This window comes from Streptomyces sp. NPDC055140 (assembly GCF_053607285.1).
The window spans coordinates 56,672-112,377 of sequence record NZ_JBSGTG010000003.1; the positions used below are offsets into that span (position 1 = coordinate 56,672).

The following is a 55,706-nucleotide window of genomic DNA, read 5'->3' on the forward strand; positions in this document are numbered from 1 at the left end:
GCGTCGCCGCCGCCCTGGTCCGCCTCGTCCGCGCCGATGCCGCCGCCGTCCTCGCCCTGCGAGGCCGACGGGTTCACGTTGACGCTGTCGGACGGGGTGTCCTTGTTCGACGTGGCGCCGAGCGTCACGACGGTGCCGAGGACCGCCGCGAGGAGCGCTCCGGCGCCCGCGGCCACGAGGTTGCGCCGCGTACCGGTGAGGACGGCACGACGGGCCCCGACGGGCTTGGCGCCGGGTCCGGGCCCGGCCTGCCGGGAAACCAGCGTGTCGGGCTCCGGGAGCGGCGGCGCGGGCGGCGCGAACGCGGCCGGCACCCCGCCGGGGGGCGACGCCGATTCCTCGTAGCGCGCGGCGGTGACCTCTTCGCCCGCCGCCGTACGCCCGCCGGGGAGCGCGCCGCCGGAGCGGTCCGCGACCAGGGCGAGGGCGCGGCGGCCCGCGATGGTGCCCCTCTTGTCGGCCAGCGCGCCGCGCAGGGCGATGGAGGCCTCCAGCTCGACGCGGGCCCGGTCGAGCTGCCCGCCGAGCAGAGCGAGGATGCCCAACTCGTGGTGGAAATACGCTTCTTCGGCCACTTCGCCGGAGAGCCGCGCGGCCTCCTGGCCGGCCCGCAGGCACCGCTCCCACACGGTCCAGCTGAGCCCGGCGGCGAACGCGGGCGCGGCGGTACGGGCGAGCAGCACCGCGACGCCGCCCTCCTCGTCCGGACCGGCCGGCGTCGTGACGGGGACGAGTACGGTCAGCGCGGCGAGCAGCGCGTCGGCCTCGGCCGCGACCCGCTCGGGCCCGACCGAGGGATGTCCTGCCCACCACGCGTAGTGCTGGGCGGCGGTGTGCGCCTGGCCGCCGGCGTCGTCGGCGTATCCCGCGGCCGTCAGCTGCTCCTGCACGCCGGAGGCCAGGCGGTAGCGGCCGCCGACCGGGGTGACGAGGGCGCAGCCGGCGAGTTCGGCGAGGGCCGCGTCGGCGTGGGTGTCGCCCACGAGGGCGGGCAGGTGGGCCTGGTGCGGTACCTCGCCGCCGAGCGCGACGGCGAACCGCAGGGTGGCGCGGGCCGACTCGCTGAGCCGCGACGCGAGCAGGGCCGCGGGCGCGGCGCCGTCGGCGAGCGAGGGCAGCGGCACGTCGTGGCCGTCCTCGGCGTCGAAGGGCGCGTCGACGGGCGGGGCGCCGGGGCCTCCGAAGTAGCCGAACTCGTCGAAGGCGTTCGGGTCGGCGCGCAGCTGGTCGCGCTGGCGCAGGAGCGCGCCGGCCTGCACGAAGCGCAGCGGGAGCCCCTCCGACTCGAACCAGAGGTCGCCGGCCCAGTTCGCCTCCTCGTCCGTGAGGACGCGGCCGACGGACCGCTCCAGGAGTTCGAGGCCGCCGCCGCGGCCGAGGCCGCCGAGGAAGACCTCTTCGAGGTGCGAGTCGGCGGACGGCGCGGCGACATCGGGTGTGGCCGCGACCAGGAAGGCGCACTCGGGCGTCGCTTCGAGGAGCTCGTCGAGCGCTGCGCCGCCGAACTCGAGGTCGTCGAGGACGACGACGGCACCGATGTCGTGGACCAGTTCGAGGAGCAGGGCGCGGTCGGGGCGGTGCAGCGGCGCGTTGTAGACGGCCGCGAAGAGGTCGTACAGCAGGTCGTTCGACGAGCGGCGGTGTCCGGAGATCCGGACGACGCCGTCGGGCGCGATGTCCGCGCAGTCCTCGGCGACGGTGTCGAGCAGCGCGGTGCGCCCGGAGCCCGAGGGTCCGGTGAGCCGCACGGAGCGCCCGCGCGCGAGGAGCCGGACGAGCCGATCGCGCTCCTCCTGGCGCTCCAGGAGCGGCAGTCGGGGCAGCGGGGGTCCGGCCGGCAGCGGCGGACGGGCGGCGCGGGCCATCTCGGCGCGTTCCGGCGGTGCGTACTTGACGGGCCGTCCCGGCCGCTCCCCCGGCGGGCAGGGCTCGATCTCGCTGCCGTCGACGGGGTTGACGGTGAGCAGGAAGTCGCCGGACACGAGCTGCACGGTGCGGGCGAGCCCTTGTGAGGGCTGGCCGAAGTCAGGAGTGAGGGGATCCCTGGGCGGGCGCGGGCGGCTCGCCTGGGTGTCGCTCTCGTCGTCGTGGTGGCCACGGTCCGCGCGGTCGTAGGGAACCCCGCCGTACGGATCGTGCCCGAAGTCTTCCGGTCCCCGGTTCATCGGGTCCATGGTCAAAGCCCCCCAAAAGCGTGGTGTGCCGATGCCCCTCCCGGCCTGTGCACACTGCGCTGTCGCTTCTGGTCCGGTGCCCGCGAGTGGGTCCGTCAATCCGCGGGCGACCGAACCCTAGACCTGGCTCAGTATCTCCGAACAGCCGGGGTACCGTGCCGTCCGAGACGTCACAGTCTCGTGAGGATTGCGGGCGCTGCATACCGGAACGCCCGATTCACACCCTGGGCAGTGATTCGACCCCGATGCCGCCCTCGATGGCGAGGATCCGGTGCAGCCGTGTCGCCACCAGGAGGCGCTGCATCTGGGGCGGCACACCCCGCAGCACGAGCCTGCGGCCGCAGCGTCCGGCCCGCCGGTGGGCGCCCATGATGACGCCGAGACCCGTCGCGTCCCACGAGTCCAGCTCTGACAGATCGAGCACCAGGTCGCCGACGCCGTCGTCGAGGGCCGTGTGCAGGACCGTACGGGCGTCCGCCGCGCTGCGGACGTCGAGGCGGCCCCCGACGACCAGCCCGGCGTGGTCGCCCCTGATGTACATATGCGCTCCCCGAGAGTGCTTGTGTGCCGTGATTCCAGTGGTCTCTGTGTCGTACGGCGATCTGGGTATGTCACTGCAACTGACTGGCGCGGGGGCGCAGAAGTTGCCGTCTGTAAGCGAACCGATACCGAATTCACCCCGTGGGGTTACCCACGGGGGTGACGAGATCAGTGCTTGTAGAACCCCTGCCCGCTCTTGCGCCCGATGTCACCGGCGTCAACCATCCGGCGCATCAGCTCGGGCGGGGCGAACTTCTCGTCCTGGGACTCGGTGTAGATGTTGCCGGTGGCGTGCAGCAGGATGTCGACGCCCGTGAGGTCGGCGGTGGCGAGCGGCCCCATGGCGTGGCCGAAGCCCAGTTTGCAGGCGATGTCGATGTCCTCGGCGGTGGCGACGCCCGACTCGTACAGCTTGGCGGCCTCGACGACGAGGGCCGAGATCAGCCGCGTGGTCACGAAGCCGGCGACGTCGCGGTTGACGACGATGCACGTCTTGCCGACCGACTCGGCGAACTCCCGCGTGGTGGCGAGCGTTTCGTCGCTCGTCTTGTAGCCGCGGACCAGCTCGCACAGCTGCATCATCGGGACCGGCGAGAAGAAGTGGGCGCCGACGACGCGCTCCGGGTGATCCGTGACCGCCGCGATCTTGGTGATCGGGATGGCGGAGGTGTTCGAGGCGAGTACGGCGTCCTCGCGGACGATCTTGTCGAGCGCCCGGAAGATCTCGTGCTTGACCTCGAGCTTCTCGAAGACGGCCTCGACGACGATGTCGGCGTCGGCGACCGCGTCCAGGTCGGTGGTCGTGGTGATGCGCCCGAGCGCGGCCTCCGCGTCCTGCGCGGCCAGCTTGCCCTTGCTCACGAACTTGTCGTACGAGGCCTTGATGCCGTCGGTGCCACGGGCCAGGGCGGCGTCGGTGACGTCGCGCAGGACGACGTCCCAGCCCGCCTGCGCCGAGACCTGGGCGATTCCGGACCCCATGAGTCCGGCTCCGATGACGGCGAGCTTCCCTGCCACTGTGCGACTCCCCTTACCCGCTGACCGCGTACCACTTGCGACTGACCGCTAACGGCTGTTCACGTATCTCTCCGGCGGACATTAGCGTCCGTGAGGGGTCGTCGGGCCGCGAAGTAATGCGCGTCACGTCTCGAATGACGGACATCACACCGGACGGGCCATCAGGCCTCGCGTACGGCGTAGTTGAGCACCGGCTCGCCCAGGAGACCCTCCATCTCGTCGAGCAGGCCCAGTGCCTCGCGGGACACCTCCCCGGCCGGCCTGGCCTTGATCATCCCGGCGGCGATACGGGAAAGCAGCGTCGTGTGGATCCAGTTGATCTGCCCGGCCATCAGGGCGGGCAGCGGGTCGTCGCCGCCCGCTCCGGTCTCCTCGCGCAGCGTCGCCTCGAGCAGCGTGAGCGACTCCTGCTGCATGTACCAGAGCCGGGCGCGCAGTCCGGGCGCGCCCTCGATGACCTTCATGAAGCGGTCGTAGCCCTCGATCAGGCCGACCTCGGGCGACACGGCGACGACCTCGCGGCGCAGTTCGCGCAGGACGGCTTCGGCCGCGGACTCGCCCCGGTCACGGGCGCGCACGAAGCGGGAGAGGCGGGCCACACTGCCCTTGGCGCGGTCGAGGAACAGGTCTTCCTTGGCCTGGAAGTAGTTGTAGACGGTGTTGACGGAGACGTCGGCCGCCTCGGCGACCTCGGCGATCGTCACCTCGTCGAAGCCGCGCTCCAGGAACAGGCCCGTGGCCACATCGGAGATGTGCTGCCTGGCCAGCCGTTTCTTGCGCTCACGCAGTCCCTCTGCCATGCGGCCAGTCTAGCTTTCGTTGCGCTCACTTGAATTTTGGGGACATTGCAAAATTTCAGTCACTCTGTTTTTCTGGACGCATGGCAGTCATCAGCGCGTCCGGCCTGGCCCGGACCTTCAGCACCCCACGCGGACCCGTCGAGGCGGTGCGCGGCATCGACCTGACCGTGCGACCGGGCGAGATCCTCGGCCTCCTCGGCCCGAACGGCGCGGGCAAGACGACGACCCTGCGCATGCTCACGACGCTCCTGCCGCCGACCGGGGGCGCCGCCACCGTCGCGGGCTGCGACCTGGCGACCGATCCGGCGGGCGTGCGCCGCGCGATCGGTTACGTCGCCCAGTCCGGCGGCGTCGACCCGAACATCTCCGTACGGGAGGAGCTGGTCACCCAGGGGCGGCTGTACCGGCTGCCCAAGGCGCGGGCGGTGGCGCGCGCCGAGGAGCTGGCCGGGGACCTCGGCCTCACGGAGCTCATGGACCGCAGGACCGCCGCGCTCTCCGGCGGGCAGCGGCGGCGGCTCGACATCGCGATGGGACTCGTGCACCGCCCGCAGGTGCTCTTCCTCGACGAGCCGACGACCGGGCTCGACCCGGCCGGCCGCGCCGACCTGTGGGACGTCGTACGACGACTGCGCGACGAGCACGGCACGACGGTCTTCCTCACCACGCACTACCTCGACGAGGCCGACGCGCTCGCCGACCGGATCGCCGTCGTGGACAAGGGAGTTGTGGCAGCGGAGGGCACTCCGGGGGCACTCAGGCTGGCGTACGGCGGATCGCTCGACGCCACGCTCCAGGACGCCTTCCTCGCGATCACCGGGCGCGGCCCGGCGACCGCACCGACGACCCCCGTGGCGGTGTGACGCATGAGGACCCTGCTCTCCGACACCGCGCTGATCTTCGGGCGCTATGCCCGCCAGACCCTCAACTCCAGGTTCCAGATGCTCTTCGGCGTCCTGATGCCGCTGCTGTACCTGCTGTTCTTCGGGCCGCTGCTCACCGATGTGCCGCTGGGCTCGGCCGGCAGCTCCTGGCAGGTGCTCGTCCCCGGGCTCCTGCTCCAACTCGCCCTGTTCGGCGGCCTGTTCTCTGGTTTCGCGGTCATCATCGAGAAGAACCACGGCGTGGTGGAGCGCATGCGCGTCACCCCGGTCAGCCGTCTCGCGCTGCTGCTCGGGCGGGTGCTGCGCGACGCCGCGCTCTTCGTCCTCCAGTCGGTACTCCTCGTCCTCGCCGCGCTGGTGATGGGACTGCGGGCGCCGCCGGCCGGGGTACTCATCGGGTTCGCGTTCGTCGCGCTCCTGACCGTCGCCCTCGGCTCGATGTCGTACACGGTGGCCATGAAGGTCGACAGGCCTCAGGAGTTCGGCCCGATCGTCAACGCCGTGTCGATGCCGTCGATGCTCCTGTCCGGGCTGATGCTGCCGATGGCGCTCGCGCCCGGCTGGCTCGACGTCCTGTCGCACTTCATGCCGATCCGCTATGCGGTCGACGCGATGCGCGACGCGTATGTCGGCCACTACGCGACGGCGCACATGCTGTACGGGGTCCTGGTCGCCCTCGCCCTGGCGGCGCTCGCCGTGACGGTCGGCACACGTGGCTTCCGCAGGGCGGCCGCGTAACTACGCTGACCCCATGGTCAATCTGACGCGTATCTACACCAGGACCGGCGACCAGGGCACGACCGCCCTCGGCGACATGAGCCGGACCGCCAAGACCGATCTGCGGATCTCCGCCTACGCAGACGCCAACGAGGCCAATGCCGTCATCGGCACGGCGGTCGCGCTCGGCGGGCTGGACGAGGAGGTCGTGCAGGTCCTCGTACGGGTCCAGAACGACCTGTTCGACGTGGGCGCCGACCTGTCGACGCCCGTGGTCGAGGAACCGAAGTACCCGCCACTGCGCGTCGAGCAGTTCTACGTCGACAAGCTGGAGGCGGACTGCGACCGCTTCAACGAGGACCTGGAGAAGCTCCGGTCCTTCATCCTGCCCGGGGGCACGCCGGGTGCGGCGCTGCTGCACCAGGCGTGCACCGTGGTCCGCAGGGCCGAGCGCTCCACCTGGGCGGCGCTCGAGGTGCACGGCGAGTCGATGAACCCGCTGACCGCTACGTATCTGAACCGCCTCTCCGACCTCCTGTTCATCCTGGCGCGCACGGCTAACAAGGAGGTCGGGGACGTGCTCTGGGTCCCGGGCGGCGAGCGCTAGCCGTCGAGGGGCTGCGAGCCCTAGCGGTCGAGGGCGGGCGCCTTCTTCGGGAACAGCGTGTAGCTCAGCGCGATCACGAGGTTGAGACCGATCACGAAGAGCATCTTCTGCTGCCACATCCGCAGCGAGCCGGTGTTCCCGTCGGCGCCCACGTACCAGACGGCGCCCTGGAGCAGGGCGAGCGCGACGGCGCAGGCGAGGATCCAGCGCGCGGCCGTCCGCCACTCGTGGGCGGCGCGCGCGGCCCCGTACCTCGGCGGCTTCACCGGGGGCGGTCCCCCGGCGAACCGGTGGGCGACGCGGGCGTCCACCCACTTGACGGTGGAGTGGCCAAGCCCCACGGAGAAGCCGATGTAGACGGCGGCGAGGCCGTGTTTCCAGTCCGGTTCGGCCCCGTTCTCGAGGTCCATCGCGGTGACGACGAACAGGACGACCTCCAGGAGCGGCTCGCACAGCAGGACGCCGACGCTCGTGCGCGGCATCTTCGCCACGTAGCGCAGGGCGAGTCCCGCGGCGAGCAGCACCCAGAAGCCGATCTCGCAGGCGACGATCAGCGTGACGATCACGGCGGCTCCTCGGGACGGGCTTGTGGTCTCCTCCCAGCGTCCCGTCGGTACGGCCGCCGATCGTCGTCGTCGGTGACGAATCGGGACTGCATCCTTCGATGTACGTCGGCCGCGCGGGCCCGCCCGCCAGGTGCAGGCGCCGCCCTGTCCGGCCGTATTCAATGGGGACATGCCCCTGCCCCTGTCCCGCCCGCACCGCGACGACGTCCGTATCGCGGCGGTCGGCCTGCTCGGCGGTCTCCTGCTGTGGGCGCTCGGCCTGACCAACAGCCAGGGCTGGCGGGTCCTCGGCGACGGCTGGCTCCTTGTACCGCTCTGCGCGATGGCGGGCCTGGAACTGCTGCGCAGGACGGCGCCCCAGACCGCCCTGGTCCTCGGCACCCTCGTCCTGATCGCGGACCAGTTCACGCTGGGCAGCCTCGCGACGACGCTGATGTTCACGGACCTCGTCTACGCGGCCGTCCTGTACGGCACCCCGGCCGCCGCACGCCGGATCCCGGTGACGACGGCGCTGATCACCATCGCGGTGACCCTGGGGTTCCTGGCCTGGTTCCGCAAGCCGGAGGCGCTCCTGATCGGGGTCGTCAGCGGCCTCGTGTCGTTCGCGCCCGCGGCCACCGGTGTCCTCGTACGCAACCACCGGGAGGCCGCCGAGTCCGCGCGGCTGCGCGCCGAACAGACCGCGCTGCTCGCCGAGATGGACCGCACGCAGGCGGTCGTCGCCGAGCGGGCGCGGATGGCCCGCGAGCTGCACGACATGGTCGCCAACCATTTGTCCGCGATCGCCATCCACTCCACGGCCGCGATCTCGCTCGACGATCCGCGGACCACGCAGCAGGCGCTGACCGTCATCCGCGAGAACAGCGTGGAAGGCCTCGCCGAGATGCGGCGCCTCATCGGCATCCTGCGGGACGACAGCGGCGACTCCCAGGGCGAGCCCGTCGCCGCGCCCACACTGGACGGCCTCGGAGCCCTCGTCGAGCAGTCCCGCGCCAACGGACTCGACGTCGCCCTCACCGTCGGCGAAAGCGTCGGCGGCCTGCCCGCGCCGATCGAGCTGGCCGCCTACCGCATCGTGCAGGAATCCCTCACGAACGCCCTCAAGCACGCGGCCCACGGCACCGTCTCCGTGGCCGTCCACCGCGTCGCGCGGGCCCTGACGGTGCGGGTGACCAGCCCGTACGGGGATCTGGACGGCCCGCGCGCACCCGGCTCGGGCGCCGGGCTCATCGGGATGCGCGAGCGCACCGCTCTGCTGCACGGCACGTTCGAGACGGGTCCCGAGAGCGGGCCCGACGGCAAGATCTGGCAGGTCAGGGCCGAGCTGCCCGTCGACCCGGCTGACGAAGGAGTGTCCGAGTGATCCGCGTGCTCGTCGCCGAGGACCAGTCCGCCGTGCGGGCGGGGCTGGTCCTGATCCTGGGCAGCGCCCCCGACATCGAGGTCGTCGGGGAGGCGGCGGACGGCGAGCGGGCGGTGGCGATGGCGCGCGCACTTCGACCGGATCTCGTCCTCATGGACATCCAGATGCCGCGCCTCGACGGCGTCTCGGCGACCCGTCAGGTGGTCTCCGAGGGGCTCGCGGACGTGCTCGTCCTGACGACGTTCGACCTCGACGAGTACGTCTTCGGGGCGCTGCGCGCCGGCGCCGGCGGGTTCCTGCTGAAGAACACCGAGGCGAAGGACCTGATCGAGGGGGTCCGCACGGTCGCGCGCGGCGAGGGGCTGATCGCTCCGGCGGTGACCCGCAAGCTCATCGCCGAGTTCGCGGCGAAGCCCGTACGCCCGGAGCCGGGGCCCGCGCCCGCGGGGCTCGACACCCTCACGCGCCGGGAGCGGGAGGTGCTTTCCTGCCTCGGTGACGGGTTGTCGAACGCGGAGATCGCGATGCGTCTGGGGATGGCGGAGGCGACGGTGAAGACGCACGTCAGCAGGTTGCTCGGGAAGCTGGAGCTGCGCAGCAGGGTGCAAGCGGCCGTGCTGGCACAGGAGTTGGGGCTGTGAGGGGCCGATTTCTGTAATTGGTTTAGACCTTGACCGCTGGTCCAGACCTTTCTATTCTCACGGCACTGCGGTGAGCGCAGCCATGCACATGACCAGCAGGGCGACGCTCACGGGCGGCGCAGGGTTTTACCCCCGTCATGTCCCCCGGATACCACCCGAGGAGCACCCCTTGCGCTTGAGACTCAGACAGAGAGCCGTGGCAGGCCTCACCACCCTGCTGCTCCCGGCCGCCGCCCTCGTCGGCCTCGCCACCCCCTCCCACGCGGCCGCCGCCGCGAGCACCGCCACCGCGACCTACGCCAAGACCCAGGACTGGGGCACCGGCTTCGAAGGCAAGTGGACCGTCAAGAACACCGGCACCACGGCCCTCAGTTCATGGACCGTCGAGTGGGACTTCCCCGCCGGCACCAAGGTGACCTCCGCCTGGGACGCCACCGTCACCAACTCCGCCGACCACTGGACCGCCAAGAACGTCTCCTGGAACGGGTCGCTCGCCCCCGGCGCCTCGGTCTCCTTCGGGTTCAACGGCTCGGGCCCCGGCGCCCCCTCCGGCTGCAAGCTCAACGGCGCCTCCTGTGACGGCGGTGACGTCCCCGGCGACGCGGCCCCCTCCGCGCCCGGCACCCCCACCGCCTCCTCCGTCACGGACACCTCGGTCAAGCTCGACTGGACCGCGGCCACCGACGACAAGGGCATCAAGAACTACGACGTCCTGCGCGACGGCGCCAAGGTCGCGACGGTGACCGGGACTTCGTACTCCGACACCGGACTCACCGCGGGCACCGACTACTCGTACACCGTGCAGGCCCGCGACACCGCCGACCAGAGCGGACCGGCCTCCGGCTCCGTCAGGGTGCACACGACCGGCGGCGGCACCGACCCGGGCCCCGGCGGCAAGGTCAAGCTGGGGTACTTCACCGACTGGGGCGTCTACGGCCGCCAGTACTTCCCGAAGAACCTGGAGACCTCCGGCTCCGCCGCGAAGGTCACGCACATCAACTACGCCTTCGGCAACGTGCAGAACGGCCAGTGCACGATGGGCGACTCCTACGCCGACACGGACATGGCGTACACCGCGGCCAACTCCGTCTCCGGCGTCGCCGACACCTGGGACCAGCCACTGCGCGGCGCGTTCAACCAGCTGCGCCAGCTCAAGGCCAAGCACCCGAACCTGAAGATCCTCTGGTCGTTCGGCGGCTGGACCTGGTCCGGCGGCTTCGGCCAGGCCGCGCAGAACCCGGCCGCGTTCGCCGACTCCTGCTACAAGCTGGTCGAGGACCCGCGCTGGGCCGACGTCTTCGACGGCATCGACATCGACTGGGAGTACCCCAACGCCTGCGGCCTGTCCTGCGACACCTCGGGCCAGGACGCCCTGAAGAAGCTGGCGTCCGCGCTGCGCACCAAGTTCGGCGCCAACAACCTGGTGACGGCGGCGATCACGGCCGACGCGTCCACCGGCGGCAAGATCGAGAAGAACGACTACGCGGGCGCGTCCCAGTCCTTCGACTGGTACAACGTCATGACCTACGACTTCTTCGGCGCGTTCAACGCCCAGGGCCCGACAGCCCCGCACTCCCCGCTCACCTCGTACCCCGGCATCCCGCAGCAGGGCTTCGACTCCGCTGACGCCATCGCCAAGTTGAAGGCCCAAGGCGTGCCGTCCAGCAAGCTCCTGCTCGGCATCGGCTTCTACGGCCGCGGCTGGACCGGCGTCACACAGAAAGAGCCGGGCGGCACCGCGACCGGCCCCGCCGCCGGCACCTACGAGCAGGGCATCGAGGACTACAAGGTCCTCAAGACCAAGTGCCCCGCCAACGGCACCGTCGCCGGCACGGCCTACGCGTACTGCGGCAGCGACTGGTGGTCCTACGACACCCCCGCGACCATCAACTCCAAGATGGCCTGGGCCAAGAGCCAGAACCTCGGCGGCGCATTCTTCTGGGAGTTCAGCGGTGACACCGCCAACGGCGAGCTGGTGACCGCCATCGACGGCGGCCTGAGGTAACAGCGCCGGGCCGCACATGACGGAAGCCGGGTGAACGGGGCCGCCCCCTGTTCACCCGGCTTCTCCATGCGAAACCTCAGGCCACGAGCTCCACTGCGCTCCACGCCAGTGGGAACCCCCACCCAGCGGGGCCCTGAACGCCGCTACGCGACGTTCACCCGCTGTCCCGGAGGTGCCGCCTCCAGCCAAGCCAGGAAGCCGGTCAGCGCGTCCTCGCTCATCGCCAGCTCGAGACGCGAGCCGCGGTGCGAGCACGCGAGGACGATCGCGTCCGAGAGCAGGGCCAGCTCCTCCTCGCCCTCAGGTGCGCGCCGCCCCGTCACCTCGATCGCAGAGCGCTCCAGGGTGCGACGGGGCCTGATCGCGTAGGAGAAGACCCGGAACCACTCGATCCGGTCACCGTTGTAGCGGGCCACGCCGTAGCCCCAGCCCTTGCCGGAGGCGTCGCCCCCCTCGGGCACGTCCCACCGCAGGGAGCAGTCGAAGGTGCCCCCGGAGCGCTGGATCAGCCGGCGCCTCAGGCCGAAGACGAACAACCCCAGCAATACGAGTACGACGACCGCGACCACGCACAGCACGAGAACGAGGACCATTCGTACCGACCTCCTCGCCTCATCTGATAACGGGCCCGACAGCGGATCCGATAACGGAACTGCAAAATTGACCATGGATCGCCTCAGCCGCGACCTGGTCCGGAGAGGTTCTCCGGTCCTGGCCGCGGCTGAGTCATGTCACTCCGCGCGCTGGGCTCAGCGCGTCGCCACCGCACGCAGTCGGACGTCCGCGCGACGCTCGGCGGATGCGTCGGCATCCGACTTCGCGCGCTCGAGCGCCCGCTCCGCACGCTGGACATCGATCTCGTCCGACAGCTCGGCGATCTCGGCGAGCAGGGACAGCTTGTTGTCGGCGAACGAGACGAAACCGCCGTGCACAGCGGCGACAACCGTCCCGCCGTCGCTCGTGCGGATCATCACCGGGCCCGACTCCAGCACACCGAGAAGCGGCTGGTGACCGGGCATGACGCCGATGTCGCCGGACGCGGTGCGCGCGACGACCAGGGTGGCCTCGCCGGACCAGACACTGCGGTCCGCGGCGACGAGCTCGACATGCAGCTCAGCAGCCAAGGTGGGCTCCTCGGGTCACCACCCGGCGGTTGCTGCCGGGTGTTGGGTCAAAGTCTAGTCGGCGTACGGAGAGGGGCGGGACACACCCTGCGGGTATCCCCCGCCCCTCTCCCACGAGTCTGTGCTTCCGGAGAAGCCAGAATCAGGAGACGCCGAGCTCCTTGGCGTTGGCCTTGAGGTCCTCGATGCCACCGCACATGAAGAACGCCTGCTCGGGGAAGTGGTCGTACTCACCGTCGCAGATCGCGTTGAACGCGGTGATCGACTCCTCGAGCGACACGTCCGAACCGTCCACGCCGGTGAACTGCTTGGCGGCGTGGGTGTTCTGCGACAGGAAGCGCTCGACGCGACGGGCACGGTGGACAACGAGCTTGTCCTCCTCGCCCAGCTCGTCGATACCGAGGATCGCGATGATGTCCTGGAGATCCTTGTACTTCTGCAGGATCGTCTTGACGCGCATCGCGGCGTCGTAGTGGTCCTGCGCGATGTAGCGCGGGTCCAGGATGCGGGACGTGGAGTCCAGCGGGTCCACGGCCGGGTAGATGCCCTTCTCGGAGATCGGACGGGAGAGAACCGTCGTCGCGTCGAGGTGGGCGAACGTGGTGGCCGGGGCCGGGTCGGTCAGGTCGTCCGCGGGGACGTAGATCGCCTGCATCGAGGTGATCGAGTGACCACGGGTCGACGTGATGCGCTCCTGGAGGAGACCCATCTCGTCGGCGAGGGTCGGCTGGTAACCCACCGCGGAGGGCATGCGGCCGAGCAGGGTCGAGACCTCGGAACCGGCCTGCGTGAAGCGGAAGATGTTGTCGATGAAGAACAGCACGTCCTGCTTCTGCACATCGCGGAAGTACTCCGCCATGGTCAGACCGGCCAGGGCGACGCGAAGACGCGTGCCCGGCGGCTCGTCCATCTGGCCGAAGACCAGCGCGGTCTTGTCCAGAACGCCGGCTTCCTCCATCTCGACCATGAGGTCGTTGCCCTCACGGGTGCGCTCGCCGACACCGGCGAAGACGGAGACACCGTCGTGCAGCTTGGCCACACGGACGATCATTTCCTGGATCAGAACGGTCTTGCCGACACCGGCACCACCGAACAGACCGATCTTTCCACCCTTGACGTACGGGGTGAGAAGGTCGACGACCTTCAGGCCGGTCTCGAACATCTCGGTCTTGGACTCGAGCTGGTCGAAGGCCGGAGCCTTGCGGTGGATCGTCCAGCGCGGGGCGTCGGCGACCGAGGACGGGTCGTCGTTCAGCACGTCACCGAGGGTGTTGAACACCCGGCCCTTGGTCAGGTCACCGACGGGCACCGAGATGCCGGCGCCGGTGTTCGTCACAGCGGCCTGGCGGACCAGGCCGTCGGTGGGCTGCATCGAGACCGTACGGACCACGCCGTCACCCAGGTGCTGGGCGACCTCGAGGGTCAGCGTCTTCTTCGCGCCCGCGGTGGCCGGGTCGTCGACCTCGACGTGCAGGGCGTTGTAGATCTCCGGCATCGCGTCGACGGGGAACTCCACGTCGACGACCGGGCCGATGACCCGGGCGACGCGGCCCGTGGCAACGGCCGTCTCAACAGTGGTCGTCATTACTTGTCACTCCCCGCGGTCGCGTCGGCCAGGGCTGCAGTGCCGCCGACGATCTCGCTGATTTCCTGGGTGATTTCGGCCTGGCGGGCCGCGTTGGCAAGTCGGGAGAGCGAGTTGATCAAGTCTCCCGCGTTGTCGGTCGCCGACTTCATCGCGCGGCGCGTGGCGGCGTGCTTGGAAGCAGCCGACTGGAGCAGCGCGTTGTAGATACGGCTCTCGACGTAGCGCGGCAGCAGGGCGTCGAGGACGTCCTCCGCCGACGGTTCGAAGTCGTACAGCGGAAGGATCTCGCCGCTCTTGGACTTCGACTCCTCCGCCACCTCTTCGAGGCTGAGCGGAAGCAGACGGCCGTCAACGGCCGACTGCGTCATCATCGAGATGAACTCCGTGTAGACGATGTGGAGTTCATCCACGCCGCCCTCCGCCGAGTCCTTCTCGATCGCCTCGATCAGCGGACCCGCGACCTTCTTGGCGTCCGAGTACGTGGGCTCGTCGGTGAAGCCCGTCCACTGCTCCGCGATCTTGCGCTCACGGAAGTTGTAGTGGGCGACACCACGGCGGCCGACGATGTAGATCTCGACCTCCTTGCCCTCGGCCTCGAGACGCGCGGTCAGCTTCTCCGCGGCCTTGATGGCGTTCGAGTTGAAGGCGCCGGCGAGACCACGGTCGCTCGTGAGGAGCAGCACCGCGGTGCGCGTCGCCGTCTCCGGCTCCGTCGTCAGCGGGTGGTTCGTGTTCGAACCGGTGCCGACAGCCGTGACCGCGCGGGTGAGCTCGGTCGCGTACGGCGTGGAGGCTGTCACCTTGCGCTGCGCCTTGACGACGCGCGAGGCAGCGATCATCTCCATCGCCTTGGTGATCTTCTTGGTCGCGGTGACGGATTTGATGCGACGCTTGTAGACCCGGAGCTGGGCTCCCATGAGTCAGGTCCCTTCCGTCGTCACTTACCGGCGGCGGCCGGAGCGTCCTCGCCGAGAAGCTTCCCGTCCGAGGTCTCGAACTGCTTCTTGAAGTCCGCGATGGCGTCGGCGGTGGCGGTCAGGGTGTCGTCAGACATCTTGCCGCCCTCCTTGATGGAGGTCATCAGGCCCTGCTCCTTGCGGTGCAGGTAGTCGAGCAGCTCGCGCTCGAAGCGCCGGATGTCCACGACCGGGACGTCGTCCATCTTGCCGGTGGTGCCGGCCCAGACGGAGACAACCTGGTCCTCGGTCGCCATCGGCTGGTACTGGGGCTGCTTGAGCAGCTCCACCATGCGCTGACCGCGCTCCAGCTGGGCCTTCGACGCGGCGTCCAGGTCGGAACCGAAGGCGGCGAACGCCTCGAGCTCACGGAACTGGGCGAGGTCCACGCGGAGGCGGCCGGAGACCTGCTTCATCGCCTTGTGCTGCGCGGAACCACCGACTCGGGAGACGGAGATACCGACGTTCAGCGCGGGGCGCTGACCGGCGTTGAACAGGTCCGACTCCAGGAAGCACTGGCCGTCGGTGATGGAGATGACGTTGGTCGGGATGAACGCCGACACGTCGTTCGCCTTGGTCTCGACGATCGGCAGACCGGTCATCGAGCCGGCACCCATCTCGTCCGAGAGCTTCGCGCAGCGCTCGAGGAGGCGGGAGTGCAGGTAGAAGACGTCACCCGGGTAGGCCTCGCGCCCCGGCGGGCGGCGGAGCAGCAGGGACACGGCGCGGTAGGCGTCGGCCTGCTTCGAGAGGTCGTCGAAGATGATGAGGACGTGCTTGCCCTCGTACATCCACTGCTGGCCGATGGCCGAACCGGTGTACGGCGCCAGGTACTTGAAGCCGGCCGGGTCGGACGCCGGGGCGGCGACGATGGTCGTGTACTCCAGCGCGCCGGCCTCTTCGAGGGCGCCACGCACGGAGGCGATGGTCGAGCCCTTCTGGCCGATGGCGACGTAGATGCAGCGGACCTGCTTCTTCGGGTCGCCCGTGCGCCAGTTGTCGCGCTGGTTGATGATCGTGTCGACAGCCAGGGCGGTCTTGCCCGTCTGACGGTCGCCGATGATCAGCTGACGCTGACCGCGGCCGATCGGGGTCATCGCGTCGACGGCCTTGTAGCCGGTCTCCATCGGCTCGTGCACCGACTTGCGCTGCATGACCGTGGGGGCCTGCAGCTCAAGGGCACGACGCGCGCTGGTCTCGATCTCGCCGAGGCCGTCGATCGGGGTGCCGAGCGGGTCGACGACGCGACCCAGGTAGCCCTCGCCGACGGCGACGGAGAGCACCTCGCCGGTGCGCTGCACCGGCTGGCCCTCCTCGATACCGGTGAACTCACCGAGCACGATGGCACCGATCTCGCGCTCCTCGAGGTTGAGGGCGAGGCCGAGGGTGCCGTCCTCGAACTTCAGCAGTTCGTTGGCCATGGCCGAGGGCAGGCCCTCGACCTTCGCGATGCCGTCGCCGGCAAGGGTGACCGTACCGACCTCCTCGCGCGAGGCCGCGTCCGGCTTGTACGCCTGGACAAAGTTCTCCAGCGCGTCCCGGATCTCCTCCGGCCGGATCGTGAGCTCCGCCATCTGGGTTCCCTGCTCTCCTTGTTGGGCCCGAAGTTTTCTTGGGGGGTCTGGGGTCAGCCCCCAGGAATCCTCTGCACGGCCCAACTAGGGCCGTAGGTACTACTACGTTGTGCGAGTCGGCTAGCCGGCCATACGGCGGCTGGCGTCCTCAATGCGGTCCGCGATGCTTCCGTTGATGAGCTCGTCGCCCACCTGCACGGTGATCCCGCCGAGGACCTCGGGGTCCACGTCGAGGTTCAGGTGCATCTGACGCCCGTAGAGCTTTGCCAGGGCGGCGCCCAGGCGCTGCTTGTGCGCGTCACTCAGCGGCACCGCCGTGGTGACGACGGCAACCATGCGGTCCCGGCGCTCCGCGGCGAGCTTGGACAGGGACTCGAGTCCCGTCTCCAGGCTACGTCCACGCGGCTGGGTCACAAGGCGCTCGACGAGACGCTCGGTGGAGGCCTTGGCGCGACCGCCGAGCAGGCTGCGCAGCAGCTCGCTCTTGGCCGTGCCCGTGGCGTTACGGTCGGTGAGCGCGGCGCGCAGCTCGGTGTTCGAGGCGACGATCCGGCCGAACCGGAACAGCTCGTCCTCCACGTCGTCCAGCTCGCCGGCCTGCTGCGCCGCGGTCAGCTCGGCGATGTTGGACAGCTCCTCGACGGAGTCGACCAGGTCGCGCGACGCGGACCAGCGGGAGCGGACCAGACCGGCCACCAGATCGGCGGTCGTGCCGCTGACCTGGCCGCTGAGCAGACGCTCCGCGAGCTCGGCCTTGGCCTCGCCGGACTGCGCCGGGTCGGTCAGGACCCGACGCAGCGACACCTCGCGGTCGAGCAGCGCGGTGACCGCGGCAAGCTCTCCGGCAAGCTGTCGGGCGTCGACCGAGGTGCTGTCGGTCAGCGCGTCGAGACGCTCACGTGCGGAGGCGAGTGCCTCGCGGCTCGCTCCGTGGGCAGTCATCGAACGGCCTCGGCCTTCTCCTCGAGGTCGTCGAGGAAGCGGTCGATCGTGCGCGACTGCCGGGCGTGGTCCTCGAGGGACTCACCGACCAGCTTGCCGGCCAGGGTGGTGGCCAGCTGGCCCACGTCCTGGCGCAGCGCCTGAGCGGCGGCCTTGCGGTCGGCCTCGATCTGCGAGTGGCCGGCGGCGATGATTTCCTCACGCTGCCGCTGGCCTTCCGCGCGCATCTCGGCGATGAGCGTGGCGCCCTGCTCCTGCGCCTCCTGGCGCAGACGCGCGGCCTCGTGACGAGCCTCGGCCAGCTGAGCCTTGTACTGCTCAAGAACGCTCTGGGCCTCGGTCTGTGCGGCTTCGGCCTTCTCGATACCGCCTTCGATCAGCTCGCGACGCTCTTCCAGCACCTTGTTGATGCGCGGGAGGAGCTTCGTGGCGAAGAAGAAGAAAACGATGGCGAAGGCGATGGTGCCGACGAGCAGCTCGGGACCGGCCGGGACAAGCGGGTTCTGCTTCTCCTCGGCCGCCAGCTGCACCAGGTTGGCGATCACATCAGTGCCTTTCGTCGAAATATGGTCAGTGAGGAGTTAGATCACTGGCCGTAAACGAACGGCATAACGATGCCGATGAGGGCGAGCGCCTCACAGAAGGCGAAGCCGAGAATCTGGTTGGCACGGATCAGACCGGCGGCCTCAGGCTGACGGGCCAGGGCCTGGGTGCCGTTACCGAAGACGATGCCGACGCCGATGCCGGGGCCGATGGCGGCGAGACCATAGCCGATGGAACCGAGGGAGCCGGAGACGCCAGCGGCGAGTTCGATGGTCGCGGACATGCCGTTACTTCCTTCTCTTCAACGAACCGGTGGGGGTTGGCCACCGGACGACAGGGGGTATGACGGGACGGGTACTCAGTGGTGCTCTGCGAGAGCGCCCTGAATGTAGGTGCTGGCGAGGAGCACGAAGACGTACGCCTGGACCGCCTGCACGAAGAGCTCGAAGAGGATCATGGCCATGGTCATCACGAAGGAGACGCCCGCGGCCGGGATCATCCAGCTGTTCAGCAGGTACCAGGAGGCGACGGTGAACATCACCAGCATCAGGTGACCGGCGAACATGTTGGCGAACAGTCGCACCGCGTGCGTGAACGGCCGGACGAGCAGGTTCGAGAAGAACTCGATGAACGAGACGAGCCACTTGATCGGGCCGAGCGAGCTGTCGTAGCCCGTGATGTTCTTCCAACCGCCCACGAAACCATGGCGCTTGAAGGTCAGCGGCACCCAGATCAGGTAGACGAGGACCGCGAGCACGACCGGGTACGCGAACACCGACGCGACCGGGAACTGAGTCAGCGGGATCACGGACCAGATGTTCATGATCCAGATGAAGAAGAACAGCGACACCATGAAGGGGACGTACTTCTCGCCCTCCTTCTTGCCCATCGTCTCGTAGACGATTCCGCGGCGTACGAAGTCGTACCCCGCCTCCACGGCCATCTGGAGCTTGCCCGGGACGACCTTGGCCTTGCCGAACGCCGCGTAGAAAACACTGACGACGACGAGGGTCGTCAGGAGGGCGAGCAGCATCACCTTGTTGAACTCGAACCCGCCGACGGTGAAGATCGGCTTGAAGAGGAACGAGTGCAGACCGGGAGCCGGAAAGCCGCAGCCGTTGTCGGACATGATCCGACAGCTCCAGTCAAAGGCGAGCTCAGTCTGGTCAGCACTCACCACGGGCTCCTTCGGCGTGACGCATAGGTACGGCAACCTCGTTGTGTCGTTGCGGCGCGCAGCCGCGGATCGGCACTGGTCTGGTGTTTCGGATGTGGGGGCGGCAGGCAGGCAGTGAGCCTCGCAGTCGAGCAGGCGTCAGCTCAGATGCCCGCGCCCGCAGTGCCGCAGTTGGCACCGGACGATAGCAGTTACACGAACCGCCGCTTATCCCGCCCCTACCCCTCACGATGACGACCCCGATTTATTGGGCTTGTCGCTCTTCTCGGAGTCGTTCGCCGAGTCGGGATCGATATAGAAAATCTTGGCCTTCATGTGCGCACGCGCCTGCGCGGCCATCCATACGACAGTGGCGGCGACGAGTGAAGCGGCGAAGGCCTTGGGGTTGAACAGTGTCGTGTCCTTGAAGACGGCGACGAAGATCAGAAGCAGCAGCAACTGGGCGACGTAGAGCATCAGCCCCATCGCCTGGAAGAGCTGCGGAAGCGATTTTGCCGTCCGCTGGAGGACGATCTGCCCGAGGCCCATGAAAGCGATGACGACCACCGTGCCGATGACTGCACCGAGGGCCCCCTTGCCGCCGGCGACCACACCACTGATCACGGCGGCAAGCGCGCCGGCAATGGCTGTGGGCACAACGGCCTGAAGGAGGATCCGTGCGTCGTTGGAGGGCATGGCGGCAGCTCCCTTTACATGGGTGGGGGCAGGGTGTCGTCATGGACGAGCGTAGACCGGGGCCGAGAGGGAACTTCGGGCCAACGGGCCGTCGCACTACGGTCCTTCGGCTCTATCCCCGGGTCTCGTGAACGGTATCACAAACTATTTGATGAGGTCTTTACCTCTGTAGTGTGCTTACTGTCACACGTGAGAGGTACTCCGCGCGTCTGTGCAAAAAAGCGGCCAACTTGTCTGGTAATGAGGCGTTTTCGTCTCTCGCGTCAGCGCGACGAGGGCGCCTTGCGCCGATCCAGGAAGCGCGAACGGGGGCCAATGGCCGTCGCCCCGTTGACTCCTGCGGGCATCGGCGTGCGAGCACCCTCGTCCTCGGGCGCCTCCGCGGCCACACCTGACCCGGCCGCCTCCTCGGCCGGCCCGGCCGCTGTCCGAGCCGCGTACGACGGCGACGTCTCTGGCACCAGGGCAGCCGCCCGCGCGGCCCGCCTGCGCCGGTAGCGCGGCGGCAGGAAGGTCTCCGCCCAGCGCGGGGCGCGCGGCGTGAAGCGCGGCAGCAGAAGCAGTACGAGACCGACGAAGCTCAGCGCGACGATCGCCAGGACGATCCACATGGACGTCGAGTGGACGGAGTAGGCGACCGCGCCGAAGGACAGCAGCGCCGCCCAGAAGTACATGATCAGGACCGCGCGGCTGTGGGAGTGCCCGATCTCCAGGAGCCGGTGGTGCAGGTGTCCGCGGTCGGCCGCGAACGGCGACTGGCCCTTCCAGGTACGGCGCACGATCGCGAGCACCAGGTCCGCGAACGGCACCGCGATGATCGTCAGCGGCATCAGCAGCGGGATGAAGACCGGGACCATCGCGTGGGTGGCGTCACGGGTGCCGCCGAAGTTCAGCTTCATCAGGCTCGGGTCGACCTGGCCGGTGATGGAGATGGCACCGGCGGACAGGACGAGGCCGATGAGCATCGATCCGGAGTCGCCCATGAAGATCCGGGCGGGGTGCATGTTGTGCGGCAGGAAGCCCAGACACATACCGATCAGGATCGCCGCGAACAGCGTCGCGGGGGCGGCCGCCTCGATGCCGTAGCCGTACCAGAGGCGGTACGAGTACAGGAAGAACGCCGAAGCGGCGATGCACACCATGCCGGACGCGAGGCCGTCCAGGCCGTCCACGAAGTTGACCGCGTTGATGCTGATCACGACCAGGGCGACGGTCAGGAGCGTGCCCTGCCACTGCGTGAGCGAGACCGTGCCCACACCCGGGATCGGCAGCCACAGGATCGTAAGACCCTGCATGACCATGACGCCGGCGGCGATCATCTGGCCGCCCAGCTTGATCAGGGCGTCGATCTCGAACTTGTCGTCCAGGACACCGATCAGCCAGATCAGGGCGGCTCCGGAGAGCAACGCCCGCGGCTCGTTCGACATCTTGAAGACGGGGCTGAGGTTCGTCAGGTGGTCCGCGACGAGGAGACCCGCGCACAGGCCGAAGAACATGGCGATCCCGCCGAGCCGGGGCGTGGGCTCCCGGTGCACGTCGCGGGCGCGGATCTCCGGCATGGCGCCGGCCACGATCGCGAACTTCCGCACCGGGCCGGTCAGCAGGTATGTCACCGCGGCCGTGATGCAGAGCGTCAGCAGGTATTCACGCACGGGCTTCCCCACAGATATCGCTGGCCATCTCAGCCCCACACCCTAGCTTCGCGCGCATGTGGTGAAGGACTGCCGGGTAGCGATGATGGTTGCACGAGTGACGGACCACCCCTGCCCGCCTACCCCTGTCTAGGCCGGATACGGCGGAAATCTTCCGGTGAGATCGCGCACTTCCGCACGTGCCTTACGCGGATCGACCTCGTCCCGCAGCACCCCCGAGAAGAGCACCGCGATGCGCGCCATCTCCGGCTCGCCCATGCCCTGGGTGGTGACGGCGGCGGTGCCGAGGCGCAGGCCACGCCCGTCCCCGAAGGGCAGCGCGCACGTGTCGAGGACCATGCCGGCCGAGGCGAGCCGCCCCCGGGCGGTCGGGCCGTCGACGCCCAGCGACGTGGGGTCGGCGGTCAGCAGATGGGTGTCCGTGCCGCCGGTGGTGATCGCGAGGCCCTCGGCGTCGAGCGCGGCGGCCAGAACCCTCGCGTTGGCGACCACCTGATGGGTGTACGCGGCGAAGGCCGGGGTCGCCGCCTCGCCGAACGCGACGGCCTTGGCGGCGATCGTGTGCATCTGGGCGCCGCCCTGCGTGAAGGGGAAGACGGCCCGGTCGATGCGTCCGGCGAGCTCGGCCCCGCACAGGACCATGCCGCCGCGGGGGCCGCGCAGCACCTTGTGCGTGGTGGCGCAGACGACATCGGCGTACGGCACCGGGTTCGGCGCCGCTCCCCCGGCGACCAGGCCGATGGGGTGCGCGGCGTCGGCGATGAGGTAGGCGCCCACGTCGTCGGCGATGTCGCGGAAGGCCGCGTAGTCGATGTGCCGGGGATAGGCGATCGAGCCGCAGACGATCGCCTTGGGGCGGTGGGCGCGGGCCAGCGCGCGGACCTGGTCATGGTCGATGAGGCCGGTCTCCGGGTCGACGCCGTAGGGCACGAAGTCGAACCAGCGGCCCGAGAAGTTCGCGGGCGAGCCATGGGTGAGGTGGCCGCCGTACGGGAGCCCCATCGCGAGGACGGTGTCGCCGGGGCGCAGCAGGGCTGCGTACGCGGCGAGGACCGCGGAGGAGCCGGAGTGGGGCTGCACATTGGCGTGCTCGGCGCCGAAGAGCGCCCTGGCCCGGTCGACGGCGATCCGCTCCGCCATGTCGACGAGCTCGCAGCCGCCGTGGTGACGGGCGCCGGGGTAGCCCTCGGCGTACTTGTTGGCGAGCGGGGAGCCGAGGGCCGCGAGGACGGCCGGCGACGTGAAGTTCTCGGCGGCGATCAGTTGCAGCGACGTGGCCTGCCGGGCCGCCTCGCCGAGCATGATCTCGGCGATCTCGGGGTCCTGCCGGCGCAGCATGTCGAAGCCGGCGTGCGCGTACGTCGCACCGGCGGGGGCTTGTTCAGTGGTGACCGGCATCTTGGGCTCCGGGCCTCGCGGGGGTGACCTCAAAACCAATGTAGGCCCGCACCGCCCGCGGCGCCCGAAACTCAGGTACGAGCGTGTAATCCGGCAGACGCTGTCACTACGTTCGGCGGCAGGCCGGAGCAGCCGTCAATGCCGTCACCACGGGAACCAGCGCCTCGCTGAGCCCCATCCCCAACGCGCCACTCGGCCCCAAAGGGCCTCCCCGGCTTCGCAGCGCTGCGCCGGACTCCGCCCGCCGGTTCAACGGCAGGCCGGAACACCCGTCAATGCCGTCACCACGGGCTCCAGCGCCTCGCTGATCTCCTCGCCGACCGAGCGGAAGAACGGCAGAGGTGCGCCGTACGGGTCGTAGACCTCGTCGGCCTCGACGGTCGGGGCGAGAAGCCACCCGCGTAGAGCCGCCGCGGCGCGCACCAGCGCGCGTGCGCGCTCCACCACGCCGCCGTCCAGCGGGTCGGGCAGCGTGGCCGGATCGATGGCCTGGACGAGGCGCGTGAACTCCTTCAGCGTGAAGGTGCGCAGGCCCGCGCTGTGGCCCATGGAGATGACCTGGGCGCGGTGGTCGCGGGTGGCCGTGAGGACCAGGTCCGCGCGGATCACGTGGTCGTCGAGGAGCTCGCGCCCCACGAAGCCGGAGGCGTCCGCACCGAAGTCCGCGAGGACGGTCTCGGCGTTGGCCTCCATGGGCGCGCCTTCGTGGCCCCAGGTGCCCGCGCTCTCGACGATCAGACCGCGTACGAGGGGGTCTCCGAGCCTGTCCACCAGGGCATGCCGGGTCAGCCGCTCGGTGATCGGCGAGCGGCACACGTTGCCGGTGCTGACATGGAGGATGCGGAAGGAGTCCCCGGTGCCTATGCCACGCCCCGTCTCAGGGGCTGTCAATTCGCCACCTCGAGGTCGGGTACGACCTTGCGCAGCTCGTCCGCGGTCAGGGCACCCGCGCGCAGGAGCACCGGAACCTTCCCGGTCACGTCGACGATCGAGGACGGGACGATGCCGGGCGTGGGGCCGCCGTCGAGGTAGACGGAGACGGAGTCGCCGAGCATGTCCTGCGCGGCGTCGCAGTCCTCGGGGGCGGGGTGCCCCGTGAGGTTCGCGGAGGACACGGCCATGGGGCCGACCTCGGTGAGCAGCTCGATCGCGACCGGGTGCAGGGGCATGCGGACGGCGACGGTGCCACGGGTGTCGCCGAGGTCCCACGCCAGGGACGGCTGGTGCTTGGCGACGAGCGTGAGGGCGCCCGGCCAGAACGCGTCGACGAGTTCCCAGGCCATCTCGGAGAAGTCCGTGACGAGGCCGTGCAGCGTGTTCGGGGAGCCGATGAGGACAGGGGTCGGCATGTTGCGGCCGCGCCCCTTGGCGTCCAGCAGGTCGGCGACGGCCTCGGAGGTGAAGGCGTCGGCGCCGATGCCGTACACGGTGTCGGTGGGCAGCACGACCAGCTCACCGCGGCGGACGGCGGACGCGGCTTCACGCAGACCGGTCGTACGGTCCGACGCGTCGTTGGTGTCGTATCGCCGAGCCATTTAGCGGGCCTCCTCGTACACGAAGTACACGTAGTCCATGCGAGAGATGCGGGAACTGCCGGTGCTGCTGCTGTTGCTGCTGTTGCTGCTGTTGCTGTTGCTGTTGCTGCACTGATTCTGTCGCGTCACGGCATCGCCTTGCGGGCGGTCGCGAAGCGCGGGCGGTTGTTCAGGTCGGGGTGGTCGGCGGCGTCGGCCCAGCCCCGTTCCTCGGTGAAGATCCACGGGACCTGGCCGCCCTGGGTGTCGGCGTGCTCCACGACGACGACGCCACCGGGGCGCAGCAGGCGGTGCGCGGTCCGCTCGATGCCGCGGATCAGGTGGAGCCCGTCCTCGCCGGAGAACAGCGCGAGTTCGGGGTCGTGGTCGCGGGCCTCGGGGGCGACGTACTCCCACTCGGTGAGCGGGATGTACGGCGGGTTGGAGACCACCAGGTCGACCTGGCCGTCGAGCTCGGGGAAGGCCTCCAGGGCGTCTCCCTGGCGCAGGTCGACCCTGGACCCCTCGACGTTCTTGCGCGTCCACCTCAGGGCGTCCTCGGACAGCTCCACGGCGTGCACACGGGAGCGCGGGACCTCCTGCGCGAGGGCGAGCGCGATGGCGCCCGAGCCCGTGCACAGGTCGACGATGAGCGGCTCGACGACGTCCATGGCCCGTACCGCGTCTATGGCCCAGCCGACCACGGACTCCGTCTCGGGCCGCGGCACGAACACGCCCGGCCCCACCTGGAGTTCGAGGTAGCGGAAGTAGGCGCGCCCGGTGATGTGCTGGAGCGGCTCACGGGCCTCGCGACGCGCGGTGACCTCCCAGTAACGGGCGTCGAAGTCCGCGTCCTTGACCAGATGCAGCTCGCCCCGCTTCACGCCGTGCACGAAGGCGGCGAGCTCCTCCGCGTCGTTGCGGGGCGAGGGCACGCCCGCGTCGGCGAGGCGCTGGGTGGCCTGGGCGACTTCCGCGAGCAGCACGCTGCGGGGGTTTGGGGGTCGCCCCCCAAGATGTTGCTGCACGCTGGTCCTCCGGGGCTGAGCTGGTCTTTTTTTGGTGTGGCTTAGGCGGCGGCGAGCTTGGCGGCCGAGTCGGCGTCGACGCAGGCCTGGATCACCGGGTCGAGCTCACCGTCGAGCACCTGGTCCAAGTTGTACGCCTTGAAACCGACGCGGTGGTCCGAGATGCGGTTCTCCGGGAAGTTGTACGTACGGATCTTCTCGGAGCGGTCGACGGTGCGGACCTGGCTGCGACGGGCGTCCGCGGCTTCCTTCTCCGCTTCCTCCACCGCTGCCGCCAGAAGCCTGGAGCGCAGGATACGCATCGCCTGCTCCTTGTTCTGGAGCTGGCTCTTCTCGTTCTGGCAGGAAGCGACCACTCCGGTGGGCAGATGCGTGATGCGCACCGCGGAGTCCGTCGTGTTGACGGACTGGCCGCCGGGGCCCGACGAGCGGTAGACATCGATGCGGAGGTCGTTCGCGTGGATCTCCACGTCGACCTCCTCGGCCTCGGGCGTCACGAGGACGCCGGCCGCGGAGGTGTGGATACGGCCCTGCGACTCGGTCGACGGCACACGCTGCACGCGGTGCACACCGCCCTCGTACTTCAGACGGGCCCAGACGCCCTGGCCGGGCTCGGTCGCGCCGTTGCCGCCCTTGGTCTTCACGGCGACCTGGACGTCCTTGTAGCCGCCCAGCTCGGACTCGGTGGCGTCGATGATCTCGGTCTTCCAGCCGACGCGCTCCGCGTACCGCAGATACATGCGCAGCAGGTCGCCGGCGAAGAGGGCAGACTCGTCGCCGCCCGCGCCCGCCTTGACCTCGAGGATGACGTCCTTGTCGTCGTTGGGGTCCCGGGGGACCAGCAGGAGCCGCAGCCTCTCGGTGATCTCCTCGCGCTGCTTCTCGAGGTCCTTGACCTCGGCGGCGAAGTCCGGGTCGTCCGCGGCGAATTCACGCGCGGTCTCGATGTCGTCACCGGTCTGCTTCCAGGAGCGGTAGGTGGCGACGATCGGGGTCAGCTCGGCATAGCGCTTGTTGAGCTTGCGCGCGTTCGCCTGGTCGGCGTGGACCGAGGGGTCCGCGAGCTTCGTCTCGAGATCGGCTTGCTCACCGATGAGGTCCTCGACGGCCTCGAACATCTCCGGCTCCTGAAGTGAGGTACAGCGAAAGGGAACGGCCACCGGCCGGCCGGGGAAGACCCCCGGGTCCCCGGCCAACCAAAAACAAGCACGCCGGTCCCGGCCCGCCCCGAAGGGCGGCCGTGGACCGGCGCAATTGGCTCGCTACTTGTTGGCGGCAGCAGCCTTGCCGAAGCGGGCCTCGAAGCGGGCCACGCGGCCACCGGTGTCGAGGATCTTCTGCTTGCCCGTGTAGAACGGGTGGCACTCGGAGCAGACCTCGGCACGGACGGTGCCGCTGGAGATCGTGCTGCGGGTGGTGAACGACGCGCCACAGGTGCAGCTGACCTGCGTCTCGACGTACTCGGGGTGGATGTCGCGCTTCAAGGTGTCTCCTATGATCTCGGAGGGCTCCGGGTCGCTTCCGCGGATTGCGGGGGCGTGAACCGGGGCCGACGTACCAGTCTGCCAGGACTGGCCGTATCCCCCAAAACCGGGGTCGGGGCGGAAGTATTCCCGAAGGGTCACCGACAAGTGGTGGCCGGCGTCCGACGGCCGGCTAGTGGCTGGCCACGACAGAGCCCGCGGAGCCCTTGTCACCGGCGGAGCCCTTGAGCGCGGAGGCCGGAACGGGCTGGTCCGTCTTGAGCGCCGCCCAGACCTTCGCGCCCGCCTTCTCCAGCGGGAGTACGCGGTTCGGATCGGCGGGGTCGTACTGGACGGGGAGCGTCACCATCTTCATGTCGCCCGCGCCGATGCCCTTGAGGCCGCCCGCGAAGCCCGCCAGCTCGTTGACCGAGTTGAGCTCGGAGTCGGTGGTGACGGCGCTGGTGGCGGTGTCCGCGAGGTCGTAGAGCTTCTTGGGGCTGGTGAAGACGCCGACGTCCTTGATCTGGTTGATCAGCGCCTTCATGAAGTCCTGCTGGAGCTGTATTCGGCCCAGGTCGCTGCCGTCGCCGACAGCGTGCCGGGTGCGGACGAGGCCGAGCGCCTGCTCGCCGGTGAGGGTGTGCTTCCCGGCCGCCAGATGCAGATGACTCTTGTCGTCCTCTATGGCCTGCTTCGTGGTGATGTCGACGCCACCGAGGGTGTTGATGAGCTTCTTGAAGCCCGAGAAGTCGACCTCGACGTAGTGGTCCATGCGGATCCCGGACATCTTCTCGACCGTCTTGACGGCGCAGGACGGGCCGCCGACCTCGTACGCCGTGTTGAACATCTGCTGGTTGCCGCCCGCGACCGTGTTGCCGGCGCTGTCGGTGCAGGTCGGGCGGGTGACGAGGGTGTCGCGCGGTATGGAGACCACGCCGGCCTTCCGGTGGCCCTTGTACACGTGGACGACCATCGCGGTGTCGGAACGGGCGCCGCCGCCGTCCCGCCCGTACTTGGCGTTCGCGCCGGAGCGCGAGTCCGAGCCGAGGACGAGGATGTCCATCGAGCCGTTGTCGACGTTCACGGGGCGGTCGGCGCCGAGCGCGGCGTTGATGTCGACGCCCTTGATGTTCCCGTTGAGCTTGAAGTACAGGAAGCCGGCGCCCGCGCCCGCCAGGACGACGAGTCCCGCCGCGGTGCAGGCCGTGATGACGAGGGCCTTGCTGCGCTTGCCGCGCGGCTTGCGCCGCCGGCCGCCGCCTCCGCCGCCGCGGGTGGGGCGGCTCGGATCGGTGGTCGCGGGGCTGCTCTCGTCGGGCATGTGCTCCTCACTCCTCAACTGCTCGGTTGGCCGGTTACCCCCTGTTTGCAGGGTCAGGCGCGAACGGACGTCTCTTCGTCCGCCTCTTCGCGAGACGTGGAAACCGGGAAGAAGGGTTGCACAACGCGCTGTGCCCGCCGCGAGGCTCGCGACGGGCACAGAGAGTGCTGACGAGAGCCGGTCGTCCGGCTCTCACCTGCGGGTTTATCCGAAGATGTTGTACTGCGTGTAGCCGGTCCCGATCTTGATGCGTGTGGCAAAGATCTCCGAGGAGGCGGTCCCCGTGCCCGGGTACAGGTAGAGCGTGCCGCCGGGCGTGCGGGCCACGTAGTCGGCCTTGCCGTCGCCGGTCACGTCACCCGGTGCCGCGAACGCGTTGTACCCGTCCCAGGTGCGCACCTGCACGCCGGTCTCGAAGGGCGCGGACGCCTTGCCGGTGCCCTTGAGGAGGTACAGCTTGCCGCCGCTGCCGCGCGCGATCAGGTCGCTCTGCCCGTCACCGGTGAAGTCGCCCTTGCCGCGCAGGGAGTTGAAGACCTGGTAGCCGCTGCCGACGGTGGTGCGCGTGCCGTACGTCCCGTCGCCCTTGCCGGGGTACAGGTAGAGGGTGCCGCCGGAGGTCGCCGACAGCAGGTCGGGGTACCGGTCGCCGGTCACGTCGCCGGGCGCCACGATGAACTTCCGCGTCGACCAGTCACTCGCGATCTTCGTGTCCGTGTACGTCGAGCTGGACGCGGACCGGTGCCGCCAGTAGACGTTCCCGTCCGACCGGCGGCGGATGATGAAGTCCTGGTAGCCGTCGCGGTTCATGTCGGCCTGGAGGACGAGGTTGTACGCGCTCCAGGACCCGCTCAGCGTCTTGCGCGTGGCGAACCCGCTGCCCGTGGACTCCTTGACGTAGCCCTTGCCGCCGGAGGAGGCCCGGACGAAGAGGTCGGCCTTGCCGTTGCGGCTGATGTCGGTGTCGTCGATGCGCGGACGGACCTTGGGCTGGTACGTGGAGACCTTGGTGAAGGCCTCGTACGTGCCGGCGACGTTGCAGAGCTGCTTGCCCTGGCTGATGCCCCAGGAGACGATGCCGACGACCTTGTCGCCCACGACGAGCGGGCCGCCCGAGTCACCCGGGCACGTGGTCTTGCCGGTGCTGTCGTCGCCGGTGCCGAGCTGTCCGGCGCAGATCATCTTCCCGGCCTGGAAGTACGGGTCCAGGTTCTGGGTGCAGGCGTCGTCGGAGTTCAGCGGCAGGGTGACCTTCTGCAGCTGGGACGCGATGTCGGCGGTGTCCTCGTTCGAGCTGGTGAGGCCCCAACCGTACACGGTGGCGTTCGTGCCGGCGGCGTACAGCGCGCTGTCACCCGGTCCGGCCAGCTCCAGCGTGGTCTGGGCGACCGGCTTGGCGAGGGTGAGCAGGGCGACGTCGTTCGTGATGGCGTCGGGGTCGTAGCCGTCGCGCACCCAGCTGCGGGTGACGTCGATGTACGTGGCGCCGTTGCCGGCGACGGTGACGCTCTTGCTGGTGCCTACGGCGACTTCGCCGTACTTGCCCCAGTCCTGCCGGTTGCCGTTCTCGTCGTGCAGGCAGTGCGCGGCGGTGAGCACCTTGTTCGGCGCGACCAGCGTGCCGCCGCAGACGAAGTACGAGCCGCCCGCGGGGTCGTTGTAGACGAGCTGCACCATCCAGGAGGCGGCGCTTCCGGTGCCGCCGATGATGCGGGGCGTGACCGTCCGGTCACCGCTCGGCGACGGGGACGACGCCGCGGGCTCCGCGGTCTTCGCGCCGGGCGGCGGCTGCACGACCCGGCCGGTGTCGGACTCCCCCGCGTAAGAGGTGACGGCAAACGCGCCCGCGCCGATCAGGGCGAGCCCGGCCGCGGCGGCCGGCAGCACCTTGCCGAGTCTTCGGCGGTGCCGGCCGGAGCCGGATACGGATATGTCCACGCAAGTCCCCCCAGGGAGCGGTGAGTTGAACGTTGGATGAAGAGCGCGATCGTACAACCCGCCCCGGAGCGCACAAAGGGCCGCCCCCGTCACGGATGTGACGGGGGCGGCCCTTGAGCGGTGCTACCGCCGAGCGAAGCTCTTAGTCGTTGCCGTTGCCCGGCGTCGGCGTCGTCTTCGCGATCTGCATCAGGAACTCGGCGTTCGACTTCGTCTGCTTCATCTTGTCGAGGAGCAGCTCGATGGCCTGCTGCGAGTCGAGCGCGTGCAGCACCCGGCGCAGCTTCCAGACGATCGCCAGCTCTTCCGCGTTGAGCAGGATCTCTTCCTTACGGGTGGAGGACGCGTCGACGTCCACCGCCGGGAAGATGCGCTTGTCGGAGAGCTTGCGGTCGAGCTTGAGCTCCATGTTGCCGGTGCCCTTGAACTCCTCGAAGATCACCTCGTCCATGCGCGAGCCGGTGTCGACCAGCGCGGTGGCGAGAATGGTCAGCGAGCCGCCGTCCTCGATGTTGCGCGCCGCACCGAAGAAGCGCTTCGGCGGGTAGAGCGCGGTCGAGTCGACACCACCGGACAGGATGCGGCCGGAGGCCGGCGCCGCCAGGTTGTAGGCACGGCCCAGACGCGTGATCGAGTCCAGCAGGACGACCACGTCGTGACCGAGCTCCACGAGACGCTTGGCGCGCTCGATGGCGAGCTCGGCGACCGTGGTGTGGTCCTCGGCCGGGCGGTCGAAGGTCGAGGAGATGACCTCGCCCTTCACCGACCGCTGCATGTCGGTGACCTCTTCCGGACGCTCGTCGACCAGGACGACCATCAGGTGGCACTCGGGGCTGTTGACGGTGATCGCGTTGGCGACCGCCTGCAGGATCATGGTCTTGCCGGTCTTCGGCGGGGCCACGATCAGGCCTCGCTGGCCCTTACCGATCGGCGACACGAGGTCGATGATGCGGGTGGTCAGGATGCCCGGGTCGGTCTCCAGACGGAGCCGGTCCTGCGGGTAGAGCGGCGTCAGCTTGTTGAACTCCGGTCGCCCACGCCCGGATTCGGCCGCCATGCCGTTCGCCGAGTCGAGGCGGACGAGCGCGTTGAACTTCTCGCGGCGCTCGCCGTCCTTGGGCTGACGGACGGCGCCGGTGACGTGGTCACCCTTGCGCAGGCCGTTCTTGCGGACCTGGGCGAGCGACACGTACACGTCGTTCGGACCGGGCAGGTAGCCGGAGGTCCGGATGAACGCGTAGTTGTCGAGGATGTCCAGGATGCCCGCGACGGGGATCAGGACGTCGTCCTCGGAGACCTGCACCTCGTTGCCGAAGCCGGCCTCGTCGCGGCCACGACGGCCACGGCGGTCGCGGTAACGGCCACGGCGTCCGCGGCGGCCACCCTCATCGTCGAAGCCGTCGTCCTGCGGGCCGTTGTCACGCTGACGGTCCTGGCGCCCGCCGCCCTGCGGCTGACGGTTGCCACCGCCCTGCTCCTTGCCCTGCTCGTCGCCCTTGCCGCGACGGTCGCCGCGGTCACGGCCACCGCGCTCACCGCGGTCGCCGCCACGGTCACCGCGGTCACGACGGTCACGACGCTCGCGACGGCCCTCGGCGCCGTCACCGGCGTCGCCCTTGGCCTCGCCCTGGGCGTCCGTCTTGGTCTCGGTCTTCGCCTCGGCCGTGACGGTCTCGGGGCTGCCGGCCTCGGAGGTGGCACGGCGGCGGCGACGCTCGCCGGCCTTTTCGTCGCTCGCAGGCTGACCGGGGATGTCGATCTGCTGCTGGGCGACGGCGGCCTTCGCGGCCTTGGCGTCTTCGGTCTTGGCCGCCTCGGCGGCGGGGGCCGCGGTGCCGTTCGCCGCGGCCTCGTCGCCGATGCGCGCCTTGGAGGTGGCGCGGCGCTTCGGCTTGGTCTCGGTGGTGTCGGCGCTCTTCGCGGGAGCGCCTCCCCCGGCCTGCGCCTCCTTGATGACCTCGATCAGCTGGCTCTTGCGCATACGCGCGGTGCCCCTGATGCCGAGGCCCGATGCGACCTGCTGGAGCTCGGCAAGCACCATGCCCTCGAGGCCGGTACCGCGGCGCCGCCGGGAGCCCGAAGCACCGGCAGCAGAGGCATCCGCAGCGGCGGAGGGCGCGGCAGCGGAGCTGTCGGCGCTCACGCCCATCAGATCGGTGGTGTCGCTCACGAAGGGTCCTTCCCTGGAGCGGACGTCGGCCTGTCTGGCTCGGCGACCGGTTGTGCTGTCCGGCGGTGGTCCTGTCGGTATGGACCGTGCCGGGGCGGTGGTCCGCCAACGCGGCGGAAGAATTCATTGGTGACGGCGAGTCCCGAAGCCGCGGGTTCCACTGAAATGTCTGTGTCACCCGGCTCGATCACACCGGTTCCGGAGCATGCTCGAAACGGCTCAGTGCACGGCACAGAGCAATTTGCGGGGCTCCCGGAAGAATGGTTGTCCCGGAGGGGGACACACAGCACCTCGCCATGGTGGGGTCGGGTGCAGACTTGAGGTTAACACTACCGGATCCAACAAATATTCCCCCTCTCGAATTCCGGCAACCGTGTCAGTGAGCAAGCGGCAGCACGCTCGCTCCGTCGACATCGAGGTCGAGGCGGTTCGCCGCCCATCCCTCACCGGCCAGCCGGGCGACCTTGTCGGCCGCTGACTCCTCCACGAGGGCAAGGACCGTGGGGCCCGCCCCTGAGATCACCGCGGGAACGCCGTCGGCCCGCAGCCGCTCCACGAGCGCGAGGCTCTCCGGCATCGCGGGAGCCCGGTATTCCTGGTGGAGCCGGTCCTCGGTGGCGGGCAGCAGCAGCTCGGGGCGCTTCGTGAGGGCCTCTACGAGCAGGGCCGCTCGGCCCGCGTTCGCCGCGGCGTCCACATGCGGGACGCTGCGCGGCAGGAGACCGCGCGCGGTCTCGGTGAGTACCGGCTTTCCCGGTACGAAAACCACCGGAACGATGGAACCCGCGGGGTCCATCCTGATCGCCCGGGCCGCGCCCCCGTCCATCCAGGAGAGCGTGAAGCCGCCGAGCAGGCAAGCCGCGACATTGTCCGGGTGCCCCTCGATCTCGGTCGCGAGCTCCAGCAGGGCCGCGTCGTCGAGGCGGGCGTCGCCGCCTATCGTCACGGCGCGCGCGGCGACGATGCCGGCGCAGATGGCGGCCGACGAGGAGCCGAGGCCGCGGCCGTGCGGGATCCGGTTGGCGCAGACGACCTCCAGGCCGCGCGGCTGTCCGCCGAGCAGGTCGAAGGCGGTGCGCAGGGAACGTACGAGCAGATGGGACTCGTCGCGCGGAAGGGTTTCGGAGCCCTCACCTGCGATGTCGATGTTCAGGCCGGAGTCGGCGACCCGGACGACCACGTCGTCGTAGAGACCCAGCGACAGGCCGAAGGCATCGAAGCCCGGGCCGAGGTTGGCGCTGGAGGCGGGGACGCGCACCCTGACGGCGGCGGCGCGGAAGGCGGGACCGGCCATCGCTCGATGACACTCCTTGAGCTGCGGTTCTTGCGTGATGAACGAGGTGACTGCGGTAGAGATCCGATGATTGCTGCCCGTGTGAGAACCCGAAGGCCGCGAGGGCTACGACAACGCCTGCGGCACCGCGGCATATGCGTATGCGGCGGGGTGGGTTCGGTACAGCCTATCGAAGGAAGGTTCAGTGGCGACATAGGGCGCACAGGAGGCGCACGATGCGTGTCGCAAGCCCCCTGTGCACCCCCTGTGCGGAGTTGACCGGTCCGGTCCGCTTACACCAGGCCGAGGCGCTCGGCCGCGGTGACAGCGTCGACCGGGACGGTGACGGGCTGCGGGGCGCCCGCGACGGCCCAGTCGGGGTCCTTGAGGCCGTTGCCCGTGACGGTGCAGACGATCTTCTGCCCCTTGTCGACCTTGCCCTGCTCGGCGGCCTTGAGCAGACCGGCGACGGAGGCGGCCGACGCGGGCTCCACGAAGACACCCTCCTGGGACGCCAACAGCTTGTAGGCGCGCAGGATTTCACGGTCCGTCACTTCGTCGATGAGGCCGCCGGACTCGTCACGGGCGGCCAGCGCGAAGTCCCAGGACGCGGGGTTGCCGATGCGAATCGCGGTGGCGATCGTCGACGGGTCCTTGACGATCTCGCCGCGCACGATGGGCGCGGAACCGGAGGCCTGGAAGCCCCACATGCGCGGCGTGTGCGTGGCGATGCCGTCCGCCGCGTACTCCTTGTAGCCCTTCCAGTACGCCGTGATGTTGCCGGCGTTGCCGACGGGAAGGACATGGATGTCGGGCGCGTCGCCGAGCGCGTCGACGATCTCGAACGAGGCGGTCTTCTGGCCCTCGATACGGAACGGGTTGACCGAATTGACCAGCGCCACCGGGTAGTTCTCGGAGAGGGCGCGGGCCAGGTTCAGACAGTCGTCGAAGTTGCCGTCGACCTGGAGGATCTTCGAGCCGTAGACCAGCGCCTGGCCCATCTTGCCGAGCGCGATCTTGCCCTGCGGGACGAGTACGGCGCAGACCATGCCGGCGCGCACGGCGTAGGCCGCGGCCGAGGCGGAGGTGTTGCCGGTGGAGGCGCAGATGACGGCCTGCGCGCCCTCCTCCTTGGCCTTCGTGATCGCCATCGTCATGCCGCGGTCCTTGAAGGACCCGGTCGGGTTGGCCCCCTCGACCTTGAGGTGGACCTCGCAGCCCGTGCGCTCGGAGAGCACCTGGGCGGGCACGAGCGGCGTGCCGCCCTCGCGCAGCGTGACGACCGGCGTGGTGTCGGACACCGGAAGCCGGTCGCGGTACTCCTCGATGATTCCGCGCCACTGGTGGGTCATTGCTCGTTACTCCCCTTCAACACGCATGATGCTGGCGACACCACGCACGGTGTCGAGCTTGCGCAGCGCGTCGACGGTCCCGGTGAGGGCCGCGTCCGCCGCACGGTGGGTGACCACGACGAGGGAGGCCTCGCCGTCCTTGCCCGATTGGCGCACCGTGTCAATGGATACGCCGTGCTCGGCGAAGACCGTCGCGACCTGGGCGAGGACGCCCGGCTTGTCGGCCACGTCGAGGCTGATGTGGTAGCGCGTCACGACCTCGCCCATGGGCGAGACGGGCAGCTGGGTGTAGGCGGAGTCACCGGGTCCGGTGGCCTCGCCGAGCTTGTTGCGGCATACGGCCACGAGGTCGCCGAGCACGGCCGACGCGGTGGGCGCGCCGCCGGCTCCGGGCCCGTAGAACATGAGCTGGCCGGCGGCCTCGGCCTCGACGAACACGGCGTTGTACGCGCCGCGCACGGAGGCCAGCGGGTGGTCGAGCGGGATCATCGCGGGGTGCACGCGCGCGGTGACGGACCCGCCGTGCGCCGCCCGCTCACAGATGGCGAGCAGCTTGATGGTGCAGCCCATCCGCTTCGCGGAAGCGAAGTCGGCGGCGGTCACCTCGGTCATGCCCTCGCGGTAGACGTCGTCGAGACGTACGCGGGTGTGGAAGGAGATCCCGGCGAGGATGGCGGCCTTGGCGGCGGCGTCGAAGCCCTCGACGTCGGCGGTGGGGTCGGCCTCGGCGTAACCGAGCGCGGTGGCCTCGTCGAGGGCCTCCTGGTAGCCGGCGCCCGTCGAGTCCATCTTGTCGAGGATGAAGTTCGTGGTGCCGTTGACGATGCCCATCACACGGTTGATCTTGTCGCCGGCGAGGGACTCGCGCAGCGGCCTGATCAGTGGGATCGCACCGGCGACGGCGGCCTCGTAGTAAAGGTCCTTGCCATGCTCCTCGGCGACGGCGTGCAGCGCGGCACCGTCCTGGGCGATGAGCGCTTTGTTGGCGGAGACGACGGAGGCGCCGTGCTCGAACGCCGTCATGATGAGGCCGCGGGCCGGCTCGATGCCTCCGATGACCTCGACGACCACGTCGATGTCGCCCCGTTTGACCAGCGCGGTCGCGTCCGTCGTCACCAGCGAGGGGTCGATGCCCTCGCGCACCTTCGACGGGCGCCGGACGGCGACCCCGGCCAGTTCCACGGGGGCGCCGATCCGGGCCGCGAGGTCCTCGGCGTGCGTCGTCATGATGCGCGCCACCTCTGAGCCGACTACCCCACAGCCAAGGAGCGCCACCTTCAGCGGACGCGTACGCATCATCGACCTACGCCTTTCATTCAACCCAGCTCAGAGAGCTCAGCCTGCTTGATACTGCTTCAGTGGACCAGTCTCACCCACCGGACCGGGGTTTCTGCCCTCGGTCCGAATCCTGAGACGTGTATTTCATTTATCCGACGTCGAGACGCAGGAGATCTTCCTCCGTCTCACGCCGGACGATCACCCGCGCCTCACCGTCGCGCACGGCGACGACGGGCGGGCGAAGTGCGTGGTTGTAGTTACTGGCCATGGACCGGCAGTACGCGCCGGTCGCCGGCACGGCGATCAGGTCACCGGGCGCGAGGTCGGCGGGCAGGAAGGCGTCCTTGACGACGATGTCGCCACTCTCACAGTGCTTGCCCACCACGCGGACGAGCATCGGCTCGGCGTCGGAGGTCCGCGAGACGAGGGCGACCGTGTACTCGGCGTCGTAGAGGGCGGTGCGGATGTTGTCCGACATACCGCCGTCCACGGACACGTACGTACGGAGGGTTTCGAGCGGCTTGATGGTGCCGACCGTGTAGAGCGTGAAGGCGGTCGGGCCGACGATGGCGCGGCCCGGCTCGACGGAGATGCGCGGCGTGCGCAGACCGGCCGCCTCGCACTCGCGCGTCACGATCTCACCGAGCGCCTTGGCGATCTCGTGCGGCTCACGGGGGTCGTCATCGGAGGTGTACGCGATGCCGAGCCCGCCGCCGAGGTCGATCTCGGGCAGCTCGACACCGTGCTCGTCGCGCACCTCGGCCAGCAGCGACACGACGCGCCGCGCGGCGACCTCGAAGCCCGCCATGTCGAAGATCTGCGAGCCGATGTGGCTGTGGATGCCGATGAGCTCGAGTCCGTCGAGCTTGAGCGCACGCCGTACGGCCTCGGCGGCCTGTCCCCCGGCGAGCGCGATCCCGAACTTCTGGTCCTCGTGCGCGGTGGCGATGAACTCGTGCGTGTGGGCCTCGACGCCGACCGTCACGCGGATCTGCACGGGCTGGCGCTTGCCGAGCCGCTCGGCGATGTGCGACACCCGCACGATCTCCTGGAACGAGTCGAGCACGATCCGTCCGACCCCGACCTCGACGGCCCGCTCGATCTCCTCCTCGGACTTGTTGTTGCCGTGGAAGGCGATGCGCTCCGCGGGCATCCCGGCGGACAGCGCGGTGGCGAGCTCACCACCGGAGCACACATCGAGATTGAGCCCCTCCTCGTGAAGCCAGCGCACCACGGCGCGGGAGAGGAACGCCTTGCCGGCGTAGAAGACGTCGGCGTCGGTCCCGAAGGCGTCACGCCAGGCGCGGCAGCGGGCCCGGAAGTCGTCCTCGTCGAGGAAGTAGGCGGGGGTGCCGAACTCCTCGGCGAGCCGGGCCACTTCGATGCCACCGACACGGACCGCGCCATCGCCCGCACGGGTGACGGTCCGCGACCACACCTTCGGGTCGAGGGCGTTCAGATCAGCGGGCGGGGCGGTGTAGTGCCCCTCGGTCAGGACATCGGCGTGGCGGGGCCCGGCGGGGTGTGCGGAACGGCTCATGACTGTCTTCTGCGCTCTCTCAGAGATGTTCGGGTGCGTCGATACCGAGCAGGGACAGGCCGCCGGCGAGCACCGCCCCGGCGGCTTCGGCAAGCGCGAGCCGGGCACGGTGGGCGGCCGAGGGTTTCTCCTCCCCCTGCGGCAGCACGGTGTGCTGGAACCCGAGCAACGCGTCGGCCACCACGACAAGGTGCCGGGCAAGCCGGTCGGGGGCGTGGTGGGTGGCGGCGAGGGTGAGGGTTTGGGGGTGGGTGGACAGGGCGGTGCGGAGGGGGGCCGCAGCATCCGCCCGGGCGCGGGTGGCGTCCCTCGTGCCGGTCGCCGTGTCGTTGTCGCGTACGTCGCCGGGTTCGGCGGTGAAGCCGAGGGCGGCGGCGTTGCGGGTGAGGGCGCGAGTGCGGGCGTGGGCGTACCGGACGCGGAAGAGGGGGTTGCTCTCGCGCTGGGCGAGATGCTCGTCGCCGATACGGGGCTGGTCGTGCGCGGCGGGCAGGAGCAGGGCCCAGCGGGACGCGTCGCGGCCGAGGACGGCGGGGTCGCAGGGAGCGGGCACGGGCCGCAGATTCACGACGTGCGCGGCACTCGGCTCGGCCGTCCCACCATGGACGACGTGGGCCTGGGCGCCCTGAGTGGCGAGGATGCGGCGGAGCGAATCGGCGACGACCTCGGCTCTGACCTCGTACGGAATACGAATCTCGAAGCGCTGACCTGCGAGAACATCACTGCCCCCATACCCGCTGCCCCGGGCGAGAATCTCGCGGGCGAGGGCGCCGGGGTCGTCGTCGGCGAGGGTGAGATTGAGGAATCCGGGGCCGGTGACCTCGACGCCGGCGATGCCGGGGCTGTCGGAGAGGCGCCGCGAAAGGAGCTCGGCGACGTGCCGGGGCGGGCGTCCGGCGGGTCCGGCGAGTTGCAGCGCGACGTTCGTGGAGTAGTCCCCGCACCCACCGGGCCGCGGCCGCTCGACCACGACGCGTGCCGGCACGGCCACGCTCAGCTCACCGTCGTCGACCGCGCGGCGCACGGCGCGCAGGACGGTACGGGAGAGCTCGACGGGGGTCACGGGACAAGCGTATGGGAGGAGGGGGGTGGGTGAGCGACCCGGTTTACGGGATGGTCCGGCATACGGACGCGCTCGGCTCCCCCGTACCGCCTAGCCTCTGGTATGCCCGGCGCGCTCGGCCTCTTCGGCGCCGCGACCGCTGTCGCGCCCGCGCTCACTCAACTGCCGCACGACCCGTACGAGTTCACTGGGCTCGAAGGGCTTGGCGAGGAAGGTGTCGACCCCGACATCGAGTCCGGTATCAACCTCTTGAATGGTGCAAGCGCTGACGATCACGATCGGAACACCGCGCGTATGAGCGTCGGAACGAAGCCGCGCGGCGGTCCGCAGCCCGTCGAGTCGGGGCATCACGACGTCCAGAGTGATCACATCAGGCCGAACCTGATGCACCACATCCAGACACTCGGCACCATCAGCCGCGGTCACGACCTCGAAGCCCTCCAGCTCGAGATTGACCCTGATCAGCTGCCGAATCACCTTGTTGTCGTCCACAACAAGCACTCGGCCGGACGCGCCTGGCACAACTCGAGAGTAGGTCCGCCGGCGCGACCGCGTCCGGGTTTTCCCCACTTCCGCCCCGTACAGGGGACTACCACCCTCCCGCGCCCCCGTACACAGCCCTCCCGGGACGCCACCTCAGCAGCGAATTAACTGTTCATGGGGACCCTGACGGAGCTGGTAGGGTTCTACCCGTCGCCACGCCAGCCGCGGCGAACACGCCCCCGTAGCTCAGGGGATAGAGCAACGGCCTCCGGAGCCGTGTGCGCAGGTTCGAATCCTGCCGGGGGCACTTCGCAGTACCCAGGGCGATCAAGTCTCTGACCTGCGCAAGTGCCAAGCATGAAGAGCCGGACCCAGTCTCACTAGGTCCGGCTCTTTGTCGTTCTCAATCGCTGATCGCGAGTGAGTGGCGAGTGAGAAATCAGGACGCCTCCTCTCCCCACCCCATCGCCTTCTCGATCTTCCTGTTGTTCACCTCCTCATGACCGTCGATGCAGCCCTCGTAGCGGCGATGGATAACCTCGGGCGAGTTGCCCGCTCGGCGGGCGACCTCGGCAACTGGAACTCCCGCGTTCAGCCAGTTCGTGATGCAGGTGTGCCGCAGGTCGTAGGGCCGATGCGCGAGCAGCGAATCCACTTTGTCTGGCGGGAGCGCGATGGGCCGCGCTTCCTGCCAGACCCGCCAGTAGCTCGACGTACCCAGCACCTCGCCGCGCTCATTCGCGAAGATCCGGCCGTCCGTCGCCACACCGAACTCCCTGACGTGCTCGCGCAGCATCGCGACCAGCGGGGGCGGGATGGGTACTGGCCGGTCTGCCTTGACCTCCCGGGACTTCAGCCCTCGCTTGTCGTGCCGCTTGCCCGAGTCGGTCCACTTTTTGCCCGACACCGGACGAGTCTCCTGGAGGGTTAGGGTCCCCCAGCCCTTCTCGGGCAGGTGGCAGTCCCTTTCACGGAGACCAACGACCTCAGCCGGCCGCATCGCCGCGTAGAGCTGACAGGCGAAGAACGCAACCAGACGGCGGCCGCGGTTGCGATGCACCGAGCCGACGTACGAGACCGCCATAAGGAGCTGGCCGCCCTGGACCGCGTTCACCAAGACCCGGGGGTCCACGACGTCTCCTCGCGTGGAGCCGGGGCGCTTCACTCCCGCGAGGGGGTTGACGTCCAAGTACCCACACTCAATCGCGTACTCCATTGCGGTGTTGAACCCGCGGCGCCGACGCTTATAGGTCTCCCCCGCCGCCGGGCTGTCGTCCAGTTTGAATGACAGCCGGTACTGAATATCCCGGATCACCCTCGGGTCAGTGAGAGCCGACAGGGGAAGGGACCGCCGCTTGAGCCACGAGCAGGCTGCCGCGAGGTCCACGGGAGGCTCTTCGCCCTCGTGTGCCGGCACGACAGCCCACCGAACCGCCAAGCGTGCCTCTTCGGGCGCGGGCGCCTTTTTCCCGTCCGCCATCATCGCGAGCGCCACCGTCGCGAGGCTGTCCGCCAACCCCTCTCGAGTCTTGGCCGCAGACGTACGCCAGCGGCTCGCCATGTACTCGCGGCTGAAATCCCACCAGGACGGATCGGGCCTGGCGTTCGCCTTGGCGGCAGCCGCTCTGAATTCAGATTCAGGCAGCCCGGATACCACGTCGAAAGCCTCGCCCTTGCGCATCGCCCTCACGATTTCTGAGCGACGATGATCAGCGAGGGTGACGGTGGCGAAGCTGGCCGTTTTGACCTTGCCCGCCACCGTCCAACGAAGCTGGTACGGAGCCCTTTTGCTCCGTACCTGGTTGATCTTCCATACCCGCACATCCGTGGAGAGGTTCGGCTCTTCTGCGGCGGGCGGGCGCCCACTCTCGTGGGCGCCCTGCGTTTTCGAGGTCTTGCGATAGGTCACGCAGCCTCCTCCAACGTCCCGATCCAACGCTCCAGTTCCGATCGCCGAATACGGACTGCGCCGTTGGGGAGCTTGATTGACTTAGGTCCCTTCCTGAGCTGTCGCCAGCGGTAGAACGTCGCTCGCGGAACACCGATCTCTTCAATGACCTCGGGAATGGTCAACATTTCGTCGCGGAGCTTGGCCATGAACTGGTTCTCCGTTCGCGGAGCGAAGCTTTGAGAGACGTCGACCGCCTCTGGGGAATCCGCAACATCCGCCACGCCGCAACATTGCAGGTCAGCGGCTTGGGTTTGTGGCGGATAGCGGTTGTGTGGCGGATAGGTGCCGCCACACCGGGGGTGGCGGCACCTATCAGGCGGATCGGGAGTCAGCCCGCGAGGTGCAGCGGGAACGTGGCGGCTTCCGGGGTCGTGTGGCGGTTTTCATCCGCCACAGGCGCGCTATCCGCCACAGATTCACCCCCTGTGAGCTGCGGTGTTGCGGCGTGGCGGATGTTGCGGCTTTCGGGGGGCGGGGGGCAGTAGCGCTCCCAGGCGTCGGTGAGGTCTTCCGCGTAGTAGCCCTTGGGGGTGCTGCTGCCCATCCGGATGCCTCGCGGGCGGATGGGCTTGTTGTTCGCCGTCATGTACTGGCCGAGGAATTTGGACAGGGCCCGGGATGTGAGGGGCTTGCCGTCGTCGTTCATGTCGCCCCAGGGCGCGTCGTCGAGTCCGAGGAGGACTTCGAGGATGGCGGCGGTGGGCATGCGGTCGGCGCCGCAGAACACGCGGTCGCGCAGGTCTGTCAGCAGCCGGACACCAAGGGAGGCGTCGTCGTCGTTGCAGGCGGACTGGATGAGTTCGACGCAGGCGGCGCGGGCGCGCCCGGGCCAGTCCCCGCCGGCCGCGTCGGCGACTGCGAGCAGCGGTTCCCACACGTCGGCGGGTCGGTCGGAGACGCCTTCGGGCATCTCCGGCCACGCGTCGGTGACCTGGTTGTGCACGGTGGCGGCCCAGTCGGCGAGCTTGTCGCGCAGGGTGTGGCCCTGCTTCTCGTGGCTGCGGCGCCGGTAGGGCTCGCACGTCTCGTTGGGGGCGCGTTTGCGCATGCGGATGATGACGGAGCGGGTCAGGATCGTGTCGGGCAGCGAGCCGAGGCCGGCCATGGCGACTGCGCAGAAAGAGGAGAACCATTCGGGGGCCTGGTTGGCGCCGTCGCCGACGCAGCGCAGCATTTTGCCGCCGCGCCGGTAGCCGGAGTTGAGGAACCCGCGGACGGGTTCGTTGTCTCCGGCCTTGGGTCCGAAGACGGTGTCGATCTCGTCGAACAGCAGCGTAGGCCGCCCCTCGGGCAGTTCCACCAGCCTGAACAGCGCGTTGGGCGAAGCGTTGACGGTCGTCGCGGCGCGCGGGGTGAGGGTCTCCACAATCTCCAGCGCGCGGGACTTGCCCGATCCTGGCTCCGGGGAGAGGAACGCGATGCGGGCGGTGCCGTCGAACGCGTCGATCAGGTGGGCGTGCGCGTCCCACAGGGCTACGGCGACGTAGGCGTGTTCGGTGGGGAAGACGTTGAAGCGACGGTGGAACGCTTCGACCTCGTCGAGCAGCGCAGCGCCGTCGATGGACCCGTCGGGCGGGTTGAGGCTGGTCATGCGGCGTTCCTCCCTTCGGTGTTGGTGCGCAGCGGGCACGCGGTGCGGTGGTATTCGTGGGCGGCGATGAGGTCGAGCACGTCTGCGCGGCCGCGGGCGCTCAGGTTCCGGCCGCAGACGCAGGTCGATGTCGCGGTCGGCGGGCGGCGGTAAGGGGTCTGCACGGTCAGCCACGCGATCGGGCCGTAGCCGGGTGCGGTGCCGGCCTCGTCCTCAATGAGGACGGTGAAGGGAAGAGCTGAAAGGACGCCTTCGGCGTCGCCCTTCCGCCGCACAACCGACAAGGGCGCGGGAGCCTTGGCGGCGTGCTCGCGGCCGGTCGTGGCCTGGTGAGGCAATCCAGGGGAGGAAGCGGGGGTGGTCATGTCGCCTCCCTGGGGGTGGCGTGGGTGAGGATCCAGTCCATGGCGCTGCGGATCGTGGTGGTGCACTCGGCAGCGGACAGTCCCGTTGACTCCGCCGCCGCCTGGATTGCTTCCTCCACGGTGGAGCGGCTGATGTTCCCCCAGGCGACGAACCGGGCGACCTTGCACGTGCTCTCATGCAGCGTGCTGTTGCGGCCCTTCGTGCCCTGCCCTCCTCCCTCGATCGCGGAGCGGATGATCGTGCACTCGCGTTCCAAGGCCACCTGCGCGGCCTTGGTGCCATCGCGGACCGGGGTCATGACCGTGTGAGGGTCTGGCTTGGGCCGCTCGGAGAGCTGGTCAGCGAGCCACGGCGGCAGCGGCGCAACGGGGGATTCGTCGGTGACGGTGTAGGTGCCGTTGGGGGTGGTGCTGCCGGGGGCGACGACGTAGCCGCCCCAGCCGCGGGTGTCGATGTGGTGCCCCAGGCGGCCCGCAGTCGAGTGCAGCCGCATCCCGACGGGTTGGGTGAAGTACAGGTGCCGTCCCCCGCTCGGGGTCCGCACCTGGTAGGTGGGCGGGAGGGTCTGGCCGGCGCGCTCGCAGAGCGCCAAAAGGCTTTCGACGCCGTCAGGCGTTCCTTCTTGCTCGTCCGGTTTCCGTACGTCCAGGTCGACGACGAGAAGCCCGGACGGGCCGGTCGCGATCCCGATGTTGTACGCCTGCGTGGTCCAGGCGGCGGTGACCAGGTCGGGGTCGGTGGTGGCGCGTTGTTCGGGCTTGCGGTGCCCGTCGGTGCAGCGGCCGGTGCCGGGGCAGAGCCGTTCGGCGTGGCCGGCGGGCCGCTTGTCGCCAGGGCGCAGTGGGAAGACGTGCCAGCCGCGGCGGACCGGTTCCAGGGCCGAGGCGAGCAGGGCGAGGCTGGTCATGCCGCCACCCCCAGCCGTGTGCGCAGGTGGGCTTGGGCGGCGTGGCCGATGAACTGGGTGTAGGCGGGCGGGATGCACTCGCGGATGCCGTCGCGGTTCATCCACGGCACGTTGAGGATGTCGCGGGCCTGCTGGACTCCGGAGAAGTTGCCGACGTACTGCCCGTACCAGCCGGGCGGGACGGGACGGCCCATCTTGGCCTGCGGCACCGTGTGTTCGGGATGCTCAGGCGGGCTGAGGGTGAAGCCGCCGCCGGTCTCGAAGAACCGGTGCCGGTACGTCTTGAGCCCGAACATCGTCCCGCACAGCATCACCGGGTTACGCAGCTTGGCGGCAGCGCCGCGGACGTTCTCCATGACCCACGGCCGCCCGGTCGCGTTCAGTGCCTCGCGGGTGGGGGCGATCAGGTCGGGGTGGGCATTGCCGCGGATGCGCTGGCAGTCGGTGTCATGCTGGCAGGGCGGGGAGGTGTGGATGAAGTCGAAGCCGGCGCCAAACTCGCGGATGAAGTCGATCGCGTCGGCTTGGTGGAAGGCGAGCGGGTAGCGGGGCTGGGCGTCTTTGTCGACGCCGGTCACCTCGAACCCGGCGTCGTGGTAGCCCATGCCGGCGCCGCCCTGGCAGCAGAATCCGTCAAGGAGCCGCAGGGCGATGGCTCGCCGGATGGCGGCATGTTGCGTCATGCTGGAAGTCCTCCAGTTCTCTGATGGGTACTGGCTGACAAGGGCGGCCCCAGTTCTTTGGCGAGATGCGGGGGCCGCCCTTGGTGCAGCTAGAAGGGAGGTTCGTCGCTCTCCGGCTTGCTGGTAGATGCGGCGCTGCCGGGGGTGGCCCACGCGTCGTCACCGGCCGAGGGGGCGGACTGTGCGGGGCGCTTGGCGTTGATGCTGACGGTGGTGAAGCGCAGGGACGCGCCGATCTCGTCGACCTCCATGACGAGCATCGAGCGGTTCTCGCCCTGATCGGTCTTCCAGTCGTGCTGCCGGATCCGCCCATGGGCGACGACGCGGGATCCCTTGGTCAGCGAATCCGCGGCGTGCTCGGCGAGCTGTCGCCACGCGGCGCAGCGGAAGAACGTCGCGGTGCCGTCCTTCCACTGGCCCGAGTCCTTGTCGTAGGTGCGCGGGGTGGCGGCGATGGTGAACTTGGCGAGGGCGGCGCCGCCCTCGGTGAACTTCAGTTCCGGGTCGGCGGTCAGGTTGCCGATGACGGTGATCGGGGTCTCTCCGAACGACATGCGATGTCCTCTCTCGGTCAGGCGTTGAAGGTGTTGCGGGTGCGGGAGAACGTCCCGCGGGTGTGGGTGTTGATCTCGGTGCGGCGGATGACAGTGCCCTGATAGACGTGCTTGGAGCTGCCTGCCTTGGCCCTGGAGACGGCGGCGCCGACGGCGAGCGCGGCGACGGCGAGGCCGATGAACGGGGCGCACAGGGCGAGGACGCCGGTGATGGTCATGGAGGACAGCCCTTTCAGGACGAGCCAGGCACCGCAGCCGATGCCGGTCACACCGGCGCCGATGCCGATGGACGCGACCGCGATCCCCGCGGCCCAGGCGGGCACGATCCGCCGGTCGTCCTGGCGGACCGGTTCGGCGTCCCCGAAGGACGGCGCAGGCGTCGGGTCTTGGAAATGGGTGGGCATCTGCCGCACCGGCCGGTAGGCGTCGTCGATCATCCGGCGGGCTTCGGCGTTGGCGGCGGTGTCGCTCATCCGCGGCGCCCACGCAATCGACTGCTCGTACTCGGTCATGAGTTGGGACCTCCGTGCGGTGGGTCAGGAGATGTTGTGGGCCGCGTCTATCAGGGCGCGCAGGACGGCGCCGGAGGCTCCGGTGTCGGCAACGAAGCACCCAAACAGGAACACCGCGATCGCCGCGAGCGGCCCGACGTAGCGGGAGCGGAGAAGAACGGCGGTCAGGACTCCGAAGAGGACGACGGCGGACAGGGGGACGATCACGTGTGGCCTCCCGGGAACGGCCGGCGGCCAGCACCCAGAGTGGGGTGCTGCCCGCCGTTGGCTTGTCGTGTTGCTTGTCGTCTTGCTTGTCGCTTGTCTTGTCGTCTTGCTTGTCTTGTCGCTTGTCGCCTCCCAGGTCACAGGCCGTTTCCGACCCCACGACAGCCCAGCAAGGGGACTCCGTGCGGGGTGGGCGACAGGCGACAAGTGCTACTCGTGGGCGGGCGGGTTGGGAGCGTGGTCGCGGTGGACGTAGCGGGCCTTGGTGCCCTCCCCGACCCGGATCGCAGTGCCGTCGTCGGCCCACGCCTTGAGCCAGCCAGCGACCGTCTGCCGGGTCGTTCCGTACTCGTCTGCGAGGGCGCGGGCGATGGCAGAGGCTCCCGTGCCCTCGGAGTCCGCAGCGAGCAGGGCCGCGAGCGCGGCCCGCTGAGCGGGGCTGTCCTGCTCGGACTCGCCCCGCAGCGCGGACAGGTTCAGCCCCGACGCGGGCGCGGGCTCGGACGGGTCGGGTGCGGTGCCGAACTGCGCGTCGATCTCCTCGCGGAATTTGCGCAGCAGCTCGTCGTCCTGCGCGGGCTGGGCGGCCCGCTCCGCACGGTGCGCGGACAGATTCAGCCCACCACCCGAACCGGTAGCCGACGGCTCGGTGTTGGTCTCGGGCCCGAGGTCGCGCATCCACGCTGTGCGCTCCGCGTCCCAGCGGCGGGCGTAGGAGGCGTCGGCTGCCTTGACGGACACGGTGTCGAGGAGCGGGTGCCGGTCGGACGTGGCGACGGTGATCTCGCGGATCTGGCTGGGCTTGATCCGCCACGCCTTGAACAGCGCCCCCGGCGATTCGGGGGTGCCCATGAATCCGGCGCCCTTGAACGGGGCCTGGTCCACGCGCAGACCGCGACGGCCGGGGAACATCTTGCTCAGGTCCATGCCCTCGGTCTCACCGCCGGTCAGGGCGACGCGGACCTTGGCCTCGCGGCGGATGAGCAGGTTGCCCAGCACGCTGCCGGTGGCCCCGAGCGCGGTGATGACGGTCCGGCCGCCCATGGCGCGCTGCATGCGGATGAACTCGTAGATCCGCTTGGCGAGTTCCTTCATGCGCCGTTCGGTGCTGACCAGGATCTCCGCGCCCTCGTCGATGACGAGCATGATCTGAGGGATCTTCGCGCTGACCGGCAACAGGTCGGTGTCGTCCTTGGCCATCAGCTCTTGGTAGGCGCGCTTGCGGTGCAGCCCGACTGCAATCGCGGCATCGAGCAGCATGAGGGCTTCCTCGTAGGTGCCAGCGAGCCAGTCGATGCCGGGCCGCACCGGCTTGCCGCTGTCCTGCGTCAGCTCCCCGTTCAGCGCGGGCAGCACCCACGGCAGGCCCGCGGATCCGGCGTTGAGGTCGATGACCCAGGTCAGCACGTCTTCCGCGCGGGAGAACCCGGCCAGGATCGTGTGCAGCATGTTCGTCTTGCCCGAGCCGGTCGGGCCGACCACGAGCGCGCACTGTTCACGCAGGTACGCGAGCACGTCATCGCCGTTGGTGCGAAAGCCCCACGGGATGCCGGTGAGCACGGACAGCGGCCCGTAGTCGTCGGGGTAGGCCCGTGCCTCCGCCAGCACGTTGTTGGTGGTCACGTCCAGGATGGCGCGGCCCTGGTGCACGCCGGGTCCGAGCGCGGCGGTGCAGCCGTGCGGCAGCTTCGCGTCCGCGGACAACTGCGGGCCGTGCTGGGCGATGCGGTCGTAGGTGACGCCGCCCTGCGGTTCCAGGTCGAGGGAGTAGCCGTTGCCGGACTCCCACAGCTCGACCGCCCGCACGTGCACGGTGACGTTGCAGATCCGCTGGATCCGCTCCGCCCACGCTGCGGCGATCGCGCGCCGCTCCGCGGTCAGTTCCAGGGCGACCTGTCGCTGTGCTGCGGCGAGGGCCTCGTCCTCGCGGGCCTCTTCGTACAGGGCGACGGAGCGGGCGCCGGCGCCGATGCCCACCCCGATGGTGGCCAGGGAGCCGAGCGCGGCCCACGAGAGCGGGCCCGAGGCCATGGCCCAGGTGGTCCATCCGGCGCCGACCAGCCAGGATGATGCTTTGAAGGCGAGGGTGCGGCCCGCGTTGCGGACTTTGAGTCCGGCGACGGTGTGGCCGATGGCGCCGGCCGTGCCGACGGCGAGGGCCCAGGCGGGCGGCATGCCGGTGGCGGCGCCGGTGGTGGCGACGGCGAGGGCTCCGGTGGTGGCGGACAGGGCGCCGGTCACGGGTCCGTGACCGGCGCTCCAGTCCAGCACCGGGCCACTGCTCGCCTGCTTCTTCTTGGCAGTAGCGGCACTGGTCATGTCAGACGTTCCAGCCTTTCTCGGCTTCGGGGCCGTTGCGGGGGTCCTCGTGGCGGGCGATGTCGTGCTCGTGGGCCTGGCGGAACAGCGGGCCCATGTCCTCGGCGACCGCGACAGCGCTCATCAGGGCGCCGAAGATGTCGTTGAAGCCGTCCGCGACTTCCTTCTCCAGCGGGAACTCACTGTCCGCGCGCTCCGCGAGCGTCTTCATGACGTTCGCGACGCTGGTCAGCGCGGCGGGGAGGCTTTCGACCATGGTCAGGATCTCCATGGCGTCCTCGGGGTCGTAGGACTGGGCGGCCTGCTCCATCTCGGCCGCGTGCTCTTCGAACCGGAAACCAGACACGTGCTCTCCTTCACTGCTCGACGTGGTGGTGCTGGTGTTCTCCGGGACCCGCTCGGCCGGGCGTTCCACCCGTTCCCCGAGTCCCTCGGTGACGTCCTGGTTGGCCTCCTCGTCGGCTGCGGCCTCGGCGGTGGCCTGCTCCTCGCGGATCGCGTCGTCGCGCTCGTTTCGCTGGTCACGAGCGGCGGCGGTTATGCGTCGGTACAGGCGCCGTCCGGGGTGCACGAGCCAGGCCAGGCCCAACTTCCGGCCGAGTGGGCTCGTCAACATCCCCAACAGCCCGATGGGCAGGGCCAGTAGCGCCGCGAGGATGCGGCGGCCGTGGAAGCGGGCGGCGGAGCGGGGCAGGGCCTTCCTGGCTGCCTGGCGGGCCGGGGCCTTGCGTACGTTGGAGCGCTGCCCCGCCACGGTGCGGGCGGTCTTGGCGTCGCGGCGGGCTCGCTGCTTGGCGATGGCCGCGTTCCGCAGGGCATGCGCCTTGCGGCCTGCCCCACCGAGCATGCGGCCGGCCAGACCATCCGACCGCCCGCGGGTCTTGCCCAGTCCGGCACGCTTGTTGCCGCTGGTGGGCCGGTTGTTGGGCTTCGGGGCGGTCTTGGCGTTGCGGCGGGCGTCGGCGACCGCGCGGCGGGCCGCCGTGGTCTGCTCCCGCCTCTCGCCCCGCGACGCTCCCGCTGACTTCTGCGCCGAACGCAGCGCCTTGACCTGCGACGCCTTCCCCAGCGCGCCACCGCCCGCGCCACGGCCGCTCTTGAGGCCGGCGGCCTTGTTCAGGGAGACCGGAGCACGGTGCTTACTCGCTCCGCCCCGTCCGAGCCCGGCGGCGCCGTGCTTCTGGCCCGGCACACGACCGGCGCCACCAGCAGCGCGGCGGCCCGCTGAACTGGACGAACGGCCAGCGGCATTGAGGCCGGCGGACCGGTTGCGTCCGGCGGTGCGGGCCGCGTCGCGGCGTGCGGCCTGCCTGGGGCGGGGGTTGCGGTTGCGGTAGGAGGCGACCGTGCCCAGCACAGCGGCGCCGGTCGCAGCCACCGCGGCGGCGATCGGGCCGCCCGCGATGCCGGTGGCGGCGACCATGCTCACGGTCGTGTTCGCCCCGGTGAAAGCGAGCGGGACGATGGGCCAGCCGCCCGGCGTGTGCTCGATGTCCGCGCTCGTAGCGGGTGTCCCGGGTGTCGGTGTGGGGTGGGGAGGGGTGTCGGGAGCGGCCGGGGCCACTACCGCTTCGGTCGTGGTGTCGGTCATGCTGTGAGCACTCCTTTAGGAAGAGAGCAGGGCCCGAACGCGCCGGTCGAAGGGAGGCGTTCGGGCCCTGCGCTGCGAGTGGTTCAGGCAGCGTCGTGACGGGGGTGAGCTGCGGCGATCTCCTGCCAGCGGCGGCTCTCCATGGCGTCCGCGTGCTGGATCCGCACCCGGAAGTCGCAGCCGGGGGCCGTGCAGCGGTGCGTGGTGGCCGTCCATGCCTGCTCGATGTTCAGCAGCGCGGACAGGACAGAGCAGGCCGTGCCCAGCGCGCACGCGGTGAGCAGGAAGAACGGCACGCCGTAGGAGGCGAGGCGGATGCTGATGGCCGCGCCGACGGCGAGCGCCACGCCGATTTCGAGCGGTGACACGATCCGGCGGCGCTGTTGCTTGGTCATGACGGAAACTCCCAGGTGAGAAGGGGATTTCAGGCGGCGCGCTGTTCCTCGGGGGCGGCGCACAGGCCGCACATGCCGAGCGAGGTGGGGATGACGTATCCGGCGTCGCGCCGGCACTCGGGGCAGATACAGCGGGCGGCGTTGGCCTTGGCCAGGGCCGCCCACTTCGCCGGCGTCATCGGACGCACAGGCTTCGCAGCCTCGATGCGGTAGAGGTAGGCGACCAGCGGGCCCCGCTTACGGCGGGGCCGCTCAATCTGCACGGCGACGTCCTGACCACCGGGACGCAGCCCGAGGGCGCGCAGTTGCCGGTAGGTGGCGTAGCCGTCCGGGGCCAGGCGCCAACGGACTCCAAGGAACCCGAGTGAACTCCACTTGGCAGGGTCACGACGTGCTCTCGGCGGCCATGAGCGTGGTCCACGCCTCACGCACCCGGTCCTCAGCGCCCTTGAAGCCCTGCCCGCGGAACTCCGTCGCGGCCTGCCGATACGACAGCGGAGGGTTCTGCGAGTGACGCAGGAACCGCAGCACCACGACCAGCTGCGCATCCGAGAGCGTGGCCCCCGGCTCGGGGACCGTCACACCCGCGACCAACGCCACGTCCGCGAGCGTCACGGCCGGGAGATGGACCCCCTCATCCCGCGGCTCCTCCTCGTCCTCGGTGGACGGTTCGGCGTCCGGCGTCACAGCAGCGTCACATCCGTCGTCACACTCACCCGGCGCGTCGGCAGGCAGGGCATTGACCTGCGTGCCTTCTCCGTCCCGGGCGGTTTCCGAGGGGGGCAGGGCCGGTGCAGTCGCGGGGGCGGATTCGAGGGGCGTGACGGTCGGCATCACGGGCGTGCCGAACATGGCGGCCAGCGCGGCATCCGCGCCCTCGGTCACGCGCTCGCGCTGCACGTCCACCAGCCGGGCCCCGAGCGTGACGTCACCGACGCCGACCTTCTCCGCGAGCTTCCACGACTCGCGCTCCGACTCCGCCTGTACCTTGGCATCCGGGTGGTTGGCGGCACGGGCCCGGTGATAGGCGAGGGCCTGAACAAGCTGAGCCGACTTGCGTTCGGCTTCAGGATCGCGGCCATCGCGGTGCACGACGATGCGGCGGGCCAGGAACGCGGCGCCCTCGGCTGACACCGACATGCCCATCGGTGTCAGCGCGAAGATGACCATCCGCCCCGGGTCCGGGGCCGCCATCGCAGACATCGCCGATGCGGCCGCCGGCAGCGCCCACAGACCGGCGCGCACCGGCCACGGGGACGCCTGGCCCAGCATCGTCAGACCGAGCAGAACCAGCGCGAGCACCGCAGTGGCACCCTCACCGGCCGCGACCGCACCGGCCGCCGTGCCCTTCCCGAACATGTGGCTGACGTTGGAGAACGTGCCGAACGCACCGAACCCGCCGGTGGCCACCATCGGCGCGAACGCCGTAGTCAGCACGGACGCCTGACCATGGGTCAGCTTGCGCGGCGACATCGCCACGGCAGTGCCGGTCATGCGGCTTCCCCCGTCCCGAGACGGTTGGTGACCGTGCGGCGGGCGGCCAGCACCTTGTTCGCGGCCCGACGCAGACGACGCCGGCCCAGCTCCGACGCCGGCCGGTCCAACAGGCTGATCTGGACGTCCAGCAAGTCCATCTCCGCGTTGATCAGCGGACTTTCCAGCTCGATGGCGTGAAGGTCCCGCCAGGACGGTTCCACATCGGGCAGGCCATCGGTAACGAGCTCCTGAACAGCAACGATGAGCTTCATGGGTCATGTCTCCCTAGCAGTAGGCGACGGCCCAAACAGCGGCCCCGGTGCTCGAACACCGGGGCCGCACGCCGTTGAAGTCGGTGAATCCGGCTCCCCTCAGCGCCGCTCGTACGAGACGAGCGGCGGAGGCAACCGGTCGCCGCAGACATGCGGCGGCGACGTTGAGAAACGCGCGGACCTGAGCCACGCTGGCCGCCTTTACGTAGGAGGCGGCAACCTCGTAACCCTGTTCAGTTCTCAAGCAACGAACGCTTCCTTCGAGGGAGCCCACTCACGCGGGATCTCTCCGGGCGCCTCATGTGGTACATGTATTACGTGTTCCTCATCTTGCAGAGAGGAGTTCGCCCCGTCAAGCCCTTCAGCTTTTTGGTCCCGCGAGCCCCTCGTGCTCGATGTACCTAAAGATTGGCGCCAGTGACGCCGACACTCGACTCCGCAGCTGTACGACTCGGGTCGTTCTTGGCTAGCGTGAAGTCGTACCAAGTCGTCCCAGCTAAGCGGAGGTTGGACGTGGCTAACGAGCGACTGCGCGGCGCGATAGTGGACTTGGGCCTCACGCTCGATGAGGTCGGGGAACGCCTCGGGGTCGCACCCAAGACCGTCGAACGGTGGATCAACGAGCCCGAGCGCAAGCCATACCGCCGCTTCCAGCACGCAGCTGCATCGCTGTTGAGGTGCGAGGTCTCCTACCTGTGGCCCGACGAACGCACATCAGCCGAGGTCACAGCTGCCGGTAACGCGGAGTTGGTCAGGCTCTATCCGCATCGGTCCGTCGTGATGCAAACCCTCTGGACGGGCCTCTACTCCAAGACGACCCGTCAGTTTGACCTCTTGGTCTACTCCGGGTTCTGGCTCACGGAGGACGCGACGTTCCACCGCATCGTGAAGGAGAAGTCAGCCGACGGCGTGCCCATCCGCTTCATGCTGGGAGATCCGACGTCCCACGCCGTCGCCGTACGCGGCGAAGATGAAGGCATCGGTGCCACGATGGCGGGCAAGATCCGGAACGCCCTGGTCAACTACGGCCCCCTCTTCGGCCTCCCCGGCGTGGAGTTCCGACTGCACGGCACGACCCTCTACAACTCCATCTATCAAGCCGATGACGAGATGCTGGCGAACGGACATCTCTACGGCGTCGGCGCCTACATGGCGCCCGTCCTGCATCTACGCCGGGTGCCTGGGGGCGAACTCTTCGACGCCTACGCTGAGAGCGTGGAGAAGGTCTGGGAATCTGCCCGCCCGATCTCTTCGCCCGCCGATTGGGAAGGCACGCGCTGATGAGCCGGATCGACTACTTTCGCAACCCGAAGGCCCCTAAGGCCAACTCCGTCGTCCCCTCCGTGACCGTCGTCGTCCGAGACGACGCGGGGCGGTTGCTGCTCATCCACAAGACGGACAACGATCTGTGGGCTTTGCCAGGCGGGGGCCACGACATTGGCGAGCGAATCGCGGAGACCGCCGTCCGTGAAGTACGGGAAGAGACAGGTATGGACGTAGAGGTGGAGGACATCGTCGGCCTCTACACCGACCCTGAACACGTGCTGGCATACGACGACGGAGAGGTCCGGCAACAGTTCTCCGTCTGCTTCCGGGCGCACCCGGTCGGGGGCTCCCTACGCACGAGCAGTGAGTCGAAAGAGGTCCGCTGGGTCGCCCCAACGGACCTTGACGGGCTGGACATCCATCCTTCGATGATGCTGCGTATTCGGCACGGTCTGGACGTCTCGCGGCGTGAGCCCTACCTCGGCTAGCCGCCGGCCTCGACCTTCGCCAGCCGATCCTCGACACGAGTCGACGCTGCGTGGATCTCAGGCGCTGCGCGTTGGATGAACCGGCCCACGATCGTGTCCGGTCCGTATCGCTGCACGATCTCGTCCAGCCGATCGGTCGGCGTGGTCGGCGTCCCGTCCGGTGTCGTCGTCATGTCGCAGTAGAGCAGGGCATCAACCAGCTCGGAGCGCTCCAGCTCGAACTCGGCCTCTAGGTCCCTCCTCAGTCCGCGCTCCTCTGCTTCCAACAGCGCGCATGAGTGGTGAGCCACCAGGCAAACGACCCGTTCGTCTGCACTCTCCCGCTCTCGGAGGAAGCGTGCGCCGTCCAGCGGATGGAAGCCAGTTGAAGCAATGGCCGGCGAGTACCCGATATCGTGCAGCACCGCAGCCGCCTCCAACAGCTCTGCGTCGCCACCAAGGATCGGACTCAAGGAGCGAGCGCGCTTGGCCACTCCGAGCGAGTGCGCCCATCGGCGCGGCAGCGGTTCGGACAGCAGCGATTCGGAGAGCGAGTACGCCCACTCGGTGAGTCCCATGGCGACCAAGCCTACGGCCGGACGCCGGAGGGCGGGAGGGTGCGAACCGTGCGCCCCTTGCCGTGGACGGTGTCGAGCAAGCCGCTTCCCTCCATTTGAGCAAGAGCACGACGTACGGCAGTGCGGGAGAACCCGAAGCGCTCACAGAGCTTCGCCTCCGACGGGAACGCCTCGCCAATGGCCAAAGCGTCCTCCGCAATCACGTCTGTCATTCGTTCGACCAGGGTCCGCCGGTCGCCCCGGGCGACACGCCAGCCGATCCCAGGCGCCGACTCCAGCACGCCCTCCGCTTCGAGAACCTTGAGGGCCCGACGGATCGTGTTCCGGGAAACACCGTGGGAACGCATGAGGTCGGCTTCCGACGGCAGAGCGTCAACGATCTCGCCCTCGGTGATGGCCTTCCGCACCGCCTCCGAGATGACCAGGTAAGTTCCGCGCGGACTGGCCTCCGACACTTCAGCTCCTCTCACGTCGCACTAGCTCACTGCCAAGGGTCCCACGGCGCCTTTGGAGCGCCGGGCCAATAGGTCAAGCGCAGAGCCTCCTCACCTAATCCCCGCGGGACGCATCTTCCACTTCTTCGCCACCTCCCAGAGTTACGCGCCCTGTTCGCTGCTGGCACTCACTCCACGAGTGCAGAAGGCGACAGCGTCCCGCGGCGAGAGCGCCAAACACCCAACCGCGCACGAGCTGCCGAAGAAGAAGGCCGCGGTGGCCAACAAGTCGCCGCGAAGAAGACGTTGTCAGTCGAGTACGCCGAGTTCGGTGTCGGGCCGGCAGTGGGGGCAGGCATCGACGCCCTCGGTCACGGCCCGCAATGCCTGGTCGCGGTCGACGCCGCGGCTGCGCTTGCCTGCCATGTGACAGCCGCCGACGTGGACGTACACCGGGTCACGGCCGCCTAGGCCCATCTCGATCAGCCAGTCCGGCGCGGGCGGCCCGGCCTGCACGCCGCGCTGCCGTTCCGCCTCGCGGCGTTCCTCGGCGGCGATCCATCGGCGTGTGCGGTCCAGGTCTCCGACCTGCACTCGCTCCAGGAAGCGCAGCAGGTCGAGGCGTGTCGGAGACGTGGAGTCGTTCACGTGTTCGATACTATGGCTACATGCCGAACAAGGCGTTGAGGGGGCGAACGGGACGGAGGAACCGTGCAGGTCGCAGACGTGTTGCGGATCCTGAAGGTGGACCCGCTCCAGCTCCCAGAA

General features: G+C 69.4%; 58 protein-coding genes, 1 tRNA gene and 1 pseudogene (2 of these 60 running past the window's edge). 10 read left to right on the forward strand and 50 right to left on the reverse strand.

The annotated features are described in order from the left end of the window. From ACWFR4_RS07870 to ACWFR4_RS07885, 4 genes are all read right to left on the reverse strand, one after another. Positions 1-2,174 carry the 5' portion of an ATP-binding protein gene (locus ACWFR4_RS07870; RefSeq protein ID WP_453651482.1) on the reverse strand. It extends 391 nt beyond the left edge of the window, so only the first 2,174 of its 2,565 coding nucleotides appear in the window; it begins with the start codon at positions 2,172-2,174; the stop codon falls past the left edge of the window. Between the two features lie 217 nt (positions 2,175-2,391). Beyond that, positions 2,392-2,715 (reverse strand): STAS domain-containing protein, encoded by a 324-nt coding sequence (locus ACWFR4_RS07875; RefSeq protein WP_227297244.1) that lies wholly within the window; start codon positions 2,713-2,715, stop codon positions 2,392-2,394. 167 nt (positions 2,716-2,882) lie between these two features. Continuing rightward, entirely contained in the window at positions 2,883-3,731 is an 849-nt protein-coding gene (locus tag ACWFR4_RS07880) for a 3-hydroxyacyl-CoA dehydrogenase family protein (RefSeq protein ID WP_453651484.1), read from the reverse strand. 161 nt (positions 3,732-3,892) lie between these two features. After that, complete coding sequence (locus ACWFR4_RS07885; RefSeq protein ID WP_453459981.1) at positions 3,893-4,531, reverse strand: TetR/AcrR family transcriptional regulator; 639 nt, start codon at positions 4,529-4,531, stop codon at positions 3,893-3,895. Positions 4,532-4,692: 161 nt separating this feature from the next. On the opposite strand from ACWFR4_RS07885, the pseudogene ACWFR4_RS07890 reads away from it, so the two are divergent. The 3 genes and pseudogenes from ACWFR4_RS07890 to ACWFR4_RS07900 all read left to right on the forward strand — a co-directional run. Continuing rightward, positions 4,693-5,394, forward strand: a pseudogene (locus tag ACWFR4_RS07890) (ABC transporter ATP-binding protein); the annotation flags it as partial. 3 nt (positions 5,395-5,397) lie between these two features. Beyond that, entirely contained in the window at positions 5,398-6,153 is a 756-nt protein-coding gene (locus tag ACWFR4_RS07895) for an ABC transporter permease (protein WP_453651486.1), read from the forward strand. Positions 6,154-6,166: 13 nt separating this feature from the next. Then, entirely contained in the window at positions 6,167-6,739 is a 573-nt protein-coding gene (locus tag ACWFR4_RS07900) for a cob(I)yrinic acid a,c-diamide adenosyltransferase (protein WP_453459974.1), read from the forward strand. A 20-nt stretch (positions 6,740-6,759) separates the two neighbouring features. Here ACWFR4_RS07900 and ACWFR4_RS07905 read toward each other — a convergent pair whose 3' ends face one another. Then, positions 6,760-7,305, reverse strand: a complete 546-nt coding sequence (locus ACWFR4_RS07905) for a hypothetical protein (RefSeq protein ID WP_453459971.1) — start codon at positions 7,303-7,305, stop codon at positions 6,760-6,762. A gap of 169 nt (positions 7,306-7,474) precedes the next feature. On the opposite strand from ACWFR4_RS07905, the gene ACWFR4_RS07910 reads away from it, so the two are divergent. The 3 genes from ACWFR4_RS07910 to ACWFR4_RS07920 all read left to right on the forward strand — a co-directional run bounded on the left by ACWFR4_RS07910 (position 7,475) and on the right by ACWFR4_RS07920 (position 11,314). Further along, a complete protein-coding gene (locus ACWFR4_RS07910) occupies positions 7,475-8,668 on the forward strand; it encodes a sensor histidine kinase (protein WP_453651487.1) in 1,194 nt (397 codons plus the stop codon). After that, positions 8,665-9,309: a response regulator gene (locus ACWFR4_RS07915; RefSeq protein WP_453459966.1), complete on the forward strand. Its 645-nt coding sequence runs from the start codon at positions 8,665-8,667 to the stop codon at positions 9,307-9,309. The genes ACWFR4_RS07910 and ACWFR4_RS07915 overlap by 4 nt, the downstream gene beginning before the upstream one ends. Before the next feature lie 196 nt (positions 9,310-9,505). After that, complete coding sequence (locus ACWFR4_RS07920; RefSeq protein WP_453651489.1) at positions 9,506-11,314, forward strand: glycosyl hydrolase family 18 protein; 1,809 nt, start codon at positions 9,506-9,508, stop codon at positions 11,312-11,314. A 143-nt stretch (positions 11,315-11,457) separates the two neighbouring features. Here ACWFR4_RS07920 and ACWFR4_RS07925 read toward each other — a convergent pair whose 3' ends face one another. The 27 genes from ACWFR4_RS07925 to ACWFR4_RS08055 all read right to left on the reverse strand — a co-directional run bounded on the left by ACWFR4_RS07925 (position 11,458) and on the right by ACWFR4_RS08055 (position 39,456). Beyond that, positions 11,458-11,907, reverse strand: a complete 450-nt coding sequence (locus ACWFR4_RS07925) for a DUF2550 domain-containing protein (protein ID WP_116509859.1) — start codon at positions 11,905-11,907, stop codon at positions 11,458-11,460. 156 nt (positions 11,908-12,063) lie between these two features. Next, the gene (locus ACWFR4_RS07930) at positions 12,064-12,438 is read right to left on the reverse strand and encodes a F0F1 ATP synthase subunit epsilon (protein ID WP_116509861.1); all 375 of its coding nucleotides are present in this window, start codon (positions 12,436-12,438) and stop codon (positions 12,064-12,066) included. A 142-nt stretch (positions 12,439-12,580) separates the two neighbouring features. Next, on the reverse strand, positions 12,581-14,023 hold the full coding sequence (atpD, locus tag ACWFR4_RS07935; protein WP_453651491.1) for a F0F1 ATP synthase subunit beta: 1,443 nt from the start codon (positions 14,021-14,023) through the stop codon (positions 12,581-12,583). After that, positions 14,023-14,943 (reverse strand): F0F1 ATP synthase subunit gamma, encoded by a 921-nt coding sequence (locus tag ACWFR4_RS07940; RefSeq protein WP_453651493.1) that lies wholly within the window; start codon positions 14,941-14,943, stop codon positions 14,023-14,025. The genes atpD and ACWFR4_RS07940 overlap by 1 nt, the downstream gene beginning before the upstream one ends. 20 nt (positions 14,944-14,963) lie before the next feature. Beyond that, complete coding sequence (atpA, locus tag ACWFR4_RS07945) at positions 14,964-16,556, reverse strand: F0F1 ATP synthase subunit alpha (RefSeq protein ID WP_326711157.1); 1,593 nt, start codon at positions 16,554-16,556, stop codon at positions 14,964-14,966. Positions 16,557-16,676: 120 nt separating this feature from the next. After that, positions 16,677-17,498 carry a F0F1 ATP synthase subunit delta gene (locus tag ACWFR4_RS07950; protein WP_406103963.1) on the reverse strand — a complete coding sequence of 274 codons (822 nt, stop codon included), beginning with the start codon at positions 17,496-17,498 and terminating at the stop codon, positions 16,677-16,679. Continuing rightward, positions 17,495-18,043 (reverse strand): F0F1 ATP synthase subunit B, encoded by a 549-nt coding sequence (locus tag ACWFR4_RS07955; protein WP_329570278.1) that lies wholly within the window; start codon positions 18,041-18,043, stop codon positions 17,495-17,497. The genes ACWFR4_RS07950 and ACWFR4_RS07955 overlap by 4 nt, the downstream gene beginning before the upstream one ends. Before the next feature lie 41 nt (positions 18,044-18,084). After that, positions 18,085-18,324: an ATP synthase F0 subunit C gene (gene atpE, locus ACWFR4_RS07960; RefSeq protein ID WP_329570280.1), complete on the reverse strand. Its 240-nt coding sequence runs from the start codon at positions 18,322-18,324 to the stop codon at positions 18,085-18,087. Positions 18,325-18,399: 75 nt separating this feature from the next. Continuing rightward, complete coding sequence (gene atpB / locus ACWFR4_RS07965; protein ID WP_329581583.1) at positions 18,400-19,170, reverse strand: F0F1 ATP synthase subunit A; 771 nt, start codon at positions 19,168-19,170, stop codon at positions 18,400-18,402. A 273-nt stretch (positions 19,171-19,443) separates the two neighbouring features. After that, positions 19,444-19,893 carry a hypothetical protein gene (locus ACWFR4_RS07970; protein ID WP_453459956.1) on the reverse strand — a complete coding sequence of 150 codons (450 nt, stop codon included), beginning with the start codon at positions 19,891-19,893 and terminating at the stop codon, positions 19,444-19,446. A 263-nt stretch (positions 19,894-20,156) separates the two neighbouring features. Then, on the reverse strand, positions 20,157-21,545 hold the full coding sequence (locus tag ACWFR4_RS07975) for an MraY family glycosyltransferase (RefSeq protein ID WP_453459953.1): 1,389 nt from the start codon (positions 21,543-21,545) through the stop codon (positions 20,157-20,159). Between the two features lie 129 nt (positions 21,546-21,674). Then, the gene (locus ACWFR4_RS07980; RefSeq protein ID WP_453651495.1) at positions 21,675-22,943 is read right to left on the reverse strand and encodes a serine hydroxymethyltransferase; all 1,269 of its coding nucleotides are present in this window, start codon (positions 22,941-22,943) and stop codon (positions 21,675-21,677) included. A gap of 249 nt (positions 22,944-23,192) precedes the next feature. Further along, on the reverse strand, positions 23,193-23,834 hold the full coding sequence (locus ACWFR4_RS07985; protein ID WP_453459947.1) for an arsenate reductase/protein-tyrosine-phosphatase family protein: 642 nt from the start codon (positions 23,832-23,834) through the stop codon (positions 23,193-23,195). After that, positions 23,831-24,478, reverse strand: coding sequence for an L-threonylcarbamoyladenylate synthase (locus ACWFR4_RS07990; RefSeq protein ID WP_100595861.1), 648 nt, complete (start codon positions 24,476-24,478; stop codon positions 23,831-23,833). The genes ACWFR4_RS07985 and ACWFR4_RS07990 overlap by 4 nt, the downstream gene beginning before the upstream one ends. Continuing rightward, a complete protein-coding gene (locus tag ACWFR4_RS07995; protein WP_453651497.1) occupies positions 24,479-24,607 on the reverse strand; it encodes a hypothetical protein in 129 nt (42 codons plus the stop codon). Next, positions 24,604-25,443 (reverse strand): peptide chain release factor N(5)-glutamine methyltransferase, encoded by an 840-nt coding sequence (gene prmC / locus ACWFR4_RS08000; protein WP_100595862.1) that lies wholly within the window; start codon positions 25,441-25,443, stop codon positions 24,604-24,606. Before prmC ends, ACWFR4_RS07995 begins: the two co-directional genes overlap by 4 nt. Positions 25,444-25,526: 83 nt before the next feature. Next, positions 25,527-26,603: a peptide chain release factor 1 gene (gene prfA / locus ACWFR4_RS08005; RefSeq protein ID WP_453459944.1), complete on the reverse strand. Its 1,077-nt coding sequence runs from the start codon at positions 26,601-26,603 to the stop codon at positions 25,527-25,529. 144 nt (positions 26,604-26,747) lie between these two features. Continuing rightward, on the reverse strand, positions 26,748-26,969 hold the full coding sequence (rpmE, locus tag ACWFR4_RS08010; protein ID WP_100595864.1) for a 50S ribosomal protein L31: 222 nt from the start codon (positions 26,967-26,969) through the stop codon (positions 26,748-26,750). Positions 26,970-27,141: 172 nt separating this feature from the next. Then, positions 27,142-28,272: an LCP family protein gene (locus tag ACWFR4_RS08015; protein WP_453455420.1), complete on the reverse strand. Its 1,131-nt coding sequence runs from the start codon at positions 28,270-28,272 to the stop codon at positions 27,142-27,144. 204 nt (positions 28,273-28,476) lie between these two features. Then, positions 28,477-30,210 (reverse strand): trypsin-like serine protease, encoded by a 1,734-nt coding sequence (locus tag ACWFR4_RS08020; RefSeq protein WP_453651499.1) that lies wholly within the window; start codon positions 30,208-30,210, stop codon positions 28,477-28,479. Between the two features lie 142 nt (positions 30,211-30,352). Further along, positions 30,353-32,380 (reverse strand): transcription termination factor Rho, encoded by a 2,028-nt coding sequence (rho, locus tag ACWFR4_RS08025; RefSeq protein ID WP_453651501.1) that lies wholly within the window; start codon positions 32,378-32,380, stop codon positions 30,353-30,355. A 376-nt stretch (positions 32,381-32,756) separates the two neighbouring features. Beyond that, positions 32,757-33,674, reverse strand: a complete 918-nt coding sequence (gene thrB / locus ACWFR4_RS08030; RefSeq protein ID WP_453455411.1) for a homoserine kinase — start codon at positions 33,672-33,674, stop codon at positions 32,757-32,759. A 272-nt stretch (positions 33,675-33,946) separates the two neighbouring features. Then, positions 33,947-35,005, reverse strand: a complete 1,059-nt coding sequence (thrC, locus tag ACWFR4_RS08035; protein ID WP_453455408.1) for a threonine synthase — start codon at positions 35,003-35,005, stop codon at positions 33,947-33,949. 6 nt (positions 35,006-35,011) lie between these two features. Continuing rightward, the gene (locus ACWFR4_RS08040; protein ID WP_453455430.1) at positions 35,012-36,301 is read right to left on the reverse strand and encodes a homoserine dehydrogenase; all 1,290 of its coding nucleotides are present in this window, start codon (positions 36,299-36,301) and stop codon (positions 35,012-35,014) included. A gap of 130 nt (positions 36,302-36,431) precedes the next feature. Further along, positions 36,432-37,823 carry a diaminopimelate decarboxylase gene (gene lysA / locus ACWFR4_RS08045; RefSeq protein ID WP_453455405.1) on the reverse strand — a complete coding sequence of 464 codons (1,392 nt, stop codon included), beginning with the start codon at positions 37,821-37,823 and terminating at the stop codon, positions 36,432-36,434. A gap of 19 nt (positions 37,824-37,842) precedes the next feature. Continuing rightward, positions 37,843-38,886, reverse strand: a complete 1,044-nt coding sequence (nrtL, locus tag ACWFR4_RS08050) for an ArgS-related anticodon-binding protein NrtL (RefSeq protein ID WP_453651503.1) — start codon at positions 38,884-38,886, stop codon at positions 37,843-37,845. A 90-nt stretch (positions 38,887-38,976) separates the two neighbouring features. Continuing rightward, entirely contained in the window at positions 38,977-39,456 is a 480-nt protein-coding gene (locus ACWFR4_RS08055) for a response regulator (protein WP_453455399.1), read from the reverse strand. A 148-nt stretch (positions 39,457-39,604) separates the two neighbouring features. Here ACWFR4_RS08055 and ACWFR4_RS08060 point away from each other — a divergent pair. Further along, positions 39,605-39,676: transfer RNA gene (locus ACWFR4_RS08060), tRNA-Arg, on the forward strand. A 132-nt stretch (positions 39,677-39,808) separates the two neighbouring features. On the opposite strand, the gene ACWFR4_RS08065 is transcribed toward ACWFR4_RS08060, so the two are convergent. From ACWFR4_RS08065 to ACWFR4_RS08135, 15 genes are all read right to left on the reverse strand, one after another. After that, positions 39,809-41,278, reverse strand: a complete 1,470-nt coding sequence (locus ACWFR4_RS08065) for a tyrosine-type recombinase/integrase (protein ID WP_453651505.1) — start codon at positions 41,276-41,278, stop codon at positions 39,809-39,811. Further along, entirely contained in the window at positions 41,275-41,466 is a 192-nt protein-coding gene (locus tag ACWFR4_RS08070; RefSeq protein WP_266560077.1) for a helix-turn-helix transcriptional regulator, read from the reverse strand. Before ACWFR4_RS08070 ends, ACWFR4_RS08065 begins: the two co-directional genes overlap by 4 nt. Positions 41,467-41,648: 182 nt before the next feature. After that, positions 41,649-42,911, reverse strand: coding sequence for a DUF3631 domain-containing protein (locus tag ACWFR4_RS08075; protein ID WP_453651507.1), 1,263 nt, complete (start codon positions 42,909-42,911; stop codon positions 41,649-41,651). After that, positions 42,908-43,276, reverse strand: a complete 369-nt coding sequence (locus tag ACWFR4_RS08080) for a hypothetical protein (RefSeq protein ID WP_453651509.1) — start codon at positions 43,274-43,276, stop codon at positions 42,908-42,910. The genes ACWFR4_RS08075 and ACWFR4_RS08080 overlap by 4 nt, the downstream gene beginning before the upstream one ends. Further along, positions 43,273-44,184, reverse strand: coding sequence for a bifunctional DNA primase/polymerase (locus ACWFR4_RS08085; RefSeq protein WP_453651511.1), 912 nt, complete (start codon positions 44,182-44,184; stop codon positions 43,273-43,275). Before ACWFR4_RS08085 ends, ACWFR4_RS08080 begins: the two co-directional genes overlap by 4 nt. Beyond that, complete coding sequence (locus ACWFR4_RS08090) at positions 44,181-44,867, reverse strand: SAM-dependent methyltransferase (RefSeq protein WP_453651513.1); 687 nt, start codon at positions 44,865-44,867, stop codon at positions 44,181-44,183. The genes ACWFR4_RS08085 and ACWFR4_RS08090 overlap by 4 nt, the downstream gene beginning before the upstream one ends. A gap of 89 nt (positions 44,868-44,956) precedes the next feature. Continuing rightward, entirely contained in the window at positions 44,957-45,421 is a 465-nt protein-coding gene (gene ssb / locus ACWFR4_RS08095; RefSeq protein ID WP_453651515.1) for a single-stranded DNA-binding protein, read from the reverse strand. A gap of 17 nt (positions 45,422-45,438) precedes the next feature. Further along, positions 45,439-45,933: a hypothetical protein gene (locus ACWFR4_RS08100; protein ID WP_453651517.1), complete on the reverse strand. Its 495-nt coding sequence runs from the start codon at positions 45,931-45,933 to the stop codon at positions 45,439-45,441. 24 nt (positions 45,934-45,957) lie between these two features. Next, a complete protein-coding gene (locus tag ACWFR4_RS08105) occupies positions 45,958-46,140 on the reverse strand; it encodes a hypothetical protein (protein WP_453651519.1) in 183 nt (60 codons plus the stop codon). 210 nt (positions 46,141-46,350) lie between these two features. Next, positions 46,351-48,459, reverse strand: coding sequence for a hypothetical protein (locus ACWFR4_RS08110; RefSeq protein ID WP_453651520.1), 2,109 nt, complete (start codon positions 48,457-48,459; stop codon positions 46,351-46,353). A 1-nt stretch (position 48,460) separates the two neighbouring features. After that, positions 48,461-50,050, reverse strand: a complete 1,590-nt coding sequence (locus tag ACWFR4_RS08115; protein ID WP_453651522.1) for a hypothetical protein — start codon at positions 50,048-50,050, stop codon at positions 48,461-48,463. A gap of 83 nt (positions 50,051-50,133) precedes the next feature. Then, a complete protein-coding gene (locus tag ACWFR4_RS08120; RefSeq protein WP_453651524.1) occupies positions 50,134-50,445 on the reverse strand; it encodes a hypothetical protein in 312 nt (103 codons plus the stop codon). Positions 50,446-50,474: 29 nt separating this feature from the next. Next, complete coding sequence (locus tag ACWFR4_RS08125) at positions 50,475-50,783, reverse strand: RRQRL motif-containing zinc-binding protein (RefSeq protein WP_453651852.1); 309 nt, start codon at positions 50,781-50,783, stop codon at positions 50,475-50,477. A gap of 46 nt (positions 50,784-50,829) precedes the next feature. Beyond that, positions 50,830-51,939: a hypothetical protein gene (locus tag ACWFR4_RS08130; protein ID WP_453651526.1), complete on the reverse strand. Its 1,110-nt coding sequence runs from the start codon at positions 51,937-51,939 to the stop codon at positions 50,830-50,832. After that, the gene (locus tag ACWFR4_RS08135) at positions 51,936-52,193 is read right to left on the reverse strand and encodes a DUF6284 family protein (RefSeq protein ID WP_453651528.1); all 258 of its coding nucleotides are present in this window, start codon (positions 52,191-52,193) and stop codon (positions 51,936-51,938) included. Before ACWFR4_RS08135 ends, ACWFR4_RS08130 begins: the two co-directional genes overlap by 4 nt. A 513-nt stretch (positions 52,194-52,706) precedes the next feature. Between ACWFR4_RS08135 and ACWFR4_RS08140 the strand changes: the two genes are divergently transcribed. Both ACWFR4_RS08140 and ACWFR4_RS08145 read left to right on the forward strand, forming a co-directional pair. Continuing rightward, the gene (locus tag ACWFR4_RS08140; RefSeq protein ID WP_453651854.1) at positions 52,707-53,474 is read left to right on the forward strand and encodes a helix-turn-helix domain-containing protein; all 768 of its coding nucleotides are present in this window, start codon (positions 52,707-52,709) and stop codon (positions 53,472-53,474) included. Next, positions 53,474-53,947, forward strand: coding sequence for an NUDIX hydrolase (locus tag ACWFR4_RS08145; RefSeq protein ID WP_453651530.1), 474 nt, complete (start codon positions 53,474-53,476; stop codon positions 53,945-53,947). Before ACWFR4_RS08140 ends, ACWFR4_RS08145 begins: the two co-directional genes overlap by 1 nt. Here ACWFR4_RS08145 and ACWFR4_RS08150 read toward each other — a convergent pair. The 3 genes from ACWFR4_RS08150 to ACWFR4_RS08160 all read right to left on the reverse strand — a co-directional run bounded on the left by ACWFR4_RS08150 (position 53,944) and on the right by ACWFR4_RS08160 (position 55,586). Further along, entirely contained in the window at positions 53,944-54,504 is a 561-nt protein-coding gene (locus ACWFR4_RS08150) for an HD domain-containing protein (RefSeq protein WP_453651532.1), read from the reverse strand. The two genes, ACWFR4_RS08145 and ACWFR4_RS08150, sit on opposite strands and share 4 nt — an antisense overlap. Before the next feature lie 11 nt (positions 54,505-54,515). Continuing rightward, positions 54,516-54,959, reverse strand: coding sequence for a winged helix-turn-helix domain-containing protein (locus tag ACWFR4_RS08155; protein WP_453651534.1), 444 nt, complete (start codon positions 54,957-54,959; stop codon positions 54,516-54,518). A 288-nt stretch (positions 54,960-55,247) separates the two neighbouring features. Continuing rightward, positions 55,248-55,586: a DUF6233 domain-containing protein gene (locus ACWFR4_RS08160; RefSeq protein ID WP_453651536.1), complete on the reverse strand. Its 339-nt coding sequence runs from the start codon at positions 55,584-55,586 to the stop codon at positions 55,248-55,250. 63 nt (positions 55,587-55,649) lie between these two features. Here ACWFR4_RS08160 and ACWFR4_RS08165 point away from each other — a divergent pair, with 63 nt between their 5' ends. Continuing rightward, positions 55,650-55,706 carry the start of a hypothetical protein gene (locus ACWFR4_RS08165; protein WP_453651538.1) on the forward strand. Its footprint extends 297 nt past the window's final position, so the window shows 57 of its 354 coding nt (coding positions 1-57); its start codon is at positions 55,650-55,652; its stop codon lies off the right edge, out of view.

Bases quoted from the DNA above. Each gene is read 5' to 3' on its own strand.
- ACWFR4_RS07875 (WP_227297244.1), bottom strand. From the start codon at position 2,715: ATGTACATCAGGGGCGACCACGCCGGGCTGGTCGTCGGGGGCCGCCTC.
- ACWFR4_RS07885 (WP_453459981.1), bottom strand. From the start codon at position 4,531: ATGGCAGAGGGACTGCGTGAGCGCAAGAAACGGCTGGCCAGGCAGCAC.
- ACWFR4_RS07895 (WP_453651486.1), top strand. From the start codon at position 5,398: ATGAGGACCCTGCTCTCCGACACCGCGCTGATCTTCGGGCGCTATGCC.
- ACWFR4_RS07900 (WP_453459974.1), top strand. From the start codon at position 6,167: ATGGTCAATCTGACGCGTATCTACACCAGGACCGGCGACCAGGGCACG.
- ACWFR4_RS07910 (WP_453651487.1), top strand. From the start codon at position 7,475: ATGCCCCTGCCCCTGTCCCGCCCGCACCGCGACGACGTCCGTATCGCG.
- ACWFR4_RS07925 (WP_116509859.1), bottom strand. From the start codon at position 11,907: ATGGTCCTCGTTCTCGTGCTGTGCGTGGTCGCGGTCGTCGTACTCGTA.
- atpD (WP_453651491.1), bottom strand. From the start codon at position 14,023: ATGACGACCACTGTTGAGACGGCCGTTGCCACGGGCCGCGTCGCCCGG.
- ACWFR4_RS07940 (WP_453651493.1), bottom strand. From the start codon at position 14,943: ATGGGAGCCCAGCTCCGGGTCTACAAGCGTCGCATCAAATCCGTCACC.
- atpA (WP_326711157.1), bottom strand. From the start codon at position 16,556: ATGGCGGAGCTCACGATCCGGCCGGAGGAGATCCGGGACGCGCTGGAG.
- ACWFR4_RS07950 (WP_406103963.1), bottom strand. From the start codon at position 17,498: ATGACTGCCCACGGAGCGAGCCGCGAGGCACTCGCCTCCGCACGTGAG.
- atpE (WP_329570280.1), bottom strand. From the start codon at position 18,324: ATGTCCGCGACCATCGAACTCGCCGCTGGCGTCTCCGGCTCCCTCGGT.
- atpB (WP_329581583.1), bottom strand. From the start codon at position 19,170: ATGTCCGACAACGGCTGCGGCTTTCCGGCTCCCGGTCTGCACTCGTTC.
- ACWFR4_RS07970 (WP_453459956.1), bottom strand. From the start codon at position 19,893: ATGCCCTCCAACGACGCACGGATCCTCCTTCAGGCCGTTGTGCCCACA.
- ACWFR4_RS07980 (WP_453651495.1), bottom strand. From the start codon at position 22,943: ATGCCGGTCACCACTGAACAAGCCCCCGCCGGTGCGACGTACGCGCAC.
- ACWFR4_RS07990 (WP_100595861.1), bottom strand. From the start codon at position 24,478: ATGGCTCGGCGATACGACACCAACGACGCGTCGGACCGTACGACCGGT.
- prfA (WP_453459944.1), bottom strand. From the start codon at position 26,603: ATGTTCGAGGCCGTCGAGGACCTCATCGGTGAGCAAGCCGATCTCGAG.
- ACWFR4_RS08015 (WP_453455420.1), bottom strand. From the start codon at position 28,272: ATGCCCGACGAGAGCAGCCCCGCGACCACCGATCCGAGCCGCCCCACC.
- thrB (WP_453455411.1), bottom strand. From the start codon at position 33,674: ATGGCCGGTCCCGCCTTCCGCGCCGCCGCCGTCAGGGTGCGCGTCCCC.
- thrC (WP_453455408.1), bottom strand. From the start codon at position 35,005: ATGACCCACCAGTGGCGCGGAATCATCGAGGAGTACCGCGACCGGCTT.
- ACWFR4_RS08040 (WP_453455430.1), bottom strand. From the start codon at position 36,301: ATGCGTACGCGTCCGCTGAAGGTGGCGCTCCTTGGCTGTGGGGTAGTC.
- lysA (WP_453455405.1), bottom strand. From the start codon at position 37,823: ATGAGCCGTTCCGCACACCCCGCCGGGCCCCGCCACGCCGATGTCCTG.
- ACWFR4_RS08070 (WP_266560077.1), bottom strand. From the start codon at position 41,466: ATGGCCAAGCTCCGCGACGAAATGTTGACCATTCCCGAGGTCATTGAA.
- ACWFR4_RS08075 (WP_453651507.1), bottom strand. From the start codon at position 42,911: ATGACCAGCCTCAACCCGCCCGACGGGTCCATCGACGGCGCTGCGCTG.
- ACWFR4_RS08080 (WP_453651509.1), bottom strand. From the start codon at position 43,276: ATGACCACCCCCGCTTCCTCCCCTGGATTGCCTCACCAGGCCACGACC.
- ACWFR4_RS08085 (WP_453651511.1), bottom strand. From the start codon at position 44,184: ATGACCAGCCTCGCCCTGCTCGCCTCGGCCCTGGAACCGGTCCGCCGC.
- ACWFR4_RS08090 (WP_453651513.1), bottom strand. From the start codon at position 44,867: ATGACGCAACATGCCGCCATCCGGCGAGCCATCGCCCTGCGGCTCCTT.
- ssb (WP_453651515.1), bottom strand. From the start codon at position 45,421: ATGTCGTTCGGAGAGACCCCGATCACCGTCATCGGCAACCTGACCGCC.
- ACWFR4_RS08100 (WP_453651517.1), bottom strand. From the start codon at position 45,933: ATGACCGAGTACGAGCAGTCGATTGCGTGGGCGCCGCGGATGAGCGAC.
- ACWFR4_RS08110 (WP_453651520.1), bottom strand. From the start codon at position 48,459: ATGACCAGTGCCGCTACTGCCAAGAAGAAGCAGGCGAGCAGTGGCCCG.
- ACWFR4_RS08115 (WP_453651522.1), bottom strand. From the start codon at position 50,050: ATGACCGACACCACGACCGAAGCGGTAGTGGCCCCGGCCGCTCCCGAC.
- ACWFR4_RS08120 (WP_453651524.1), bottom strand. From the start codon at position 50,445: ATGACCAAGCAACAGCGCCGCCGGATCGTGTCACCGCTCGAAATCGGC.
- ACWFR4_RS08130 (WP_453651526.1), bottom strand. From the start codon at position 51,939: ATGACCGGCACTGCCGTGGCGATGTCGCCGCGCAAGCTGACCCATGGT.
- ACWFR4_RS08135 (WP_453651528.1), bottom strand. From the start codon at position 52,193: ATGAAGCTCATCGTTGCTGTTCAGGAGCTCGTTACCGATGGCCTGCCC.
- ACWFR4_RS08145 (WP_453651530.1), top strand. From the start codon at position 53,474: ATGAGCCGGATCGACTACTTTCGCAACCCGAAGGCCCCTAAGGCCAAC.
- ACWFR4_RS08150 (WP_453651532.1), bottom strand. From the start codon at position 54,504: ATGGGACTCACCGAGTGGGCGTACTCGCTCTCCGAATCGCTGCTGTCC.